58 protein-coding genes (2 of these 58 only partly in view) are annotated in these 56,423 nt (G+C 60.5%); 34 read left to right on the top strand and 24 right to left on the bottom strand.

Translation table 11 applies throughout. The annotated features are described in order from the left end of the window. From msuE to AC13RC_RS16165, 4 genes are all read left to right on the top strand, one after another. Positions 1-44, top strand: the end of a protein-coding gene (msuE, locus tag AC13RC_RS16180; protein WP_488557764.1) for an FMN reductase. Its footprint begins 517 nt before the window's first position; the window shows 44 of its 561 coding nt (coding positions 518-561); the start codon falls outside the window, past its left edge; the stop codon is at positions 42-44. Positions 45-104: 60 nt separating this feature from the next. Beyond that, positions 105-275, top strand: coding sequence for a hypothetical protein (locus tag AC13RC_RS16175; protein ID WP_156090746.1), 171 nt, complete (start codon positions 105-107; stop codon positions 273-275). Positions 276-338: 63 nt separating this feature from the next. Next, on the top strand, positions 339-923 hold the full coding sequence (locus tag AC13RC_RS16170; protein WP_488557763.1) for an RBBP9/YdeN family alpha/beta hydrolase: 585 nt from the start codon (positions 339-341) through the stop codon (positions 921-923). 113 nt (positions 924-1,036) lie between these two features. Beyond that, positions 1,037-1,696, top strand: coding sequence for a peroxiredoxin (locus AC13RC_RS16165; protein WP_069614590.1), 660 nt, complete (start codon positions 1,037-1,039; stop codon positions 1,694-1,696). 60 nt (positions 1,697-1,756) lie between these two features. Here the strand turns inward: AC13RC_RS16165 and AC13RC_RS16160 are convergent, their stop codons facing one another. Beyond that, positions 1,757-2,659 (bottom strand): LysR family transcriptional regulator, encoded by a 903-nt coding sequence (locus AC13RC_RS16160; protein WP_145318346.1) that lies wholly within the window; start codon positions 2,657-2,659, stop codon positions 1,757-1,759. Between the two features lie 94 nt (positions 2,660-2,753). On the opposite strand from AC13RC_RS16160, the gene AC13RC_RS16155 reads away from it, so the two are divergent. Beyond that, a complete protein-coding gene (locus tag AC13RC_RS16155; RefSeq protein ID WP_488557762.1) occupies positions 2,754-3,788 on the top strand; it encodes an aldo/keto reductase in 1,035 nt (344 codons plus the stop codon). A gap of 58 nt (positions 3,789-3,846) precedes the next feature. Here the strand turns inward: AC13RC_RS16155 and AC13RC_RS16150 are convergent, their stop codons facing one another. Beyond that, positions 3,847-4,878, bottom strand: a complete 1,032-nt coding sequence (locus AC13RC_RS16150) for an aldo/keto reductase (protein WP_488557761.1) — start codon at positions 4,876-4,878, stop codon at positions 3,847-3,849. Positions 4,879-5,139: 261 nt separating this feature from the next. Between AC13RC_RS16150 and recX the strand changes: the two genes are divergently transcribed. Together recX and AC13RC_RS16140 are read left to right on the top strand one after the other, a co-directional pair. Further along, on the top strand, positions 5,140-5,676 hold the full coding sequence (recX, locus tag AC13RC_RS16145; RefSeq protein WP_488557760.1) for a recombination regulator RecX: 537 nt from the start codon (positions 5,140-5,142) through the stop codon (positions 5,674-5,676). A gap of 130 nt (positions 5,677-5,806) precedes the next feature. Further along, complete coding sequence (locus tag AC13RC_RS16140; protein WP_488557779.1) at positions 5,807-6,355, top strand: DUF922 domain-containing Zn-dependent protease; 549 nt, start codon at positions 5,807-5,809, stop codon at positions 6,353-6,355. A 51-nt stretch (positions 6,356-6,406) separates the two neighbouring features. On the opposite strand, the gene AC13RC_RS16135 is transcribed toward AC13RC_RS16140, so the two are convergent. Genes AC13RC_RS16135 through AC13RC_RS16115 form a run of 5 tightly spaced genes read right to left on the bottom strand, consistent with a single transcriptional unit; the run spans position 6,407 to position 11,682 of the window. Further along, positions 6,407-7,132, bottom strand: coding sequence for a ribonuclease activity regulator RraA (locus AC13RC_RS16135; RefSeq protein ID WP_488557759.1), 726 nt, complete (start codon positions 7,130-7,132; stop codon positions 6,407-6,409). Between the two features lie 18 nt (positions 7,133-7,150). Continuing rightward, on the bottom strand, positions 7,151-8,887 hold the full coding sequence (gene araD, locus AC13RC_RS16130; RefSeq protein ID WP_488557758.1) for an L-arabinonate dehydratase: 1,737 nt from the start codon (positions 8,885-8,887) through the stop codon (positions 7,151-7,153). A gap of 55 nt (positions 8,888-8,942) precedes the next feature. Next, entirely contained in the window at positions 8,943-9,806 is an 864-nt protein-coding gene (locus AC13RC_RS16125; protein WP_488557757.1) for an ABC transporter permease, read from the bottom strand. A gap of 3 nt (positions 9,807-9,809) precedes the next feature. Then, complete coding sequence (locus AC13RC_RS16120; protein ID WP_112722328.1) at positions 9,810-10,625, bottom strand: ABC transporter ATP-binding protein; 816 nt, start codon at positions 10,623-10,625, stop codon at positions 9,810-9,812. A 52-nt stretch (positions 10,626-10,677) separates the two neighbouring features. Then, positions 10,678-11,682, bottom strand: coding sequence for an ABC transporter substrate-binding protein (locus AC13RC_RS16115; RefSeq protein ID WP_113333204.1), 1,005 nt, complete (start codon positions 11,680-11,682; stop codon positions 10,678-10,680). 130 nt (positions 11,683-11,812) lie between these two features. On the opposite strand from AC13RC_RS16115, the gene AC13RC_RS16110 reads away from it, so the two are divergent. The 5 genes from AC13RC_RS16110 (at position 11,813) to nadC (ending at position 16,955) form a co-directional block, all read left to right on the top strand. Beyond that, positions 11,813-12,505 carry a GntR family transcriptional regulator gene (locus tag AC13RC_RS16110; RefSeq protein WP_069614580.1) on the top strand — a complete coding sequence of 231 codons (693 nt, stop codon included), beginning with the start codon at positions 11,813-11,815 and terminating at the stop codon, positions 12,503-12,505. Positions 12,506-12,614: 109 nt separating this feature from the next. Next, positions 12,615-13,517, top strand: a complete 903-nt coding sequence (locus AC13RC_RS16105; RefSeq protein WP_488557756.1) for an NUDIX hydrolase — start codon at positions 12,615-12,617, stop codon at positions 13,515-13,517. A gap of 69 nt (positions 13,518-13,586) precedes the next feature. Then, positions 13,587-14,558, top strand: coding sequence for a quinolinate synthase NadA (gene nadA / locus AC13RC_RS16100; protein ID WP_488557755.1), 972 nt, complete (start codon positions 13,587-13,589; stop codon positions 14,556-14,558). Further along, positions 14,555-16,096 carry an L-aspartate oxidase gene (locus AC13RC_RS16095; protein WP_488557754.1) on the top strand — a complete coding sequence of 514 codons (1,542 nt, stop codon included), beginning with the start codon at positions 14,555-14,557 and terminating at the stop codon, positions 16,094-16,096. The genes nadA and AC13RC_RS16095 overlap by 4 nt, the downstream gene beginning before the upstream one ends. A gap of 1 nt (position 16,097) precedes the next feature. Next, the gene (nadC, locus tag AC13RC_RS16090; protein ID WP_488557753.1) at positions 16,098-16,955 is read left to right on the top strand and encodes a carboxylating nicotinate-nucleotide diphosphorylase; all 858 of its coding nucleotides are present in this window, start codon (positions 16,098-16,100) and stop codon (positions 16,953-16,955) included. A 15-nt stretch (positions 16,956-16,970) separates the two neighbouring features. Here nadC and AC13RC_RS16085 read toward each other — a convergent pair whose 3' ends face one another. Both AC13RC_RS16085 and AC13RC_RS16080 read right to left on the bottom strand, forming a co-directional pair. Beyond that, positions 16,971-17,747, bottom strand: a complete 777-nt coding sequence (locus tag AC13RC_RS16085; protein WP_488557752.1) for an SDR family oxidoreductase — start codon at positions 17,745-17,747, stop codon at positions 16,971-16,973. Positions 17,748-17,848: 101 nt separating this feature from the next. Further along, positions 17,849-18,709: a MurR/RpiR family transcriptional regulator gene (locus AC13RC_RS16080; RefSeq protein WP_112410867.1), complete on the bottom strand. Its 861-nt coding sequence runs from the start codon at positions 18,707-18,709 to the stop codon at positions 17,849-17,851. A gap of 227 nt (positions 18,710-18,936) precedes the next feature. Between AC13RC_RS16080 and murA the strand changes: the two genes are divergently transcribed. The 15 genes from murA to AC13RC_RS16005 all read left to right on the top strand — a co-directional run bounded on the left by murA (position 18,937) and on the right by AC13RC_RS16005 (position 34,860). Beyond that, complete coding sequence (gene murA, locus AC13RC_RS16075) at positions 18,937-20,193, top strand: UDP-N-acetylglucosamine 1-carboxyvinyltransferase (RefSeq protein WP_145318309.1); 1,257 nt, start codon at positions 18,937-18,939, stop codon at positions 20,191-20,193. Beyond that, positions 20,190-21,086, top strand: a complete 897-nt coding sequence (locus tag AC13RC_RS16070; protein WP_183809091.1) for an N-acetylglucosamine kinase — start codon at positions 20,190-20,192, stop codon at positions 21,084-21,086. The genes murA and AC13RC_RS16070 overlap by 4 nt, the downstream gene beginning before the upstream one ends. Positions 21,087-21,184: 98 nt before the next feature. Then, complete coding sequence (locus tag AC13RC_RS16065) at positions 21,185-21,436, top strand: type II toxin-antitoxin system Phd/YefM family antitoxin (protein ID WP_095436838.1); 252 nt, start codon at positions 21,185-21,187, stop codon at positions 21,434-21,436. Then, complete coding sequence (locus AC13RC_RS16060) at positions 21,433-21,882, top strand: type II toxin-antitoxin system VapC family toxin (protein WP_069614568.1); 450 nt, start codon at positions 21,433-21,435, stop codon at positions 21,880-21,882. Before AC13RC_RS16065 ends, AC13RC_RS16060 begins: the two co-directional genes overlap by 4 nt. Before the next feature lie 395 nt (positions 21,883-22,277). Further along, on the top strand, positions 22,278-23,201 hold the full coding sequence (gene murQ / locus AC13RC_RS16055; protein WP_488557751.1) for an N-acetylmuramic acid 6-phosphate etherase: 924 nt from the start codon (positions 22,278-22,280) through the stop codon (positions 23,199-23,201). 156 nt (positions 23,202-23,357) lie between these two features. Beyond that, entirely contained in the window at positions 23,358-24,803 is a 1,446-nt protein-coding gene (locus AC13RC_RS16050) for an ABC transporter substrate-binding protein (RefSeq protein ID WP_488557778.1), read from the top strand. Between the two features lie 129 nt (positions 24,804-24,932). Beyond that, positions 24,933-25,892: an ABC transporter permease gene (locus tag AC13RC_RS16045; protein ID WP_113354403.1), complete on the top strand. Its 960-nt coding sequence runs from the start codon at positions 24,933-24,935 to the stop codon at positions 25,890-25,892. After that, positions 25,892-26,731 carry an ABC transporter permease gene (locus AC13RC_RS16040; protein ID WP_152093333.1) on the top strand — a complete coding sequence of 280 codons (840 nt, stop codon included), beginning with the start codon at positions 25,892-25,894 and terminating at the stop codon, positions 26,729-26,731. Before AC13RC_RS16045 ends, AC13RC_RS16040 begins: the two co-directional genes overlap by 1 nt. Continuing rightward, a complete protein-coding gene (locus tag AC13RC_RS16035; protein ID WP_152093334.1) occupies positions 26,728-28,467 on the top strand; it encodes an ABC transporter ATP-binding protein in 1,740 nt (579 codons plus the stop codon). Before AC13RC_RS16040 ends, AC13RC_RS16035 begins: the two co-directional genes overlap by 4 nt. 20 nt (positions 28,468-28,487) lie before the next feature. Then, entirely contained in the window at positions 28,488-29,507 is a 1,020-nt protein-coding gene (locus AC13RC_RS16030) for a serine hydrolase domain-containing protein (RefSeq protein ID WP_488557750.1), read from the top strand. Between the two features lie 10 nt (positions 29,508-29,517). Further along, positions 29,518-30,633, top strand: coding sequence for an anhydro-N-acetylmuramic acid kinase (locus tag AC13RC_RS16025; RefSeq protein WP_488557749.1), 1,116 nt, complete (start codon positions 29,518-29,520; stop codon positions 30,631-30,633). 106 nt (positions 30,634-30,739) lie between these two features. Further along, positions 30,740-31,690, top strand: coding sequence for a lytic transglycosylase domain-containing protein (locus tag AC13RC_RS16020; protein ID WP_145318283.1), 951 nt, complete (start codon positions 30,740-30,742; stop codon positions 31,688-31,690). A gap of 158 nt (positions 31,691-31,848) precedes the next feature. Further along, a complete protein-coding gene (locus AC13RC_RS16015) occupies positions 31,849-34,119 on the top strand; it encodes an FdhF/YdeP family oxidoreductase (protein WP_488557777.1) in 2,271 nt (756 codons plus the stop codon). A gap of 82 nt (positions 34,120-34,201) precedes the next feature. Further along, the gene (locus AC13RC_RS16010) at positions 34,202-34,450 is read left to right on the top strand and encodes a type II toxin-antitoxin system VapB family antitoxin (RefSeq protein WP_113354409.1); all 249 of its coding nucleotides are present in this window, start codon (positions 34,202-34,204) and stop codon (positions 34,448-34,450) included. Beyond that, positions 34,447-34,860 carry a type II toxin-antitoxin system VapC family toxin gene (locus tag AC13RC_RS16005; protein ID WP_145318280.1) on the top strand — a complete coding sequence of 138 codons (414 nt, stop codon included), beginning with the start codon at positions 34,447-34,449 and terminating at the stop codon, positions 34,858-34,860. Before AC13RC_RS16010 ends, AC13RC_RS16005 begins: the two co-directional genes overlap by 4 nt. Positions 34,861-34,916: 56 nt before the next feature. Here the strand turns inward: AC13RC_RS16005 and AC13RC_RS16000 are convergent, their stop codons facing one another. The 7 genes from AC13RC_RS16000 to putA form a co-directional block, all read right to left on the bottom strand. Next, positions 34,917-35,990 (bottom strand): ABC transporter ATP-binding protein, encoded by a 1,074-nt coding sequence (locus AC13RC_RS16000; protein ID WP_488557748.1) that lies wholly within the window; start codon positions 35,988-35,990, stop codon positions 34,917-34,919. Position 35,991: 1 nt separating this feature from the next. After that, complete coding sequence (locus AC13RC_RS15995; protein WP_488557747.1) at positions 35,992-37,923, bottom strand: glycoside hydrolase family 127 protein; 1,932 nt, start codon at positions 37,921-37,923, stop codon at positions 35,992-35,994. A gap of 24 nt (positions 37,924-37,947) precedes the next feature. Further along, entirely contained in the window at positions 37,948-38,811 is an 864-nt protein-coding gene (locus AC13RC_RS15990; protein WP_488557746.1) for a carbohydrate ABC transporter permease, read from the bottom strand. After that, positions 38,808-39,725 (bottom strand): carbohydrate ABC transporter permease, encoded by a 918-nt coding sequence (locus tag AC13RC_RS15985; RefSeq protein ID WP_488557745.1) that lies wholly within the window; start codon positions 39,723-39,725, stop codon positions 38,808-38,810. The genes AC13RC_RS15990 and AC13RC_RS15985 overlap by 4 nt, the downstream gene beginning before the upstream one ends. 67 nt (positions 39,726-39,792) lie before the next feature. Next, positions 39,793-41,031, bottom strand: coding sequence for an ABC transporter substrate-binding protein (locus tag AC13RC_RS15980; protein ID WP_488557744.1), 1,239 nt, complete (start codon positions 41,029-41,031; stop codon positions 39,793-39,795). 45 nt (positions 41,032-41,076) lie between these two features. Continuing rightward, entirely contained in the window at positions 41,077-42,033 is a 957-nt protein-coding gene (locus AC13RC_RS15975; protein WP_488557743.1) for a LacI family DNA-binding transcriptional regulator, read from the bottom strand. 292 nt (positions 42,034-42,325) lie between these two features. Further along, positions 42,326-46,030, bottom strand: coding sequence for a trifunctional transcriptional regulator/proline dehydrogenase/L-glutamate gamma-semialdehyde dehydrogenase (gene putA, locus AC13RC_RS15970; protein WP_488557742.1), 3,705 nt, complete (start codon positions 46,028-46,030; stop codon positions 42,326-42,328). A 185-nt stretch (positions 46,031-46,215) separates the two neighbouring features. Here putA and AC13RC_RS15965 point away from each other — a divergent pair, with 185 nt between their 5' ends. Then, entirely contained in the window at positions 46,216-46,677 is a 462-nt protein-coding gene (locus AC13RC_RS15965; RefSeq protein ID WP_015342703.1) for an Lrp/AsnC family transcriptional regulator, read from the top strand. 130 nt (positions 46,678-46,807) lie between these two features. Next, a complete protein-coding gene (locus tag AC13RC_RS15960; protein ID WP_113333231.1) occupies positions 46,808-47,074 on the top strand; it encodes a hypothetical protein in 267 nt (88 codons plus the stop codon). A 46-nt stretch (positions 47,075-47,120) separates the two neighbouring features. On the opposite strand, the gene AC13RC_RS15955 is transcribed toward AC13RC_RS15960, so the two are convergent. Continuing rightward, on the bottom strand, positions 47,121-47,372 hold the full coding sequence (locus tag AC13RC_RS15955; RefSeq protein WP_488557741.1) for a 4-oxalocrotonate tautomerase: 252 nt from the start codon (positions 47,370-47,372) through the stop codon (positions 47,121-47,123). A 60-nt stretch (positions 47,373-47,432) separates the two neighbouring features. Between AC13RC_RS15955 and AC13RC_RS15950 the strand changes: the two genes are divergently transcribed. From AC13RC_RS15950 to vapC, 4 genes are all read left to right on the top strand, one after another. After that, entirely contained in the window at positions 47,433-48,317 is an 885-nt protein-coding gene (locus AC13RC_RS15950; RefSeq protein ID WP_488557740.1) for a LysR family transcriptional regulator, read from the top strand. A gap of 71 nt (positions 48,318-48,388) precedes the next feature. Then, positions 48,389-49,393: a LacI family DNA-binding transcriptional regulator gene (locus tag AC13RC_RS15945; RefSeq protein WP_488557739.1), complete on the top strand. Its 1,005-nt coding sequence runs from the start codon at positions 48,389-48,391 to the stop codon at positions 49,391-49,393. Between the two features lie 150 nt (positions 49,394-49,543). Next, a complete protein-coding gene (gene vapB, locus AC13RC_RS15940) occupies positions 49,544-49,777 on the top strand; it encodes a type II toxin-antitoxin system VapB family antitoxin (protein ID WP_488557738.1) in 234 nt (77 codons plus the stop codon). Next, positions 49,777-50,175 (top strand): type II toxin-antitoxin system tRNA(fMet)-specific endonuclease VapC, encoded by a 399-nt coding sequence (vapC, locus tag AC13RC_RS15935; RefSeq protein WP_488557737.1) that lies wholly within the window; start codon positions 49,777-49,779, stop codon positions 50,173-50,175. Before vapB ends, vapC begins: the two co-directional genes overlap by 1 nt. 45 nt (positions 50,176-50,220) lie before the next feature. Here vapC and AC13RC_RS15930 read toward each other — a convergent pair whose 3' ends face one another. Continuing rightward, the gene (locus tag AC13RC_RS15930; protein ID WP_488557736.1) at positions 50,221-51,090 is read right to left on the bottom strand and encodes a LysR substrate-binding domain-containing protein; all 870 of its coding nucleotides are present in this window, start codon (positions 51,088-51,090) and stop codon (positions 50,221-50,223) included. A gap of 121 nt (positions 51,091-51,211) precedes the next feature. On the opposite strand from AC13RC_RS15930, the gene AC13RC_RS15925 reads away from it, so the two are divergent. After that, the gene (locus AC13RC_RS15925) at positions 51,212-52,072 is read left to right on the top strand and encodes an urea carboxylase-associated family protein (protein ID WP_488557735.1); all 861 of its coding nucleotides are present in this window, start codon (positions 51,212-51,214) and stop codon (positions 52,070-52,072) included. Positions 52,073-52,174: 102 nt separating this feature from the next. Here AC13RC_RS15925 and AC13RC_RS15920 read toward each other — a convergent pair whose 3' ends face one another. From AC13RC_RS15920 to thiC, 6 genes are all read right to left on the bottom strand, one after another. After that, positions 52,175-52,519: a hypothetical protein gene (locus tag AC13RC_RS15920; protein ID WP_113333237.1), complete on the bottom strand. Its 345-nt coding sequence runs from the start codon at positions 52,517-52,519 to the stop codon at positions 52,175-52,177. A 159-nt stretch (positions 52,520-52,678) separates the two neighbouring features. Beyond that, positions 52,679-53,290 (bottom strand): thiamine phosphate synthase, encoded by a 612-nt coding sequence (locus tag AC13RC_RS15915; RefSeq protein WP_488557734.1) that lies wholly within the window; start codon positions 53,288-53,290, stop codon positions 52,679-52,681. After that, positions 53,287-54,060, bottom strand: coding sequence for a thiazole synthase (locus AC13RC_RS15910; protein ID WP_488557733.1), 774 nt, complete (start codon positions 54,058-54,060; stop codon positions 53,287-53,289). Before AC13RC_RS15910 ends, AC13RC_RS15915 begins: the two co-directional genes overlap by 4 nt. Before the next feature lie 2 nt (positions 54,061-54,062). Further along, positions 54,063-54,260: a sulfur carrier protein ThiS gene (gene thiS / locus AC13RC_RS15905; protein WP_488557732.1), complete on the bottom strand. Its 198-nt coding sequence runs from the start codon at positions 54,258-54,260 to the stop codon at positions 54,063-54,065. Continuing rightward, positions 54,251-55,228, bottom strand: coding sequence for a glycine oxidase ThiO (gene thiO, locus AC13RC_RS15900; RefSeq protein ID WP_488557731.1), 978 nt, complete (start codon positions 55,226-55,228; stop codon positions 54,251-54,253). The genes thiS and thiO overlap by 10 nt, the downstream gene beginning before the upstream one ends. Position 55,229: 1 nt before the next feature. Then, positions 55,230-56,423, bottom strand: the 3' portion of a protein-coding gene (gene thiC / locus AC13RC_RS15895) for a phosphomethylpyrimidine synthase ThiC (RefSeq protein WP_488557730.1). Its footprint extends 633 nt past the window's final position; 1,194 of the gene's 1,827 nt are visible here — the last part of the coding sequence; its start codon lies off the right edge, out of view — the gene reads right to left on this strand; it ends in the stop codon at positions 55,230-55,232.

Genomic DNA, 56,423 nt, shown 5'->3' with positions numbered 1-56,423 from the left:
CTTTCTTCCCGCATTCGGTAAGGGTGCTGGCTGCGGCCGAATGATGGGCTGATGGACAAATTGCCTTCGACCGCCTCGGATCTATCAACCAAATGGAGGGTTACATGAAATGGAATGTCATTAGCCGCCTGAAGACGATTTTCGCTGGGCGCGCGTTGCGGGATGCGGATGGACGCATCCAGTCGGTCGATCGGCCCGAGTCCGTCGAGCGAGAGCTCTCCGCGCGCGACTACGAGATCTACTATTGGTGTACATCCCCTGCGCCTTGGCATTGAAGGGAGATGTGCTTTTGATGTCCTGTCGCAAGCTTTGTGTTCGATCTTTCTCGTGAGGCTTACATGACCAGAGTACTGATTGTGCCTGGCCTTTTCGGCTCGGGCGAGGGGCATTGGCAGCGCTATTGGCTGCAGGATCATCGCGACGTTCGGCTTGTCGAGCAGGATGACTGGGACTTTCCCAATCTCGGCAGTTGGATGGAGAAATTAGAAGCCGCGCTGGAAGAGGCCGGTGAAGCCTATATCGTCGCCCACAGCCTGGGCTGCGTGTTGACGGCGAGGCTGGCTGGCCGCGAGGCTGCGCGAAGGGTCAAAGGTGCACTGCTCGTAGCGCCCTGCGATATTCCCGTGACGGAAGCCCTGCATGCCGGACATCTGTCCTTCGGTACCATGCCGACCGATACGCTGCCTTTTCCCAGCATGACGGTCGGGAGCTTGAACGACATCTATATGAGCCTCGACCGGCTCGGCATGTTCGGACGGCTTTGGAATTCAGATGTTCGCAATATCGGCCTTGCAGGACATATCAACATAGCAAGCGGTTACGGGCGCTGGGCGGGTGGTTACCGCTTTCTGGACATGTTGAAGGCGCGCAGCAGGCATCGCAGGCCGCAGGGATTTTCAGCGGCAATCGCGGCGTCCATTTGAAAGAAGGGCTTTTCATATCCGACATTCGACGCCATTGTGCGACGGATTTTTTTTCTCGCCTTTTGGCCGCCATCCCAAGCGCGCGCCGGGGCATGTTCTTTGGAGGTAAGGCAATGAGTTTGCGCATCAACGATATCGCGCCGGATTTTACGGCCGAGACGACGCAGGGCGAGATTAAGTTCCATGACTGGATCGGTAATGGCTGGGCCGTGCTCTTCTCGCATCCGAAGAACTTCACGCCGGTCTGCACGACGGAACTCGGCGCCATGGCTGGCCTGGAAGGCGAATTCCGCAAGCGCGGCGTCAAGATCATCGGCATCTCGGTCGATCCCGTGGAGAGCCATGGTCGCTGGAAGAACGATATCAAGACGGCGACCGGCTTCGACGTCGACTATCCGCTGATCGGCGACAAGGATCTCAAGGTTGCCAAGCTCTATGACATGCTGCCGGCAGGTGCCGGCGAGAGCTCGGAAGGCCGCACGCCGGCCGACAATGCAACTGTCCGTTCCGTTTTCGTCATTGGCCCCGACAAGAAGATCAAGCTGATCCTTACCTATCCGATGACGACAGGCCGCAACTTCGGCGAAATCCTGCGTGCGATCGACTCGATCCAGCTGACATCCAAGCATCAGGTCGCAACACCGGCAAACTGGCAGCAGGGCGAAGACGTCATCATCACGGCCGCCGTCTCCAACGAAGACGCCATTACCCGCTTCGGCTCGTTCGATACGGTATTGCCCTATCTGCGCAAGACCCGGCAGCCGTCAGCCTGATCGGCGTGGTGACTGAGAGTTTTAGCTGATACGATGCGGCCCTGACGGCCGCGTCGCTTTTTACAGGTGAACATTCTCGCGCAAAAAATCCAGCAGGGCACGCACGCGCGCTGGCAGGGGGCCGCCTTGGCCGATATAGACGGCGTGGAATTCCTCGATATCGCCGGAATTGAATTCTTCCAGCAGGGGCTTCAGCCGCCCGGCCACAATATCCGATTTGACGGTGAAGGCGGCAAGCCGCGCCAGGCCGGCACCGGCAAGCGCCAGATGCCGCATGGCTTCGCCGTCGCCCACCTGCAGGCTGCGCGCTGCCGGTACCGTCGCAACCTCGCCGTCAATGAGCAGCGGCCAGCCTTCGATCGCTCTGGAATAGCTAAAGCTGATGCGGCAATGTTTTGCCAATTCCGCGGCGGAGTGAGGCGTTCCATGCTTACGCAGATAGTCCGGCGAGGCGACGATGATATTTCGCGTCGCTCCGAGCTTGCGGGCCGTGAGGCTGGAGCTCTTCAGCGGCCCGGCGCGGATTGCGACGTCGGCGCGCTCCTCCATCAGGTCGATGACCCGGTCCGTATGGAAGATCTCCAGCGAGACATTAGGATGCAGCGCCATGAAGCCCGGAATGAGCGGAGCCAGCACATGATTGCCGAAGGAGCCGCTGGTGTTGATGCGGATATGGCCGGCTACCTGCTCTCCCGCCGATGCGTGGCGTTCGGCTTCGGCAATATCGGCAAGAATGGCGACGCTACGTTCGAAGAAGGCACATCCCTCTGGGGTAAGCTGCAGCCGTCGCGTCGAGCGATGGATAAGACGCGCACCGAGGCGCTTTTCAAGTCTCGTGACGAGCTTGCTGACGGCAGAGGGCGTCATGCGGCAGGCCCTGGCCGCAGCCGTAAAGCCGCCGAGTTCCACGGCACGCACGAATACTTCCATTTCACCGGAGCGGTTGATCTCTTGGCGGCTCATGATGAATTAAAATCATAAATCAGTTTCTTTCCGGCAATCTATATCACCTTCATCCGAGCGTCTATCTATCTGAAGAACCAATAGGAGACAGACCATGGAATACAGAAATCTCGGTGCTTCCGGCTTGCGCGTTCCGGTTCTCAGTTTCGGCGCCGGCACCTTTGCCGGCAGCGGGCCTCTCTTCAGCGCCTGGGGTTCGACGGATGCGGCGGAAGCGCGGCGTATGGTCGACATCTGCCTGGAGGCCGGCGTCAATCTCTTCGATACGGCCGATGTCTATTCGGCAGGCGCATCGGAGGAGGTGCTTGGCGAGGCGATCCGGGGTAAGCGAGATGCCTTGCTGATCTCGACGAAGACAGCTTTGCCGATGGGCGAGGGACCGGCCGATTGGGGAAATTCGCGTTCGCGATTGATCAGGTCGGTCGACGCCGCCCTGCGCCGGCTCGGGACAGATTACATCGACCTTTTGCAATTGCACGCCTTCGATGCCTCGACGCCGATCGAGGAAACGCTTTCCACCCTTGATGGCCTCGTGAAGGCAGGAAAGATCCGCTACATCGGCGCTTCCAACTTCGCCGGCTGGGAACTGATGAAATCGCTCGCGATCTCCGACAAGTACGGCTATGCCCGCCATGTCGCCCATCAGGTCTATTATTCGCTCGCCGGCCGCGATTACGAATGGGAGCTGATGCCGCTGGGGCATGATCAGAACGTCGGCGCCTTGGTCTGGAGTCCGTTGGCATGGGGCAGGCTTACCGGCAAGATCCGTCGCGGCCAGCCATTGCCGGAAAAGAGCCGCTTGCATGAGACAGCGTCATTCGGCCCGCCCGTCGATGATGAGAAGCTGTTCGATATCGTTGATGTGCTGGATGAGATCGCCGGCGAGACCGGAAAGAGCGTACCGCAGATCGCGATCAACTGGCTGCTGAGCCGGCCAACGGTCGCAAGCGTTATCATCGGCGCGCGCAACGAAGAGCAGTTGCGGCAGAATCTCGGTGCGGTCGGCTGGACGCTTTCGAAAGAGCAGATCGAGAGGCTGGATAAGGTCAGTGAGATGACGGCGCCCTATCCCTATTTTCCCTATCGGCGTCAGGAAGGCTTCGCCAGACTGAACCCGCCGCTCGTTTGACGTGGCAGGCGACCCGAGCGGCGGCGAAGCAGGCAAATGCTTCGCCGCCGGATGTCACTTAACGGCCACCCTCGATCTTGCGATGACGCTGGTTTCGGCCGCTTTCGCCGTAGGGATAGGCGGCAGGTTGCGGCGCGCTGACCTCGTTCAGCCGATCCATCTCCGCCTCCGACAGCGTCAGCTTGGCGGCGCCGAGATTGTCGGCAAGCTGTTCACGCGTGCGGGCGCCGAGAATGACTGACGTCACCGCCGGGCGTGCTGCCGTCCAGGCAAGCGCTACCTGTGCCATGGTCACGTCTCGTGCCTTGGCGATCTCCTCGACAGCGGCAATGATTGCCCAGGTGCGCTCCTGTGCGTTGCGTGGGGCAAAGGATTCGCTGCCGCGGTTGGGGTTCTCGCCAAGCCGCGTGGCGCCGGTCGGCATTTCGTCGCGCCTGTATTTGCCGGTCAGCCAGCCGCCGCCGAGCGGCGACCAGGGAAGCAGGCCCATGCCGGCATCGAGGCAGGCGTCGACGATCTCGAGTTCGATATCGCGAACGAGCAGGTTATATTGCGGCTGCAGCGTCACCGGCCGCGTATAGCCGCGCGCCTTGGCAATCTCGACCGCCTTGGCGATATGCCAGCCGACATAGTTGGAGAAGCCGTAATAGCCGATCTTGCCGGCACGCACGGCATCATCGAGAAAGCGCAATGTCTCCTCGATCGGGGTCAGGGCATCCCAGGCATGCATCTGATAGAGATCGATATGCTCGATGCCCAGTCGGCGTAGGGAGTCATCGAGCGCTTGGTTCAGATGACGGCGCGACAGGCCGAGATCGTTCGGTCCGTTGCCCATCGGAAAGCGGCCCTTGGTGGCGATCACGGCCTGGCGCGCCTCCGTTGGACGAGCCTTCAGCCAGCGTCCGATGATCTCTTCCGACTTGCCGGCGCTATAGACATCGGCGGTGTCGATGAAATTGCCGCCCCATGCGAAATAATCGTCGAGAAGTTTATGTGATGCGGCCTCGTCTGCTTCCGCGCCGAAAGTCATGGTGCCAAGGCAATAAGCCGTGACAACGGCCCCGCTTGGGCCGAGCTTGCGATAATCCATTTCTGCCTCCTCTGAACGGAGCGCTGGTGCCCGATCGGCAAAGCGGTCGGGAGAGCCGCAGGCTCCGTGATCCATAGCAAATGTAATGCTTGAGACGGCCTCCACCGTCGATGGGGGTTCGACGCTCGGCGTTTCAATGCCGTGGCCGCAGAGACACCATAGTCAATCATCCCATGATTACCAAGCGCATTCGTTGCCTGAGTGGCCTTGCTTGCGTAAAATTCTCCGTGATGATTCTTCTCTCGCCGAATGCTTCCCTTCATGAATGAAATGCCGACAAGCCGCATGCTTTCCTGGGCACGCAACTCCACCATCTATCGTCTCGAACGCCGGATGATGACGGAAAAGCAGCTGTTCGATGCGATCGCCAAAAAGGCTAAGCAGAAGTTCGAGGATATCAGCGACACGCAGATCAAGGCGCTTGCCGACTTTGCGGTCAAATTTGCCTACGAACTGAAGGTGCTCGATGACATTGCCTTCGCCGAGATCAGCACGCGCTCGGCCGTTCGTTCCGGCAAATCGAAGAAAGCCATCGCCTTCAAGCTTGCTTCCAAGGGCATCAGTGGTGAAACGGTTGTCGCGGCCGTGGAGGAGGTCGACGATCTCCATTCCGCCGTCATCTTTGCCAGGAAGCGTGGTTTCGGCCCGTTCCGGCGCGGCGATCTCGATGAGAAGCGCAAGGCAAAGGAACTATCGGCCTTCGCCCGAAACGGTTTCAGCTTCGCGATCGGCAAACGGGTCTTCGATATGGAGCGAGAGGATGCCGAGGAACTGTTGCTGTCGGCCTCGGCATTCTGAAGATGGATGCTCATTGAAATAACTGAGGTCACCCGCTAGCTTTGCCGCGCTTGAGTAGGGCATGCAGGGGACGTTCGTGAAGGCAGACATTCGATTACTGGTAGCGGTGACGTGCATTGCCTCTTTGCCGATGGCCGCCCATGCCGAGTGGCAGGCGGTGGAGACGACCAAGACATATGCGATTACCGGAACATCGGGGCGCGAACTCTACGATTCCATCGGCGAGCGCGGTCCATTGCTCGGGCCGAAGGTGAGGGCGATTGCCCATACCGATTTCAAGCTGACCTGGACGCGGAAATATGAGCTGCAGCCGGACGGCGCCTGCAAGATCACGGTCAACATACCGAAGCTAATCATTACCTACACTTTGCCGAAACCCTCGGCGAAACTGCCTGCTTCAACCCGCAAAAGCTGGCAGAAATTCATCGCCGGAGTCGAAGCGCACGAGCGCGTGCATGGTGGTTACATCAAGGACATGGTCAAGGAAATCGAGACCATGAGCGTTGGCTTTTCCGTGCCCGACGATCCGAAATGCAGCAAGATCCGCGTGGAACTGACAAAGCGGCTTGGCGAAATTTCCAACAGGGAACGGCAGCGCAACAGCGATTTCGATAGGGTCGAATTCAGCGATGGCGGCAATCTCCAGCAGCTCGTTCTGAAGCTGGTCAAGGAAGAGTAATTAAGAGAACCGCAGCCGGACGTATCCGCCGGCTGCGTGACCTATGCGGCCTTATCGACCCTTCTGCCTCCGCCATTCCGCGAACTTCTGTTTCGGAGCGTCGCTGGTTGCCGGGTAGAGTCCGATGATGGTCGCCCCGTTCATCACTTCTTCCGTGACGAAATCCTCATAGGCCGTCATTTCGACGGTTTCATCGGCGATTTCGTCAGCAAGGTGCGCCGGAATGACGATGACGCCCTCATTGTCGCCGACGAGAACGTCGCCGGGGAAAACCGCGACGTCGCCGCAGCCGATCGGGCCATTGATTTCGATCGCCTGATGCAGCGTCAGGTTCGTCGGCGCGGACGGGCGGTGATGATAGGAGGGGATATCGAGGGCAGCGATTTCCGGGCTGTCGCGAAAGCCGCCATCGGTGACGACGCCGGCCACGCCACGCACCTGCAGCCGCGAGACCAGGATGGAACCGGCCGAAGCGGCACGCGCATCCTTTCGGCTATCCATGACCAGCACAAAACCGGACGGGCATTGCTCGACTGCAGCCCGTTGCGGATGCTCGGGGTTGCGGAAGACTTCGAGCGTGTTCAGGTCCTCTCGCGCCGGAATATAGCGCAGCGTGAAGGCCTGACCGACCATGTTCGCCTTCTTCGGCGAAAGCGGCCGGACATCCTGAATGAACTGGTTGCGCAGGCCGCGCCGGAAAAGCGCGGTGGCGATCGTGGGTGTTGCGACGCCCATCAGCTTGTCGCGTGTCTCGTTGCTCAGCACATAACTGCTCATGCGATATATCCTTCGTGATCAATAGATATCGGGTTCGCCCGGTGTCGGGCCGAAACTTGTTTCCAGGAAATCGAAATCGCAGCCGGTATCGGCCTGCGCGACATGGCGCGAGAACATCCAGCCATAGCCGCGGCCGAATTTTTCCGCCGGCTTGACCCAGGCGTCGCGACGGCGCTGCAGCTCGCCCTCATCGACAAGCATGTCGATGCGGCGTGCTTCGAGATCAAGACGAACGATATCGCCGTTGCGCAACAGCGCCAGCGGGCCGCCGACATGCGATTCCGGCGAGACGTGCAGAATGCAGGCGCCGTAGCTCGTGCCGCTCATGCGGGCATCCGAGAGGCGGAGCATATCCCTGTGCCCTTTCTTCAGAAGCGCCTTCGGGATCGGCAGCATGCCCCATTCGGGCATGCCGGGACCGCCTTGCGGGCCGGCACCGCGCAGCACCATGACGTGATCGGGCGTAATGTCGAGATTTTCATCGTCGACCGCCGCCTTCATCTCCGGATAGCTGTCGAAGACGAGCGCTGGCCCTTGATGCTTGTGAAAGCGCGGATCGCAGGCGGCCGGCTTGATGACGGCCCCCGTCGGCGCGAGGTTGCCCTTCAGCACCGCAAGCGACCCCTCATGATAGACCGGATTGTCGAGAGAGCGGATCACGTCGTCATTGTAGCATTTCGCCCCCTCCAACGTTTCGCCGAGGGTGACACCGGAGACTGTTAGCGCCGAAAGGTCGAGCTTCGGGGAGAGCTTCGCCATCAGCGCGCGCAGACCGCCGGCATAATAGAAATCCTCCATGAGATAGGTCTTGCCGGTGGGCCTGATATTGGCAAGCACCGGCGTCGTGCGCCCGGCTTTGTCGAGATCGTCGAGCGAGAGATTGACGCCGGCGCGGCGTGCCATCGCGATCAGATGGACAACGGCATTGGTGGAACAGCCTGTCGCCATCGCGACAGCAACGGCATTGTTGACGGCGGCCTGCGTGACGATCTTTGAGGGGACCAGATCTTCCCAAACCATCTCGACGATACGTCGACCGACAGTTGATGACATGCGGATATGATTGGCGTCCGGCGCGGGGATCGAGCTGGCGCCGGGCAGGGTCAAGCCAAGTGCTTCGGCGATTGCCGTCATCGTGCTTGCCGTGCCCATGGTCATGCAGTGACCGTAGGAGCGGGCAATACCGGCCTCGACATCGACCCATTCTTTCTCCGAGATGGTGCCGGCGCGGCGCTCGTCCCAGAATTTCCAGGCGTCGGATCCGGACCCTAGATATTCGCCGCGATAATTGCCGCGCAGCATCGGGCCGGCCGGGAGGTAGATCATCGGCAATCCCATGGAGAGCGCGCCCATCACGAGGCCGGGTGTGGTCTTGTCGCAGCCGCCCATCAAGACGGCACCATCGACCGGATGCGACCGCAACAGCTCCTCCGCCTCCATCGCCAGCATGTTGCGATAGAGCATGGTCGTCGGCTTCACATAGCTTTCCGAAAGCGACAGGGCGGGCAGTTCCAGCGGAAAGCCGCCGGCCTGCAGGATGCCGCGCTTCACATCCTCGACGCGATGCTTGAAATGCGCATGACACGGATTGGCGTCGGACCAGGTGTTCAGGATGGCGATGACGGGCTTATCGGTCCATTCTTCGGGCGCGTAGCCCATTTGCATGGTGCGCGAGCGATGCCCCGAGCTTCTGAGATCATCAGGTGCAAACCATCTGGCGCTGCGCAAGTCTTGGGGCTTCTTCCTGCTATTCATTGTTTTTACGCCTTGTATTCGAATGTTGGTCGAAGGGATAAATCCGTGCGCCGCATCATTCCTTCATGCCCCATTTTAGCAGGGTGCGCCGCTCGATGGTCTGGAAGACCAGGTTTTCGACAATAAGCCCGATGACGATCACAGTCAGCAGGCCGGCAAAGACCGAGGGGATGTCGAGAAGATTGCGGTTTTCGAAGATGAACCAGCCGAGGCCGCCCTGGCCGGAGGAGACGCCGAAGACGAGCTCGGCGGCGATCAGCGTGCGCCAGGAAAAGGCCCAGCCGATTTTCAGGCCGGTCAGGATCGACGGAAAGGCGGCGGGGATCAGGATGCGGAAGACATAGGATAGCCCCGTCAGCCCGTAATTGGCACCGACCATGCGCAGAGTGCGCGAGACCCCGAGAAAACCGGCATGCGTGTTGAGCGCGACAGCCCATAGGACGGAGTGGATAAGCACGAAGACGAGGCTTGCTGGACCGAGGCCGAACCAGATGAGCGCGAGCGGCAAGAGCGAGATGGCCGGCAGCGGATTGAACATCGCCGTCATGGTTTCGAGGAAATCGGTGCCGATGCGGGTGTTGATCGCAACGACCGTCAGGACGGCGGCGAGCACCGTTCCCGAGACGTAGCCTGTCACCAGTATCTTCAGCGTGGTCCAGATGCGGGCCGGCAGCACACCGTCGGCAAGCCGGTCGTAAAGCGCCGTCAGCGTGTCGCTCAGCGTCGGAAACAGCAGCGGATTGTCGAGATGCCGGGCATAGGCCTCCCATATGACGGCGAGGACAACGATCAGCAATGACTTGCGGAAAAGGCCCGACTGCCAGAGGAGCTCGATCATGCCGAGCTTTTGTTCGACGGCTGCGATATGGCCGGCCGTTTCCGGTGACTGCGGCGCAAGGATAATCTGCGGTGCGCTCATGGATTACTCCCTGTGCCCCTGTTCGGCAAACAGCATGTGATGGATCTCCTGCTCCAGTTTGGCGGCGGCTGTGGGGTCGTCGCGGACGGCCTCCACATCGCGCACCTCGGCCTTGACCCGACCGGGATGCGGCGACAGCAGCAGGATGCGGTTGGAGATCTTGATAGCCTCGGCGATCGAATGGGTGACGAAGATGACGGTAAAGCGTGTATCTTCCCAAAGCTGCAGGAGCTCGTCCTGCATCTGCCGGCGGGTGAGGGCATCGAGCGCTGCGAAAGGCTCGTCCATCAGCAGGATATCGGGCTGCATCGCCATGCCGCGGGCAATCGCGACACGCTGTTTCATGCCGCCGGACAGCATGTGCGGATAGGTGTCGACCGCGCGTGTGAGCTTGACCTTCTCGATATAGTCGCGGGCGATCGCCTCAGCTTCGCTACGCGGCAGGCGGCGGGCCGTCGTCAGTGGGAACATGACGTTTTCCAGCACTGTCTTCCAGGGGAGCAACTGGTCGAATTCCTGAAAGACCATCATGCGGTCGGCACCCGGTTTCTTGACCGGTTGCCCCTTGATTTCGATCCGGCCCGCCGTCGGTGTCATATAGCCGCCGATCGCCTTCAGCAGCGTCGATTTTCCACAGCCCGAGGGGCCGAGGAGGACGAAGCGATCGGACTTGGCGACGGAGAAGCTGACATTTTCCGTCGCGGTGATCAGCAGGTTCGGCGTCTTGTAGCGAAGCGTCACCCTGTCGACATTCAGAAGTGGTGTCGCGGTCATTGTTTCCGTCATCGGCATGTCAGTACGCGTTTTTGCCTGAAGCATAGACCCTCTCCGTGAGCTGGCTTGAAGGCGGCATTCGCGCCGCCCGTAGGCATCAGTTGCCATTGAGATCGGCGGCTTCCGGCAGGTAATAGTCGGTCCAGGCCTTGGGCATGGTCTTCAGCGTACCGATCTTGTGGAGGTGCGCCGCGAACTTCATCGTTCCCTGCGGATCCATGCGGAACTCCATCATGTGCGGCTCGTTCAGGATCGCCAACAGGTCCTCGACGCTGGTCTTGTCGCCGCTGACGGTTTTGTAGGCTTCCACCGCCGATTTCGGATCCTTCTTGATGAAGTCGATCGCTTCAGCCGTCGCCTCGCGCACCGCCTTGATGATCGTCGGGTTGGCGCTTGCAAACTGCGTCGTGGTGAAGAAGGTGCCCTGGGTCAGCTCGCCGCCGATGATGTCGCGGGAATCGATGACCTTGTGAACGCCCGGCTGCTTCAGCTCCAGATATTGGAAGGGCGGGGCGGAGAAGTGATTCTTGACCTCATGGGTCTGGTTGGCGAGCGCTGCCATCGCGTCGGGGTGACCGAGCTGCACCGTATTGGCGTCGAACTTGTGCACCTGGTCGTCGCCATACATTTGCGCGGCGGCCATCTGCAGCAGAATTGCCTGCGTGGAGACGCCGACCGTCGGCACCGCGATCTTGTCGCTGGCCTGAATATCCTTCAACGACTGGATGCGCGGGTCGCGCGAAACCATGATGACCGGCTGGGCCGAATTGGTAACGATGCCCTTGACCTTGCCTCTGGTGCGGTCCCAAAGCAGCAGCAGATTGCCGGTGCCGGTGTTGACGATGTCGACATTGCCGGACAGCAGCGCGTCGGTCTGCGCGCCGCCACCGCTGAAGGTCCGCCATTCCACCTTGACGCCCTGTAGGCCGTCTGCGGCCGCGTGCTTCTCGATCAGCTTCTGCGTCTCCATCACATGGCTGGCGAGATAGAGAATGCCGGGCTGGCGCGTGATCGAAATATCCGTCTTTTCGGCTGCTCCGGCTGAAAAGCTGCCCGCAATCACCATGCCGACCGCAGTCAGACAGCGAAGAAATCCTCTCATTTGCTCCTCCCGATTGATCCAACCTTTGAGAAAGGAGGTTGGCGTCGGTTCACTAAAGCACTAATGTATCAGTGCATCAAGCCCTGAATTGTGTTTAATGAGTAGACGCTCTTGCCCAGAAAGGCCGCCAGTGAAGCTCAATCCGAAAGAATTTGCCCTCGATCGCTCCCGCCAGGTCGCGCCTCAGATTCTCGAGATCCTGCGATCGCGCATTCTTTCGATGAGCCTGCCGCCAACGACGGTCTTGTCGCGCATCTCGCTGCAAAGCGAATTCAATGTTAGCCAGACTCCTGTGCGCGATGCCCTAATCCGGCTTGAGGAGGAGGGGCTTGTGGAGGTCTATCCGCAATATGCGACTGTCGTTGCGAGGATCGATATCCGCAACGCAACCGAGGCGCATTTCCTGCGATTGTCGATCGAACTGGAGGCTGTCCGCAGGCTGGCTGCGGATTCGCCTGCGGAAACCGCAGCAATCCTCGAAGGCATCCTGGCTCGCCAGAAGCATGTGGCGTCACAGGAAACCTATGATCTCTTCGACATGCTCGACAAGGATTTCCATCGCGTTCTCTACGAGCGGGCCGGCATTCTCGGCCTCTGGTCCACGGTCCGGCGCCAAAGCGTGCATCTCGACCGGCTGCGCATGCTCAACCTGCCCATGCCGGGCAAGCTCGAGCAGATCATTGTCGATCATCAAGCCGTGGTCGATGCTATCAGCTCGGCCGATGCGGAGGCCGCCGTTGCCGCTTTGCGCCGGCATTTGTCAGGCACCTTGTCGATCGTCGATCTTATTTGCGAGCAATATCCTGATTATGTGAGCCGTTAGCCTATCGGCTTTTCGGACCGATGTGAGGTGTGGAGCGCGCCGACCCGCGGATTGGCTTATGCCTCGCTTCATGCGACAAAGTCGCAGGGAAACAATTCATGGAGTTTGCTTGACCATCGGGCTTGCGCATGCCGAGTTGATCGCGGTTTTGACGGCCGTTACGGGCGGCGATCCAAGGGTGATGACGGTGCGGTCGGGCGATGCCTTGCCATCCGGTCCGTTTGAACTCGGACATCGCACGCTGCAAAGCGGGTTGCGCGAATGGGTTCAGGAGCAGACGGCCCATCCCGTCGGCTATCTGGAGCAGCTTTATACCTTTGCCGATCGCGACCGAAACAACGAAATTCTCGGCGGTCGCACGATTTCGATCAGCTATCTGGGGCTGGTGCGCGAGCAGGCAGCCCCTGGCGGCGGCATGCCGGGTTGGCACGGCTGGTACGAATATCTTCCCTGGGAGGATCATCGAGATGGCCGGCCGCCGATTCTCGACAATATCGCCGCTCGGCTCACATCCTGGGTCGAGGAGGACGCGATGCGCAGCAGCCAGCGCCGTCGGCGGGCCGACTTCGACTTCGGGCTGAATGGTGCGGCGTGGAACGAGGATCTTGTCCTGCAGCGTTATGAACTGCTCTATGAGGCGCGTCTCGTCGCCGAGGCGGGCTGCGATCTCAAGCACAATTTCGGTCGGTCGATGTTTGCCGATCATCGCCGCATCCTTGCGACGGGCATGGCGCGGCTCAGGGCCAAGATCAAATATCGGCCTGTGGTGTTCGAACTCATGCCCGAGAATTTTACGCTGCTGCAATTGCAGAAGACGGTCGAGGCGCTGGCCGGGCTGACGCTGCACAAGCAGAATTTCCGCCGGCTGATTGAGCAGCAGGAACTGGTCGAGGAAACAGGCGGTACTGAAAGCGAGACCGGCGGCCGTCCGGCCAAGCTCTTCCGCTTCCGTCGCGCCGTGCTCGAAGAACGCGAATTCGCCGGAACGAAATTACCGCTCTCCCGCAATTGACATATGCTCACGCTGAGAATATCTATTTGCCAATGATATACTCAAAATGAGTATAATAAGGAGCCGGCCATGAATCTTCCCGTATCCGCATCTTCCCTTTACGATCGCGTCAGCCGCGTCATTCCCAAAGCTGAATGGCTCACTTTTCAGGATGACGTCGAGGCGATCCTCGAATTGAAGCGGCGGCACAATGCCGTCATTCTCGCTCACAACTATCAGACGCCGGAAATCTTCCATGGCGTCGCCGATATCGTCGGCGACAGCCTCGCGCTTGCGCGGAAGGCCGTGGAGGTGGATGCCGATATCATCGTCCTGGCCGGTGTGCATTTCATGGCCGAGACGGCCAAGCTGCTGAACCCGGAAAAGACGGTTCTGATCCCGGATATGGAAGCGGGCTGCTCGCTGGCGGAATCGATCACGCCGGAAGATATCGCGCTGCTGCGTCAGGCTCATCCGGGCGTTCCCGTCGTCACCTATGTCAATACGTCGGCAGCCGTAAAAGCGGCGTCAGATATCTGCTGCACTTCGGGCAATGCCCGGCAGGTGGTGGAATCGCTCGGCGTGCCGAAGGTGCTGATGCTGCCGGACGAATATCTGGCGCGCAACGTCGCACGCGAAACCAATGTCGAGCTCATCGCCTGGCATGGGCATTGCGAAGTCCACGAGCTCTTCACCGCGGACGATATACGCCAGCTCCGTGAGAATTATCCCGGCGTGACCGTACTGGCCCATCCGGAATGCCCGCCTGATGTCGTCGAAGCCGCCGATTTCGCCGGTTCTACCGCCGTCATGTCCGACTATGTCGGCAAGAAGCGTCCGTCCCGTGTGGTGCTACTCACCGAATGTTCGATGAGCGACAATGTCGCCGTACATCATCCGGATGTCGAATTCATCCGGCCCTGCAATCTTTGCCCGCACATGAAGCGCATCACGCTTGGCAATATTCGCAAGGCCCTGGAAGAGGGACGGCATGAGGTGACGGTCGACCCGGCAATTGCTGCAGACGCCCGTCGGGCGGTTGAAAGGATGCTGGCGATATGAGCGAGATTCGTGAAGACTTGAGCGGCCGCATCGTTATCGTCGGCAGCGGCCTCGCCGGATTGATGACGGCGCTGACGCTGGCTCCCGAGCCAACCGTGATTATTACCCGCGCCTTGATCGGCGCCGAGACCTCAAGTGCCTGGGCGCAAGGTGGCATCGCCGCCAGCATAGGCGAAGACGACAGCGCGGCCCTGCATCTTGCCGATACGCTCGCCGCTGGCGACGGGCTCTGCGACGCGAAAGTGGCGGCAAGGATCGTTGCAGAAGCCCCTGCGGCCATCGCAGCGCTGGAGCGCTTCGGCGTCGAGTTCGACCGCAACGATGCCGGCGAGTTGTCCCTCGGTCTCGAAGCTGCCCATTCGCTTCGGCGTATCGTGCATTCCAAGGGCGATGGGTCTGGTGCCGCCATCGTTCGCGCGCTTGCCGAGGCGGTCGCCCGCACGCCGTCGATCACAGTGCTTGAGGGCTATCAGGCGCAGAGGCTGCTGCTGGATGAGGATCGCGTCGCCGGCCTTTTGTGCCTGACCAGCAAGGGCAACGTCGTCTTGCCGTCCTCCCGTATCGTCCTTGCCACGGGCGGCATCGGCGGCCTCTTCGATGCCACCACCAATCCGGTCGGCAATTTCGGGCAGGGGATTGCACTTGCGGCACGGGCCGGGGCACGGCTTGCCGATATGGAGTTCGTGCAATTCCATCCAACGGCGCTCGATAGCCGCAGGCGTCCGCTGGCGCTTGTCAGCGAAGCGGTTCGCGGCGAAGGCGCGCTCCTCGTCAATGAGAGCGGCGAGCGCTTCATGGCCGGTGTCGAAGGTGCCGAGCTTGCGCCGCGCGATGTGGTCGCACGCGCGATCAGCGCGGAAATCGCCCGCGGCGGTCGGGTCTTCCTCGATGCGCGAGGCGCGCTCGGCAATCGTTTTGCCACACGCTTTCCAGTCATCGAGGCCCTTTGCCACGAGGCAGGCGTCGATCCTGCGAGCGATCTCATCCCGGTGCGTCCGGCGGTCCACTATCATATGGGTGGCGTTGCGACCGACGAGAACGGCCGCAGTTCGGCTCCCGGCCTATGGGTGGTGGGCGAGGCGGCTTCCACCGGCCTGCACGGCGCCAACCGCCTTGCCAGCAACTCCCTGCTGGAGGCTGCGGTCATGGGTATGCGGGCGGCGCACGATATCGCCGGCACGGATGCAAGCCCCGCAAGATTGCAGAAGCAACTTCCCGAGACATTTGCGCCAGACCTGACGTTCGTCCGGCCGATCGCGTCGCGCCATCTCGGTGTGCTGCGCAACGCAGGTGCCATCCATGGTGCGATTGCCGCACTCCTGCCGCTTTGCGAGAGCGAAGGGCCAGCGACAGACCCCGCGCTGGTGGCCCTGCTGATCGCCGTCTTTGCGAGCCTCAGGACGGAGTCGCGCGGTGCCCATGCGCGCACCGATTTTCCGCTGAAACTGCAATATGCGCAGCGCCGCATGATGAACCTTTCCGACGCCTTGGATATTGCCAGGTCCGTCACCCCCTATTCGCTCGCAAGGAGTGCCTGACATGACTCTTGCTCCCCTCCCGCGCCTGATCGTCGAGCCACTGGTGCGCAATGCATTGGTCGAAGATCTCGGCCTCGCCGGCGACATCACATCTACGGCAGTCATCCCGGCGGAACATCGGTCCCGCGTTGCTATGGTCACCCGCCAGCCGGGCGTTATCGCAGGTCTCGACGCCGCTGAACTTGCCTTCCAGCTGGTCGATCCCACCATTGTCATGACCCGTCACGTGCCAGACGGTACCAAGGTGGAAGCGGGCGAGGTCATCGCGACGATCGAAGGGCCATCCCGCGGCCTGCTGACGGCGGAACGCACCGCGCTCAACTTCCTCGGTCATCTCTCTGGTATCGCCTCCGTGACGGCCGACGTCGCCGAGGCGATCGCAAGCACGAAGGCCTCGATCGTCTGCACGCGCAAGACGACGCCGGGCCTCAGAGCTCTGGAAAAATACGCCGTGCGCGCCGGCGGCGGCATGAACCATCGCTTCGCGCTCTATGACGCGGTATTGATCAAGGACAATCACGTCGCCATTGCCGGCGGCATTACTGAAGCCATTCGCCGCGCCAAGGCGGGCGTAGGTCATATGGTCAAGATCGAGGTCGAGGTGGATACGCTGGAGCAGCTTCGCGAAGCGATGCAGGAGGGCGTCGACGCCGTGTTGCTCGACAACATGACGCCGGATCAACTGCGCGAGGCAGTCAATATCGTCGGCGGCCGCGCCATTACCGAAGCATCCGGCCGCATCACGCCGGCGACGGCTGCTGTAATCGCCGCCTCCGGCGTCGATCTCATCTCCATCGGCTGGCTGACTCACAGTGCGCCGACGCTCGATATCGGGCTGGATTGGAAGGCAGCGGCCTAGCGCCGCCGTGCCGGCTTAAACGATCACCGGCACCTGCGCGCCATCCATGCTGATCACGACGCCGGTGACATAGCCTGCCTTGGCCGAGCTGAGGAAGGCGACGACATTGGCGATATCCGTTGGGCTTGCCATGCGGCCGATCGGAATACGCTTCAGCGCATCGACTAGCGCCTCCTTCTCGGTCGAGCCGGAAGCCTTCGCGGCTGCTTTGAGACCCTCGGCGACTCGATCCGTTTCGGTGAGGCCGGGGTTGAGGCCGACGACGCGCACACCTTTGCCGGCATAGGCATTAGCAAGCCCGACGCTTGCGAGCATTAGCGCGGCATTGGCCGATCCTCCCGCCAAATGGACGGGCGAGGCGATCTTGCCGCCGTTGCCGATGATATTGATGACGGCACCCGTGCCGCGCGCGCCCATGCGTTTGATGACGGGATCGATCATGTTGATGTAGGAAAAGTATTTCGCATCCATCGCGGCACGCCAGATGGCGGGCGTCAACTCATCCGCCGGCGTGCGCGCTGCGGCACCGGCGCTGTTGACGAGGATGTCGATCGGGCCGATTTCCGTCTCGACCTTGTTCACCACGGCAAGCGCCTGTTCATCGGAGATCAGATCGGCGGCATAGCCGCGCGCACCAGGAAGACGGGAAAGCGCGGCATCGATATTCGACTGTGAGCGCGAGCAGATCGCAACCCGTGCACCTTCCTGCAGGAAGAGTTCAGCACAGGCGAAGCCGATGCCCTTGGAGCCGCCCGTGATCAGAACGACTTTATCCTTGAGGCCGAGGTCCATGGAATGTCTCCGGTATGATTTGCTTGGATCGCCAAGCTACGTCCCGAAATCACCACCGTACAGGGTCGCGGTCGTCACAGCTTGGTTACCGGAGCGCGATCTTATGAAAGACGCTTGGCCTTCAGCACGGAAACGGCCGTCTCGCTGTTATGGACATAATCGTTGGCATCAGGCTGACGCTGCACCAGGAGAATGAACAGCAGGTCGGTCAGCATCAGCTGTGCATCGCGGGCGGTAATCGCCGACGAGCGCACGCGATCCTCGTCGCCGACGGTATGGAGGCAGATATCGGCGACGCGGGCAAGCGGATTATCCTGCAGCCCGGTGACGGCAATGACGGTTGCCTGGCGCTGGCTTGCCAGCTCCGCAATCCGCAGTGTCTCGATGCTGGCGCCGGAATAGGACAGCGCAAAGAGCAGGTCGTCAGGCCCAAGCGTCGATGCATTGGCCATCTGCACATGGCTGTCGCTGTCATGCAGCACGTTACGGCCGAGCTTCATCAGCTTATAGGAAAAGTCGCGCGCGACTAGCGACGAGGCGCCGACCCCGGCCAGATGGATGCGCCGGGCATCATGAAGCGCCTCGAGCGCCTTTTCGATATCGGCTTCGTTGTTGACGGAAATGGTCTGCTGCATGGCCTGCATCTTGCTGCCGAGCAGCTTCTGCAGGATCGTGAGATAGCCGTCACCCACTTCGATCGTGCCGTGGATCATGCCGGCCGGCGCCTGCCATTCCTGCGCCTTGGCTTCACTGACAGCAAGTTTCAATTCCTGATAGCCGGCATAGCCGAGCTTCTGGCTGAATTTCACGACGCTCGACTGGCTGCGGCCCGTTTCAACAGCAAGTGCTGCGGAAGAAAGGCGCAGCATCTGGTCGGGATTGTCGATGATGAACTGTCCGATCTGACGATCGGCGGGGGCCATGGTTTCGAGCTGCGCGCTGATTTTCTTTAAGATCGACATTTGTCCCTTCGAGCCCTCAAGGCCGCTTCACCCACCCACACGAGCGCACCAAAAATAGCATCCGGTTCAAGCTCGGCAATCTCGCTTCGTGCGATCGGACGTTATCACAGCAGGTTGGAATAAAAAATTCCAAATCTGGTTGACAGCATGGAATGACCGATTAGTCTTTGGGGGAAACGCGTGAAGGACTCGTGGCGTCCTTACCTTTTCCTCGACGGATTTTCATCATGGACAGACTTCGCATCTCCGGCGGCAGACGGTTGCAGGGCGCGGTGACCATCGCGGGTGCCAAGAACGCCGCCTTGCCGCAGATCGCCGCAGCGCTTTTGAGCCCGCATCCGCTGGAGCTCACGAACCTGCCCGCCGTCAGCGACGTCGAGAATATGCTCGGCGTTATTGCGCTGCACGGCGCCAAAATCACTCGCGGGCCGCACGGCACAACGATCGATGCGAGCGAAATCGTCTCGAAAGAGACGTCCTACGATACGGTCAGGCGCATGCGGGCGACCGTTCTTGTGCTGGCGCCGCTGCTAGCCCGCTTCGGCCATGCGCGTGTTTCCCTTCCGGGCGGCTGCGCCATCGGAGCCCGGCCCGTCGATATGCATATCAAGGCGCTGGCGACTTTGGGCGCCGATATCGCGATCGAAAGCGGCCTGATCGTCGCCTCGGCGCCGAATGGGCTGAAGGGGGCGCGGATCGTGCTGAGTTCGCCATCCGTCGGCGCAACGGAGACGGCCATGATGGCCGCCTGCGCGGCCAAGGGCGAAACCGAGATCCTGAATGCTGCCCGCGAGCCGGAAGTGGCTGATCTCGCAACCTGTCTTTGCGCCATGGGCGCGCGGATCGAAGGGGCGGGGACGCATCGCATCCTCATCGATGGTGACACCGGCTGGCGCCCCGCCAGGCATCACAGCATCCCTGATCGTATAGAAGCCGGCACCTATGCCGTTGCGGCGGCGATTACCGGTGGTCAACTCGAGCTTATCCATGCACGGCTGGAAAATCTGGCTTCGGTCGTCCAGGCTTTGGAAGCCATGGGTGTCAGCGTCTGGCCCAGCGACCGAGGCCTTGTCGTCTCCAGGGATGGCCCACTCAAGGGAGCCGATATCACCACCGAACCCTATCCGGGTTTTCCAACTGATCTGCAGGCGCAGTTCATGGCTCTGGCCTGCTGCGCCGAAGGCGCGTCGTTGATCCGCGAAACGGTATTCGAAAACCGTTTCATGCATGTGCCGGAGCTGACGCGGCTCGGCGCCAACATCACCCTGCAGGGCACGACGGCACTGGTGCGCGGCGGGGCGCCGCTCAAGGGCGCGCAGGTGATGGCGACGGACCTCAGGGCATCCGTGTCGCTGGTTCTCGCCGCCCTCGTGTCCAAGGGCGAAACCATCGTCAACCGCGTCTATCATCTTGATCGTGGCTATGAGCAGCTTGATCGCAAATTGCGTCTCTGCGGTGCCGATATCGAACGGCTGACATCATGACCGCCCCATCGGAAAACGCTCCCTATTTCCTCGGCATCGATGGCGGTGGCACCGGCTGCCGGGCTCGCATCGAGGATGTCGAGGGCACGGTTTTAGGGCAGGGATTGTCCGGGCCGGCAACGACCCGGTTAGGGATTGACGAAGCGTGGGCATCGATTTCGCGCGCCTTCGATGCCGCTATCGAGGAGGCGGGGCTGAGTGCCTCCGATCTTGGGCGCATCCATGTCGGCGTCGGGTTGGCCGGGATCGGCCGCAAAGGCGCCCTTGCCGCGCTGAAGGCGATAGAACACCCCTTCGCCAGTATCGATTTCATCAGCGACGGGGAGGGCGCCTGCCTCGGCGCCCATTCCGGTCGCGATGGTGCCATCGTCATTGCTGGTACGGGCTCCATCGGTCTCGGCCTCGTCGAAGGGCAGCAATTGCGGGTCGGCGGCTATGGTTTTCCGATTTCGGATGAGGGTAGTGGCGCTTATCTCGGACTGAAAACGGTTCAGCTTGCGCTGCGCGCCCATGACGGTCGCGAACAGAAGACCGCATTGCTGGCCGAAATCATGCAGCGCTTCCAGAACGATCCGATGGAGGCGGTCGCCTGGATGGATCGGGCTTCGGCCACGGACTACGCGGCTCTTGCGCCCATGGTCCTGCGACATGCCGATCAGGGCGATGCCGCCGCACGGCGAATCGTGCAAAGCGCGGCCGGCCATATCGATACGCTGGTTCGCACCCTGTTCGAAAAAGGTGCGCCGCGCGTCTGCCTGCTCGGCGGTCTCGCAAGTCCACTTGAACCGTGGCTCTCGCCCGATGTGCGCCGCCGCTTGAAACCCATCGATGGTGACGCCGTATCCGGTGCGATCATTCTGGCAAGACGAGCTGTTTGCGGTCGTACTGAATGATTGCGGGCATACAATAAACGTCTGTCTCTTTCCCCTTGATTCCGTCGACGGCAGGTCCTATTTTGACTATATATGGTCATTTTCGATTGAGGGCCGTGATGTCAACAATTAGCGTAGCAGAAGCAAAGGCAGGCTTTGCCAATCTGGTCGATGAAGCTGCCAATGGTGATTTTGTCACCATTACGCGCCACGGGAAGCCCGCTGCCGTACTTGTGTCGGTCGAAGCGGCAGAGGCCGCAAAGAAGGCTTTGGAGAAGCCAAAGCCGAATTTCGGGGATTTCCTGCTCACCTTTCCCGGTGGTGTCGATCTGGATCGAAACTCGTCAAAAATGAGGGACGTTGATCTGTGACAGGGTACCTGCTCGATACGAATATTATCAGCAGGTTTGCTCCGGATAAGGTGCCGCCCTCCGATGCCATCCGGATCTGGTTCCACAGTCAGGGCGAAGCCGATGCGCTCTTTCTGTCGGCCATGTCTGTCTCGGAGATCGAAAAGGGAATACGCTCTCTTCATCGCCGTGGCGGGACTGAGCGAGCCAAGCGTCTCTCTGACTGGCTCGATTTCATCACGGACAGTTTCAGTGATCGTATCCTACCCATGGATACGGTGGTTGCGCGGATCGCCGGCGCCCTGGAAGACGATGCCCTGAGCAAGGGTCACAATCCCGGCCTCGGCGACATTATCATTGCAGCGACGGCGCGGGCTTATGACCTGACCGTCATCACCGAGAACTTGCGGCACTTCCAGCCGCTCGACGTATCGGCTGATCTTCCGATGGTTTTCAGATCGGAATGATCGCTATCTCCATAATGAATAGCAACCAGCGCGATGACGGCGACGTCTACGGTTAAGCCGACCTATCTGGAGCCGCAGCGCTAGCTGACGCAGTCGGCAAATTACACATGCCGCTGTGTGCTGCCTCGCATAATCGCGGTGGTGAGTTTGCGTGGCAGAAGTGGAATATTTTATTCCTTTGTAGATTGACGAAAGGAATAATCGGACATAGTGTTAACCAAGGTAAACAGGGAGTGGGCAGGAAGCGAAGCCGAAAAAGGCCGTCCGAGCCCAGGCTGATTTTGATCGGCCGTCTGGCTGAAAGCCGAACTTTGCTGCGGTGTGTTCGATATTAAAGTGATCGAACTTGCCACTGAGAGTTATTGATATCGAAGCGTTATTTCGCGAGCAGGCCCATGACAGAACAGACGTTGATATCCGAACTGGAACAATTGGTTTCCGAAGGGCGCAATCCGAATACGATGCATATCGATCTATTGCCGACTTTCGATATCCTGCGCGAAATCAATTATGAGGATCAGACGGTGCCTCTCGCCGTCGAGAAGGTCATTCCGGCGATTGCCGCCGCCGTCAATCAGATCGTCGCCGCCTTCCAGAAGGGCGGACGGCTGATCTATATGGGGGCCGGCACCAGCGGCCGTCTCGGCGTTCTCGATGCCTCAGAATGCCCGCCCACCTTCAGCGTGCCGCCGGATATGGTTATCGGATTGATTGCGGGCGGCCCGGATGCGCTGCGCCGCTCGATCGAGGGTGCGGAGGACGATCCGGTACAGGGGCGTCAGGCGCTGGAAGAGATCAATCTCACCAAGGATGATGTGGTCGTCGGCATCGCCGTCAGTGGCCGTACACCCTATGTGATCGGCGGCCTGAATTATGCCAAGAGCATCGGCGCTTTCACGGTCGCGCTCTCCTGCAATCCCAATTCCATCATCGCCGGCATCGCTGATCTGGCGATCTCGCCTGTTGTCGGCCCGGAAATCCTGACCGGCTCGACCCGTCTGAAATCCGGTACGGCGCAGAAACTCATTCTCAACATGCTGACGACGGCAAGCATGATCCGCATCGGCAAGAGCTATCAGAACCTGATGGTTGACGTCAGCGCCAGCAACAAGAAGCTGGTGGCGCGCGCCTCGCGCATCGTCATGCAGGCGACCGGCTGTACGCAGCAGGAAGCGCGCCGCGTGCTCGATCTGACCGGCAATGACGTCAAGCTGGCCATTCTCATGGAAATTACCGGGATGGGCATTGAAGAAGCCCGCACGGCATTGCAAAACGCTGATGGATTCCTGCGCAAGGCCATCAACGCCAGGACTGCTTGAGATAACCATCGCAGCTAACTGCGACGGCAATCAATGGGCCAAAATCGGCCGGGGACATTTAAAAAATTTGGAGGACTGAAAGTGGAAGGGAATTTTGGAAAGAAGCTGATTTCAGGCGTGGCGCTGGCCGTGGGGTTCGGTCTGGCGACGGTTGCGATGCCCGTGGAGGCAGCGACGTTGCGCATGGCATGGTCGCAGGACGCAACCGGTCTCGATCCGCATAAGCAGACCGCCTTCTCCTCCATCCGCCTGCTGGAGCTGATCTATGAGCCGCTGGTTCGCCTGGACGGCAATCTGCAGATCGTGCCCGGTGTCGCTGAAAGCTGGCAGTTCTCGCCCGACGGCAAGCAGTTGACCTTCAAGCTCAACGCGAAGGCCAAATTCCAGAACGGCGCAGCCCTCACGTCGGCCGACGTTAAGGCTTCCTTTCAGCGCATTCTCGATCAGGCGACCGGTGCCGTCGCCCGCGCGAACTTCCTGTCGATCGCAAGTATCGATACGCCCGATGCCACAACCGTCGTCTTCAACCTGTCGCAGCCCGACGTCCCGCTTCTGACGGCCATGACGAGCCTCAACGCTGCCATCGTGCCGGCAAGCGAGATTTCCGCTGGCACCATCGGTACTAAGGCGATCGGTTCCGGGCCCTTCAAGCTCGACAGCTGGGTTCCAAACGCCAAGGAAGTCTTGAGCGCCAATAAGGATTGGGCAGGCGGCGCCACCGGCGTCGATGGCATCAACATCAGCGTGCTGCCGGATGAAACCGCGATCCTCGCCTCGCTCCGCACCGGCCAGATCGATTTCGCGCTTCTGAACGATCCGCTCGTCGCAACGCTTGTGCCGAAGGAGCCGAAGCTGCAGCTCACCCGCACGCCGGTGCTCTCCTACAACGTTCTGCAGCTCAATCCCTCGCGCAAGCCGATGGATCAGCTGGCCGTGCGCCAGGCGATCTCGTGTGCCATCGACCGCAAGGATGTGATGGACACCGCAGCTCTCGGCGAAGGCAAGGTGACCGGGCCACTGACGATGCCGCTCTATGCGACCGATCCCAGCAAGCTCTTCTGCTACACGCGCGATGTTGCCAAGGCGAAGAAGCTGATGGCCGATGCCGGCTTTGCCAACGGCTTTTCGGCGACTGTGATCGCCGCAACCGGCGAGCCGCCGACGGCCACGGCCGAGGCGCAGGTCATTCAGTCGCAGCTCGCCGAAATCGGCATCAAGCTCGATATCAAGGTGATGGAACTCAACGTCTATGTCGACGCCTGGCTGAAGGGCAATTTCGACATGGCCGTGGCACTTAATGGCGGCAGTGCCGACCCCTATTCAATGTATAACCGTTACTGGACCAAGACCGGCAACCTGCAGAAGGTCGCCAACTATATCGATGATACGCTGGACAGCCTGATGCAGAAGGGCCGCGCCGAAACCGATCCGACCAAGCGCAAGGAGATCTTCGCCGAGTTCGAAAAGCATCTTGCCAAAGTCTCGCCCTGGATCTGGCTCTACACGGCCTATGGCTACACGGCCGAGCAAAAGAACGTCGAAGGCTTCGTGCCGACGCCGACCGGCTCGCTGTTCGGTCTGAGCAAGGTTTCGATTAAGTAACGACGATCGGGAGCTAGAGCATTTCCTTTTCAAATGACATCATGGAAGTGCTCTATCTCTTTGTTTTTACGCAATTTCGGCCGTAAAATTACGCCTTGGTTCAGCTGAAATTGTTCTAGAGGAATTATAATGTCGTATCTGACGCGCCGGTTGATGACATTCCCGCTGATCATGCTGGGCGTGTCCATCTTCGTCTTCGTCGCTATCCGGCTGGTGCCGGGCGATGCGATCACGGCGATGCTCGGAACCAATGCGGGCCTGCTGACGCCGGAACAGCGGCAGGCCCTTGCTGCCTATTTCGGCATCGACCAGTCCTGGCCGATCCAGTACTGGCATTGGCTGCTCGGTGTATTCCAAGGCAATCTCGGCATATCCGTCACCTACGGAAAACCGGTGCTCGACATCATCCTGGAGCGCTTTCCGCTGACGCTCGAGCTTGCTTTGCTTTCCATGGTGATCGCGCTTGCCATCGGCCTGCCGGCGGGCGTCTTTGCCGCCACGCGCAATGAAAAATTGTCCGATCTTGCCGTGCGCATCGTCGCCATGATCGGGCAGTCCACGCCGAACTTCGTTCTCGGGCTGCTGCTGATCTATGCCTTGTCGGCGGGATTTGGCGTGTTGCCGACTATGGGCGCCTTCACACCCCTTTGGGAGAATCCGCTCGAAAATCTCGGCCAGATGATCCTGCCCGCGCTGACGCTCGGTTTTGCTTTCGCCGCGTCGGTGACGCGCGTGGTGCGCTCGGCGATGCTCGATGTCCTGAGCGATGATTATGTCCGCACCGCCCGCAGCCGTGGCGTGCCGGCGCGCGGCGTCATCTGGCGGCATGCTCTGCCGAATGCATTGATCCCGGTGGTGACCCTGAGCGGCGTCGAATTTGGCTATCTGCTTGGCGGTGCTGTCCTAGTCGAGCAGATCTATGCCCTGCCCGGGCTGGGGCGCATGGTGCTCGATGCCATCCTGCAGCGTGACTATGCGCTGGTGCAGGGAAGCGTGCTGTTCATTGCCTTCAACTTCATGATCGTCAATCTGCTTGTCGATCTCGCCTATGTCGCGCTCGATCCGCGCGTTCGGCTGGGAGAAGGCTGATGCGGATCATCGGAGCCATCTTCGGACATATGAGCGGGCGGATCGGCGGCGTCATCGTCCTCATCTATATCTTGCTTGCCATCCTCGGCACGCTCGGGGTCACGCCGCACGATCCACTGACGCAGAATAGGATCGACAGGCTGCATCCGCCGAGCCTCACCTATTGGATGGGCACGGATCTCTTCGGCCGCGATGTCGCAAGTCGGTTGATGCACGGTATCGGCGAATCCTTCACCGTCGCCTTCTTTTCCGTCGCCGTTGCTACCCTGATCGGCACCGTGCTTGGCTTGACCGCCGCCTGGTCTGGCAAGCGCTGGGATGGCGTCATCATGCGTACCATGGATGTGCTTCTCGCTTTCCCTGCGATCCTGCTCGCGTTGCTCATCATCGCCATCGTTGGCCCCGGTACCTGGACAAGCGTTGCCGCAATCGCGATCGTCTATACGCCGATATTCACCCGCGTCGTGCGCGGCCCGGCTCTTTCCTTGAAAGGACGCGATTTCGTCGATGCCGCCCGCACCTTCGGTAGCAGCCGTTCCTATATCCTGACGCGGCATCTTCTGCTCAATCTCGTCGCACCCTTGACCGTGCAGGTGACGCTGGCGCTTGCCTGGTCGCTGCTGACGGAAGCGGGCCTCAGCTTCCTCGGCCTGGGAACGCAGCCGCCGTCCTCTTCGCTTGGCCTGATGCTGAGCGACAGTCGCAATCTTATGGAAACGGCGCCTTGGCTGCTGATCTTCCCTGGCGTGACCATCATGATCTCCATCCTCGGCTTCAATCTGCTCGGCGATGCCCTGCGCGATATCCTTGATCCGAAGATGCGGAGGGCGACGGTATGACACCGCTTCTTTCTGTCTCTGATCTCAGCGTCGGCTTCGGACGCAACCCCCAGACCAATCCCATCGTTCGCGGTGTCAGCTTCGATCTTGATGCCGGCGAGACGCTGGCAATCGTCGGCGAAAGCGGCTCGGGCAAGTCGGTCACCGCACTTTCGATCAATCGTCTCGTCGATTTCGGCGGTGGCCGCATCACCGGCGGCTCGATCCGCCTGAAACGTGCCGATAACAGCATCCTCGATCTGACCAAGGCGAGCGAAGCGGAACTGACGAAGATCCGTGGTGCCGAAATCGGCATGATCTTCCAGGAGCCGATGACCTCCCTCAACCCCGTCCTGACCATAGGTACGCAGATCGAGGAATCCTTCCGGCTGCATCGCGGCCTGACGGGGAGTCAGGCGAAAGCGGCGGCCAGGGACGCCTTGGATCGCGTGCGCATTCCGGATGCCGCGCGGCGCTTGACCTATTGCCCGAACCAGCTTTCCGGCGGCATGCTCCAGCGCGTGATGATTGCAACCGCGCTTGCTTGCAATCCACGTCTTCTGATTGCCGACGAGCCGACGACGGCGCTCGATGTCACCGTACAGGCGCAGATCATGGCGCTCCTTGCGGAATTGAAGCGCGAAACCGGCATGTCGATGATCTTCATCACGCATGATATCGGCCTCGTTGCCGGCATTGCCGACAAGGTGATGGTGATGCAGGCAGGCCAGGCGGTTGAGCAGGGCGAGCTTAATCAGATCCTCGATCATCCAACCCATCCCTATACCCGCCATCTGCTGCATTCGGTTCCCCACTTTTCGTCCGGACAGGCGGCGCGCAGTGATTTCCATCGCAACGCGGCTGCTTCCAAGCCCGCACTGGAGGTGGAGGGGTTGACCGTCCGTTTTCCGGTCAAGGGCGGCCTCCTTCGGCGGTCGAGCGGCGCCGTTCATGCCGTCGAAGGCGTTGGTTTCGACCTGATGCCGGGCGAGACGCTGGCAATCGTCGGCGAGAGCGGATCGGGTAAATCCACCACGGCCCGCGCGATCCTCGGATTGGTGAAATCGACCCGCGGCACCTTTACGACAAATAGCGGCAAGGCGGCGGATCGCACAAGCGCGGTGCAAATGGTTTTCCAGAACCCATACGCTTCGCTCAATCCGAGACTGCGCATCGATAGCATTCTTGCCGAACCGGTGATCGCCGCGGGCTCGCGGGTTTCTGCCGGAACCCGCGAGCGTATGGTCATGCTGCTCAAGCGCGTGGGCTTGCCGGAAAACGCGCTGGAGCGCTATCCGCACGAATTTTCCGGGGGCCAGCGGCAAAGACTATGTATTGCGCGCGCTTTGATGCTGAATCCGTCAGTGCTTGTGCTGGATGAAGCTGTGTCCGCGCTCGACGTATCGGTTCAAGCTCAGGTTCTCGAATTGCTGATCGAACTTCAGCGCGAATACGGGCTCGCCTATCTGTTCATCTCGCACGACATGGCTGTCGTGGAGCGCATCGCCCATCGCATCGCAGTGATCTATGCCGGGCAGATTGTCGAGATCGGTGATGCCGCCTCGGTCTTGTCGGAACCCAAGCATTCCTATACCAGGCGGTTGATCGCGGCGGTTCCGACGGTTGCGCGGCGCAGGGAAAACTTCACGCTCGACACTCGTCAGGTTCCGTCCCTGGTGCGCCCCTTGGGCTTCGAGCCGGCCATTCCCGAGTGGCGCCGCTTTGCGCCGGATCACATCGCGCTGGCAGAAGCCTGAGCGGGTCGAGGAGAGGCGAGATGGCAGCGAGGGGGAGTATGCAGTTTCAGGAGCGTTTCGATCGGGCCTTCGCGCCGATCGAGCAATCGGTTGCGGCGGCGCGCATCCCCGGCGGTGTGCTTGGCATGGTCGATCTCGACGGTATCAGGCAGGTCCGCGCCGTCGGTTCGGCACAGAAGGTGCCTGATGTCAGGCCGATGCTTCCAGATACCTGGTTCGACCTTGCTTCCCTCACAAAAGTCATTTTCACCACGCCGCGTATTCTTGCTCTGGCAGAGGCCGGCACGATCGACCTCGATGCTCCCTTGATCGAACTCCTGCCCGATCTGCGCCAGTATAGTGCCGAGGCCTGGGAGCGAAAGGTAACATTCCGCCAATGCCTCGGCCATCAGACGCCGTTCCCGGCGGTCGAGCCGATCTACACCTATGGCCGCGACCCAGAGCTTCTGCGCGCCTTCATCCTGCAGCGCGAATGGCGCGCCGGGCCGCCCGTCTATTCCGACATTAACTTCATTCTGCTTGGCCTTGCGCTGGAGCGGCTGAATGGGAAGACAATCCGCGCCATGGATCCGGGGCCGGGATTTGCCTTCTCCGCGCCGCCGGAATCGGCTGCTGCAACGGAAGACTGCACCTGGCGTCACCGTGTTCTGTCGGGCGAGGTCCATGACGATAATTGTTCGGCATTGCAGGGTGCCGGCCATGCCGGCTTGTTCGGAACGGCGGATGCGATCCTCGACTTCGCAAAGGGGCTGCTGGATGGCAGCGGCGCACCGGCCCGCTCGATCACCCTGATGCGAACACCGCTTTCGGCAACGCGGACCCATGGCTGGGAACGGCCCCATGACGGTTGGCATGGCGGTGCTCTCTGCTCGTCCGGCACGATCGGTCATACGGGGTTTACCGGCGTGGCCCTCTGGGTCGACTTCGACAAGGGCCGAGCCTGGACCCTTCTTACCAACCGCATTCACCCGACGCGCCACTTCGACAGCGGCATTCTGGCGCTCCGTCAGGCCGTCAGCGATCTCGTCAACGCAGCATAGGAGTCTGACCATGGAACCAATCTGGGCAGTCGGTCTGATGACCGGAACCGTCCTCGACGGCAATATCGATGTCGCCATGCTGAAGACGGACGGCGAGCGCGTCGAGGAATTCGGCCCCTATGTTTTGGCCCCTTATCCCAGCTGGATTCGAGAACTGCTGGAAGAGACGCTGCGGCAGGCGCGCGCATGGAATTTCGAAGGACCTGAACCGGCGATCTTCAAGGCGGCCGAGGAAGCCTTGACGCGAGCACAGTCGGAAGCCGTGAAGGAACTCGTGGAAAGCAACGGTATGACGATGGCAGACATCGGCGTCGTCGGCTTCCATGGCCAGACCGTCTTGCATCGCGCGCCGCAGAATGACCGGCTGGGGCAGACGCGCCAGCTTGGCGATGGCGAGCTGATGCGGTCCATTCTCGGCACCAAGATCGCCTATGATTTCCGCTCGGCCGACATGCGCGCCGGCGGCCAGGGCGCGCCGCTTGCTGCTGCCTATCATACCGCGCTGCTGCGCGGGGCGGGTGCAGCAGGAGAGGCGGCCATTCTCAATCTCGGCGGCGTTGCGAATGTCACATGGTGGGATGGAGAGGGCAATTTCGTTGCTTTCGATACCGGCCCGGCCAATGCGCCGCTCAACGATTTCATCAAGTCGCACGGGCTTGGCGAGATGGACCGCGACGGTGCGCTTGGAGCTGCCGGCAAGGTCGATGAGGCACGGCTCGAGCGGCTGCTGCAGCACCCCTATATGACTGCACCCTATCCGAAATCGCTGGATCGTTTCGATTTCGGTGCCGCCATGGCAGATGGCCTCGGCCCGGAAGATGGCGCCGCCACGCTTTCGGCCTTCACGGCAAGCGCCGTCGGCAAGGCGCTGGACCTGCTGCCGCGCAGGCCCACCAAGGTCGTCGTCAGCGGCGGCGGCCGGCACAATCCGACGATCATGTCGATGCTGAAGAGCCGGGCCGGCGTCGAGCCGATCTTTGCCGAGGATCTCGGCTGGCGCGGCGATGCTGTCGAGGCCGAGTGCTTTGCGTTTCTCGCCGTGCGCGTTCTGCGTGGCCTGCCGATCAGCTTTCCTGGCACGACGGGCGTGCCGGCGCCGATGCGCGGCGGACGCCTTGCGGAGTAACAGCCTGCGCGTCGGCTGTCGCGCGAGAGGTTTTCGCTTCCGTCCATCGATGATATGAAGAGGCCGCGAATTTGCGATCGGTTGGTCTCGGACGGATATCGCTTAAATGGCAGGCAGGCATTACCGGGCAGGCTTCTTCGGCATCGTCGTCGCTTTTGCGATCGCATTTTCCATTAACGGTTTTGCTTTCAGACCCGCGAGAGCTCAACCGGAATGGACTGTCGCACCACCTGTCTGCATTTCGGGGCCGCTGACGACGGAGACGGGCCAAACGCTGTGCCTGCGCAAGGACAGCTACAATCGCGATCTCTGCACCGCCATCGAATATTTCGCGCATGCCAACCGTCTGCCGCCGGATTATCTGGCACGGCTCGTCTGGCGCGAAAGCCTGTTTCGCTCCGATGCCGTCAGTCCTAAAGGCGCGCGCGGTATCGCGCAGTTCATGCCGGGAACAGCGAGGCTGCGTGGCGTGCGCGACAGCTACGATGCGCTTGAAGCGCTCGGCAAGGCGGCAACCTATCTCGATGAATTGCGGGGCCGCTTCGGCAATCTCGGGCTTGCGGCGGCTGCCTATAATGCCGGCGAGGCCGGCCTTGCCAATTTCCTGAATTCGGGCGGGCTTCCCTATGAGACGCGGAACTATGTGAGCGCGATCACCGCCCATAGTGTCGAAGAATGGCGCGATGATCCGCCAGATATAGCAGCCCCCGTGCTGGATAAGAGCAAGCCGTTTGTCGATTCCTGCGTCGCCCTTGCCCAAAGCCGGCGCCTGAAGCCCATTCCCTTGGAGCAGGAGCGTCCGTGGGCGCCTTGGGGCGCCCAATTGGCCGAGCATTTTCAGTTGGACGCCGCTCGCCGTCTGTTTACCGCAAATATCCGGAAGCTGCCGTCACCGCTGAATTTGGAGAAGCCGTTGATCGTGCGGCAGCGCAATGCCGACTTCGGTCGCCGGGTCCGTTATGCGGCGCGCATTCCGCGGCAAACGCGGGAGGAAGCGGATGCCGTTTGCACGCAGGTCCGGCAGCAGGGCGGCAGTTGCCTGGTTTTTAAGAACTGAGTTTGGGGCGCGTCAATACCTGCGTCATTTGCGGCCGGCGCGTATCGATTGTTTTGTCAAGTGCCTATTGGTAGCGCTTTACTCTCTTCTGCCGCCCGCTTATTCGTTAGAGATCGGCATTTGGGAGGAAGCCGTTTGGGTAGCCAAAGGAGCGTATGATGACGCAGAAGCGTGAAGTCCCCGGTATCCGTCCCTATAATAGCCCAGCTGGCGGTTGGGGAGCCCTGAAGGCAACCGCCAAGGCGGTTCGCGACCAGATGGATGTCACCGAGGCGCCGGGCCTTCTCCTGCGCACCAACAAGCCCACAGGCTTCGATTGCCCTGGCTGTGCCTGGCCCGACAAGGAACACACCTCCACCTTCCAGTTCTGTGAAAACGGCGCCAAGGCGGTCACCTGGGAAGCGACGAACAAGCGCGTGACGCCGGAATTCTTCGCCGAACATACGGTCAGCGAGCTTTTGACCTGGAGCGATTATGAGCTCGAAAATGCCGGCCGGTTGACCCATCCGATGGTCTACGACCACGCATCCGATACCTACCGGTCGATTGCCTGGGAAGACGCCTTTGCCCGCATCGGCGACGTCATGCGCAGCCAGCCCGATCCGGATATGGTCGAGTTCTACACATCCGGTCGTGCCTCCAACGAAGCGGCCTTCCTCTTCCAGATCTTCGCGCGTGAATACGGCACCAACAATTTCCCCGATTGCTCGAACATGTGCCATGAGGCGACCAGCGTCGGTCTGCCGCAATCGATCGGCATTGGCAAGGGCACCGTCTCGCTCGACGACTTCGATGAATGCGATCTGATCATCTCCATGGGGCACAATCCCGGCACAAATCATCCGCGCATGATGGGCACGCTGCATGAATGCTCGCGCCGCGGCGTGCCGATCATCGTCTTCAACCCGCTGAAGGAGCGGGCGCTGGAGCGCTTTGCCGACCCGCAGGATCCGATCGAGATGGGAACCTTCAGCTCGACCCGAATCGCGTCGTCCTATTATCAGGTGAAGATCGGCGGCGATGCCGCCGCGCTCAAGGGAATCATGAAAGCGGTTCTGGCGCTGGCCGAAACATCACCTGAAGTACTCGATCATGCCTTCATCGCCGAACACACCACCGGCTTCGAAGCCCTTGTTGCCGATATTAACCGGACTGAGTGGGCCGATATCGAGCGGGTCTCCGGGCTCGCCCGCGCCGATCTGGAACGAGTAGCGGAGATCTATGCCAAGTCGAAGGCCACGATCGTCGCCTACGGCATGGGCATCACCCAGCATGCCAAGGGAACGGCGAATGTGCAGCAGATCGCCAATCTCCTGCTGCTACGCGGCAATTTCGGCAGGCCTGGTGCGGGCATCTGCCCGCTGCGCGGCCATTCCAACGTCCAAGGCAATCGCACCGTCGGAATTACCGAGAAGCCGACGCCGGCTTTGATCGAGGGCATCGAACGTGCCTTTGGCTTCACCGCGCCGGCTCATCATGGTCACGATGCCGTCGCCGCCATGCAGGCTATGGCGGAAGGGCGCTCCAAGGTGCTCATCTGCCTCGGCGGCAATTTCTCGATCGCGCTTCCCGATCCGGAACTCTGCGCGCAGGCGATGCGCAAGCTCGATCTCGCCGTTCACATGAATACCAAGCTCAATCGCTCCAATCTGCTTATTGGTAAGGAATCCTTCCTGTTCCCCGTACTTGGCCGCACTGAACAAGACGTTCAGGCTACCGGTGCGCAATCGGTGACGATCGAAGATTCGATGTCGATGGTACATGCGTCGCGCGGACGGCTGAAACCTGCTTCCGACCAGCTGCGTTCGGAACCTGCGATCGTCGCGGGAATAGCGCAGGCGACCCTGCCGAACAGCAAGGTCGCCTGGATGGAGCTCATCACCGACTATGATCTGATCCGCGACAAGATCGAAGTGGTCTATCCGGATTTTGCCGACTATAACGAGCGCATCCGGGTGCCGGGTGGCTTTCGCCTGCCGATCGGACCGACCGAGCGCGTCTGGAAGACGCCGTCCGGCAAGGCAGAATTCAAGCTCTTTGATGGTCTGAACGAAGATATCTCGCTTTCGGATGGAACTATCCTCAAGCTCGCTACAATCCGCAGCCACGACCAGTACAATACGACGATCTATGGGCTCGATGACCGCTATCGTGGCGTCTTTGGCCGCCGCGACATCCTGTTCATGAACGACAAGGATCTGAAAGCAAAGGGCCTGGAGCACGGCGATCTGGTCGAGATCGAAACAGCGCTCCCATCGGGTGCCAAGCGATTGCTGAAGCTGACGGCGATTTCCTACGATATTTCCGAGGGCTCCGTCGCTGCCTATTACCCGGAGGCAAATTGCCTGATCCCGATCGACTATCAGGACAAGGAAAGCGGCACGCCGTCGTATAAATCCGTTCCGGTGCGGGTCAGCAAGGCGGCATAGTTTCGTTTTGCCTTCTAGCCGTCTTTTGCCATCTTGATGGCTGACTATCCTGTGGCTATATTAGTCGGAACAGGAGAAAGACATGGCTGAACCACAACTATCCGTTCGCAGTGCTCGAGCACGTGACCTCGCGCATCGCCTTGCGCGGCGTGAAAACCGGACGATCGCCGATGTCGTCGAACGAGCATTGGAAGCCTATGAAATTCGCGAGGCTGGTCGCGAACCCGCATCGTCTTTCTATGCTCGAATGGCGATGAGGGATGATGATGATATCGACCTCGAATCGGTCATTCGCGATGGGCGTCAACCCAATCACGGCATTGATCTGTGATATTTCTGGACACGAATGTCATCTCTGAAACTTTCCGGAAACTGCCTGACGAGGCCGTGATATCGTGGCTTGGTCGGTATGATGCGGAGATAGCACTTTCCACTGTGGCTATTGCTGAAATCGCCTTTGGTATTCAAAAGATTGCTCCCGACCAGAGGGCTGCCCGGCTTGAGCAGAGATTATCTGAATGGCGCCATCGTTTCGCGGATCGGATCTTCGGTCTTACCGAAGAAGCCGCATTAGACTACGGCAAACTAATGGGTGCAGCGAAGAGGCAAGGACGACCAATGTCGACGGCAGATGGCATGATTGCAGCCATCGCCCGCGTAAATGGCGGACGTTTGGCCACTCGCAATCTGTCCGACTTCCGTGAGACTGGGCTGGATCTGATATCTCCTTGGGAATTCTAGTCCGCTTGCAATGGTGACGACCTTTCCGGCATATGTGCGGTTGCTCGAGAAGACAGCTACCGCAGCCGTCCTCCCGGCTTGTCGAAATAGCGCCGGCGTTCGGGCGGGCAATGCAGATGGAGCGTGTCGCCGCGCTCTATCTCCGGTCCGTCGCGATATTCGGCTATGATCGCCTGGCCGTCCTCTGTCTGGCAGTAGAGATAGCGCGTGCCGCCCAGATATTCGGTGACGTCGACCGTCACCCGCACGGCATCGTCGGCATTTGACGCAACGACGAAATGTTCAGGGCGCATGCCAAGCAGAATCGTTTCGCCCGCCGATGGCTTGGTCTGTGAAAGGTCGACCTTGATGCTGTCGTTTCCGACCTTTGCCGTCCCGTCATCCGACCATGTCGCGTCGATCATGTTCATCCTTGGCGAGCCGATGAAGCCGGCCACGAAACTGTTAGCCGGGTCTTCATAGACCTCGCGCGGAGTGCCGACCTGCTCGATCCGGCCGTCCCTCAGCACGACGATCTTGTCGGCAAGGGTCATGGCCTCGGTCTGGTCATGGGTGACATAGATCATCGTATTGCCGAGTTCCCGGTGAAGCCGGGCGATTTCGATACGCATGGAGACGCGCAGTTCCGCGTCGAGGTTGGAGAGCGGCTCGTCGAAGAGAAAGACATCCGGTTCGCGAACGATGGCGCGGCCGATGGCGACACGCTGGCGCTGGCCGCCGGAAAGCTGTCCCGGGCGGCGGTCGAGGAGATGATCGATCTTGAGGATCGCGGCGGCGGAGCGCACGCGTCTTTCGATTTCGGATGCATCGGTTCGGGCCATTTTCAGCCCGAAACCGAGATTGTCGCGAACGCTCATATGCGGATAGAGCGCATAGGACTGGAAGACCATGGCGATGCCGCGCTCGGATGGGTCGAGATCGGTGACATCTCGGCCCTTGATGGCGATCTCACCGTCGGTCACCTCCTCCAGTCCGGCAATCATGCGCAGCAGCGTGGATTTGCCGCAGCCGGAGGGGCCGACAAAGACGACGAAAGCGCCTTCCGGTATGTCGAGATCGATGCCATGGATGACCTCCAGCCCGCCGAAACTCTTGCGGACGCCGGTCAGGCACATGCCGTTCTTCATCATATCAGGCTCCGCGCTGCAGCTGATCGGCGCGGATCCAGACCAGCATCTCGCCCGGATCGCGATTGTCCCAGAGATGATAGGGGATGAAACGCGCGGTGGAAGGAGTACCCTTCGGCGGTGTCGTCCGGTAGAGATCGGAGCCCCAGTCGGCCTCATCGCGCATGACGGAAATATCGAGCGCCACCGCGCCCTCCAATGCCGCAATTTCCGTCGTCTTGGCGGAAGCCGGATCGCTGGAAAAGGAGATGCCGTTGAGGTCGTGGCCATTGTCGGTGGTTTCGACGCAATAGACGAGCGGGCCGCGCATCAGGGCCGCGCGTCCGGCGTCCTGGCGGACTTTCGGATTGGCAAACAGCGTTCGCGGGATGAGCGGAAGGGTGAGGTCGACGCTGTCGCCCGCCTGCCACTCGCGCTCGATGCGGGCATAGCCATCGACGGTGATCGCTGCCAAATCGACCGGTGCCCCATCGATTGCGAGCGTCGCGCCCTCGGCCCATTCGGGGATGCGCAGCGATAGTGCGAATTTGGCTGCGCGATCGGGATTGACCTCGAAGCGAATGGCGCCGTTCCAAGGATAGCGCGTCGTCTGGGAAAGCTGCACGGTCACGCCGCCGGCAAGCGGCACGCGCGCCTTGCTCTCGCCGTAGAGATGGACGGCAATCTCATTGTCGGCCGCCGCATACATATAGGAGCCGACGGAGGCGAGTAGGCGTGCGATATTGGGCGGGCAGCAAGGGCAATGGTGCCAGGTCCAGCGGTGATGCTTGCCGGCGCTCTCCAGCGGATTTTCGTAGAAGAATGTCTTGCCGTCCTGCGATAGCCCGGCCATTGCACCATTATAGAGCGCCACTTCCATGATGTCGGCATAGCGGCGGTTCGGTCCGCGGCCGAGCATGCGGTTGGCCCAGAAGACCAGACCGACGGAGGCGCAGGTCTCGGCATAGGCACTTTCGTTCGGCAGGTCGTAATAATCGGTGAAGCCCTCGTTGGAGGCAGCCGGGCCGATGCCGCCCGTCACATACATCTGCTTGGTCGTCAGGTCGTCCCAAAGCGTCTCGAGGGCCGAGGTTAGCGTATCGTCGTTATATTCCGTGGCGATATCGGCCATGCCGGAATAGAGATACATGGCGCGCACGGCGTGGCCCACGACCTTGGTCTGTTCGCGCACCGGCAGATGCGACTGGCTGTATTCATAGGTCTTCTGCACGAAGTTCTTCGGGTCGCGGCCGTCGCGAAGCGCTTCCTCAGTGAAGAAATGCGGTTCCTGGCCACGCTCGTCGATGAAGTATTTGGCGAGATTGAGATATTTCGTCTCGCCGGTGACGCGGCCGAGCTTGACGAGGGCGAGTTCCACCTCTTCATGGCCGCAATAGCCGCGCAGCTGGCCTTCGCCATGCCCGAAGACGGTGATCATGTAATCGGCAAAACGGCTCATGATATCGAGCAGCTTGCGCTTGCCCGTTGCCTGGTAATAGGCGACGGCAGCCTCGATCAGATGGCCGGCACAATAGAGTTCGTGATGATCGCGCAGGTTGGTCCAGCGGCGGCCCGGCTGGACGCGCTGGAACCAGGCGTTCAGATAGCCGTCCTCCTGCTGCAGCTTTTCATACATGTCGATTATGGCGTCCGCGCGCGCTTCCAGTTCGGCATTGGGGCGGCGATAGAGGGAATAGGCGATGGTTTCGATCGACTTGCCGAGATCACTGTCCCAAAACATCTGCGTCGAGCCCGACCAGGTCTGCAAGGGAATGACGATGCCGGGGCTTGGCTGGTCCACGTCGATGGCTTTGATCATGCCGGCCTCGACGCAGCGGTCGAGTAGCGTTGCTGCGGTGGAATTGCATATGGCATCCTGGCGAGCACCGAAGAGCCCTCCAAGTTCGACATTCGGAACGGGCAGGGGGCGAAACTGGCGGCTTTGCTTGTCAGACATGGTTTTGATCCGTTGTTCGAAGGGTTATTTCACCGCGCCGGCCATCAGCCCGCGCATGTAGTAGCGTTGCAGAAGCAGAAAGACGATGACGCAGGGGATGGTCATGACGGCGATGCCGGCCTGGACCGCACCCCAGTTGACGGCGCCGAGGCGACCGGTCCTGACGGCGATCATCAGCACCGGCAGCGTGAATTTCTCGTTGCTCGACAGGAGCACCAGGGCGGCCAGGAACTCGTTCCAGGCGTTAAGGAAGGCGAAGATCGCAACGGTTGCGACGCCCGGCAGCACCAGCGGAAAGAGAACGCGGAAAAGAAGCTTCAAATCGCGCGCGCCATCGATGCGGGCCGCCTCCTCGATTTCCTTCGGTACTGCGTCGAAGGCATTGCGCATCATGAAGACCGAAAAGGGAAGCTGCAGCGTCACATAGACGAGCGTCAGCCCGATTAGGGAATTGTTAAGCCCGAGCCTTGCCAGGATGATAAAAAGCGGCGTCAGGATCGACTGGAAGGGGATCATCAGCGTCGCGATGATCAGGATGAAGAGCGCGCCCTTAAAAGGGAAATGATAGCGCGAGAAGCCGTAGCCCGCGAGCAGGCTGACGATGACGGTCAGAAGCACGGTTGCGACCGAGACGAAGAGCGAGTTCAGCGTATGCTGGATAACCCCGGCGCCGAAGCCATTCAGGGAGCGATAGGCGTCGAAACTGAAGCCGGTCGTCGGCCATGGCGGCAAGGGTGGAAGGCTGGCTTCGGTTCCATGCCGGAATGACGATAGCAATGCGATCGCGAACGGCGCGAAGAAGAAGATGACGATGACAACGCCGATGCCGTGATAGCCGATGCCATCCAAGAGCTTGCGCCTTGCGCGGCGTTCCTTTGCTGTGGTCATGGGTGGTTCTCCCCGACGCGCAGCAGCCAGAGCTGGACGATGCTGATCAGCACCAGGATGACGAGAAGCGCGATCGAGAGCGCTGCGCCATAGCCGAGGTTGAAGGACACGAAGGACTGGTTGAAGATGTAGTAGACGACCGAAATCATGCGGTTCTGCGGGCCGCCTGATGTCATGATATAGAACTGGTCGAAGGCGAGCACCGAGCCCGTGATGGAGATGATCAGCGCGAGCGCGATCGTGCGGCGCATCAGCGGCAGGGTCAGATACCGGAAGCGCTGCCAGCGCCTCGCGCCATCGATGCGGGCCGCCTCGGTCAGTTCGGAGGGGATCGCCTGCAGGCCGGTCAGCAGGATGATCATGGTGAAGCCGGCGATCTTCCAGACCACCATGACGATGATGGTTGCGAACGCCATGTCGAAATCGGCAAGCAGGTTCGGCCGCTTGTCGACAAGACCGAGTGCCAGGGCGACCGGTGCGAAGAAGCCGGCGTCGACATTGGCAAGCCAGACCCAGAGCAGCGAAGCCGTTGCAAGCCCCACGACGACCGGAAGGAAGATGATCGTTCGGTAGAAGCCCACGAACGGCCGGTGCTTTTCAACGAAGAAGGCGAGCGGAAAGGCAACGGCGAAGATCGCAATAGTGACGACGACGGTGTAATAGGCGGTGAAGCGCAGCGCTGCCATGAAGCGCATGTCGGAGATCATGCGGACATAGTTTCCAAAGCCAATCCATCGGGGATTGCCGAGCAACGGCCAGTTGTGGAAGCTCATCCAGACGGTAAAGACCACGGGCAGCACGAAGAAGACGATAACGAGCGCCATGGCCGGCGCGATGTAGAGAAATCCGTGCCAGCCGGCACGCTTTCGCCGTTTTCGCGGACGCGCGGTTGCGATAGCTCCAGGGCCAGCCATGGAATGCTCCCGATATTGCGATGGAGGGACCGGGGAGTGTCGAAGCTCCCCGGCGTTCATGGGTCGATTATTGTTGGGCGTTGTCGATGATCGACTGCATCTCCGATTGGGCATTAGAGAATGCGCCATCGACATCGCTTCCGAAGATAGCTGCGTTGGTGAAGCCCGCCCAGGGACCGTTGGCGCTGTTAATCAGGTCGTTGAACTGCAGCGTATAGGGCGTCTTCGCGACAGCAATTGCCTTCAGGCCGACCTGCATGCGCGGATCCAGGCCCTGCAGCACCTGGTCGGCGATATCGCCGCGCGTCGGCAGGCTGCCGTATTTCGCCATGATCTTCTGTCCCTCAAGCGAATAGGTATATTCGAGGAATTTCTTCACGGCATCGAGCTTCTTCGTGCCCTTGGAGATGACGAAATTATCGCCGCCGGCAAAAGAGGACGGCTTGCCGTCGACGCCGGGGATCAGGGTCACGCCGAAGTGGATATCGGGATATTGCGTGATCAGCGTGCCGATCGAGAAGGCGCCGATGCTCTGCTGGCCGATCTTGCCGTTGCTGATGCTGAGGAAGTTGGCGCCGGTGTCACTTGCGGCACCCGCCGGCACCAGATCCTTCTTGACCATATTGCGGTATATATCGACCGCCTTGCGCATTTGCGGCGTGTCGAGCGTCGCCTTCTTGCCGTCTTCCGAGAGAATGTCGGCACCAGCGCCCCAGACAAGCGGCGTAAAGGTGAAGATCATGCAGCCGCCGCAGCCGCCGCCGGAGAAGTAGAAGCCGTAGGTATCGCTGCCGAGCGCGCGGATCTTTTCGGCATTGCTCGTGATCTCGTCCCAGCTGGTCGGCGCCTTTTCAGGGTCGAGGCCGGCTTTTTTGTAGAGATCCTTGTTCCAGGCAAAGACCGACGTCTCGACGGAGAGCGGCAGGCCATAGATGTGGCCGTCATAGGTGCCGAGCTTCACATGCGAGGGCGACAGCGAATTGAAATAGGGTAGGCTCTTTGCCCAGTCCGTCAGGTCCTCGAGCTGGCCGGCGGCAGCAAAGGCCGGTGTATAGATGAGGTCCATCGACAGGGCGTCGGGCGCCTGGCCGCCGGCAATGGCGGTCGCGTATTTCTGCACGAGTTCGGCAAAAGGCACTTCGGTCAGCGTGACCTTGTCCTCATGGCCGGCATTATAGGCCTCGACGACCTTCTTGAAGGAATCTCCGATGCCGCTTCGCACCCACATGGAGATATTCTCGGCGGATGCGGCGGACGTAAGTATTAGGGATATAAGGCCGGTTGCGGCCAGAAATCGCTTCATCATATTCTCCTCCCATGGGGCTACTCCCATCAGCCCCTTTTCCTTTAATCAACGACCGGAGTTTCCCCCGCATGATTGCCGCACGATAAGCTCGCAGGGCAAAGTTCTGATGCCAGGTTCGACGCTGCGTCCTTCCGCAAGCGCGAGAACCGTCAGCCCGGCCTCGCGGCCAAGAGCTTTAAGATTCATATCGACCGTCGTCAGTGGCGGCCGAGTCTGGGCGGCAACGATCTCCCAATTGTCGAAACCGACCACCGAGACATCCTCCGGCACCCGAACGCCGCGCTCACGAAGCGCATCGACGACCGCGCGGGCAATCTGGTCGTTGCCGCAGAAGATCGCATCCGGCTTTGCTCCGGCCACGCTCCAGAGCTTTGCGACGGCCTCGTGTCCCCAGGCCTCGGACCACATGCCGTACATGACCGGCAGCCGGTCTCCGGCGAGGTCGCGATAGGCTTTGGCGCGTTCGCGCACCGAGACGAAGCTTTCAGGGCCGGTCACATGGGCGATTCGGGTTCTGCCGAGCCCCTGCAACCATTCGACAGCAAGGGCAGCCCCCTGATAGTCATCGGCGCAGAAGGTGACGCTTCCCGGCGCGCCTTCAGTGAAGGCATAAATCACCGGAATCGGCAGATTGGACAGATCCACCGGCAGGCGGCGGTCGATCCGCTTTCCCGAGGCGATAATGCCATCCACATGCTTGTCCAACATGGCGTCCACATGAACCTTTCCAAGTGCCGGATCGTCCTCGATCGTGCAAAGGAAGACCGAGACGCCGTGATCGACGAGTGCCTCCGTGATGCCGGCCATGACCGGTAGCGTGAAGCGACCGTATGTATCATTTGTCAGAAGACCGATCGTGAACGTGCGATTGCTGAGCAAACCCTTGGCCAAGGCATTCGGACGGAAGCCTATGTCGGCGGCAGCGCGCTTGACCCTTTCGCGGGTCTCGTCGCCCATGCGGCCGGTATTGTTCAAGGCCTTGGATGCCGTTGAAATGCTCACGCCTGCAGCCGCCGCAACGTCATGGATCGTTGCACGTCCGCTTTTCGCACGCTGATTTTCCAGATGTCTTCTCCCAGTCAGTTTTCGTGAGAAAAGCTTTTCTCACGGCAAGAGTCAATATGAGAAAAGCTTTTCTCAAAAATTTCTGCGCGGAAGAGAAGGAGGCCCGGAAGCTGGATGAGGACCGTAGCGAATTTACAGATCACTGCAGAATGTGCGCCATGAAAAACGAAGCGGCGGCTGAGACCCCGCGGGTCCCGACCGCCGCTTAAGTTCTAGATCGCTGTCAGCTTTAGCCGATTGTCATCAGGCTGGCATTGCCACCGGCCGCCGCGGTGTTGATCGACGTCGTTACTTCCTCAAGCAGCCAGTTGAGGCAATAGGCATCGACGTTCTTGGCAATGTCCTCGCTCGACGCAGCCTGTGTGAGAACCAGCGGGCCGGGGATAGACGCGATCGTCTTGATCGCCTGCTGGACGCGCGCAGCATCACCTTCGATGAGAGCGCCAGCGAAAGGTCCATCGGCCGCCCAGTCTTTCGTCCAGGAGATGCGACTTGCGACCTGCGCAGGCAAGCCATGAAGCTCGCCCTGCAGGCCCGATGCAGCATCGATGACGATTGAATTGCCTGTCGCAAGTGCTGCAGCGATTTGGACATGCAAGCCAAGTGCTGTCTGCGGAGCGAGCAGGAGTCTCCCTCGCGGATGCAGCGCATAGAGGTTCAGCTCGCCGACCGGGCCTTGCAGTTCGGTATTGAAGCCGAGCGATGATTGGGCGGCGACAGCACGGGCCTGTTTGGCCGCATCCGCAGCGCCCTTGCTTTCGAGCCAGGCGATGAACTGCTGCGCAGCCGGGTCGGCCTGCACGGAGGCATTGCGCAGCGGTTCGGTCGGGGAGGCGACCAGACGGCGCAGGTACATTGGGCCGCCGGCTTTCGGCCCCGTGCCGGAAAGGCCGCGCCCGCCAAAGGGCTGGACGCCGACGACAGCGCCGATGGTATTGCGGTTGACGTAGAGATTGCCGGCGCGGACGCGCTCAGTGACATGGGCGATCGTATCGTCAAGCCGGGTGTGCAGGCCGAAGGTCAAGCCGTAGCCGGAGGCATTGATATCGGCGATCAGCTTGTCCAGGTTCTTGCGTTGATAGCGTATAATATGAAGAACGGGACCAAAGACTTCCCGCTTCAGATCGCTCAGCTTCTTCAGCTCGATGATGGTGGGAGCAACGAAGGTGCCCTTGGCGGCGCTTTCGGGAAGGTCGAGCTGTTCGACATTGCAGCCAAGCTTGCGCATGCGTTCGATATGCTCGTCGATGCGGCGCTTGGCGTTGTCATCGATGACGGGGCCGATATCGACGGCGAGCCGATCGGTCCTGCCGACCGAGAGTTCGCGAAGAGCGCCGCGCAGCATGGCCAGCGTGCGATCGGCGACTTCCTCCTGCAGGCAGAGGATGCGCAGGGCCGAGCAGCGCTGGCCCGCGCTGTCGAAGGCCGAGGCGATGACATCGCCGACGACCTGTTCGGCAAGCGCCGAGGAGTCGACGATCATGCCGTTCTGCCCGCCGGTTTCGGCAATTAAGGGAATCGGTTTGCCGAATTTGGAAAGCCGTTCGGCCAGCTGAGCCTGGATCAGGCGGGCAACTTCCGTGGAACCGGTGAACATGACGCCGGCGGTTTCCGAAGCGTCGACGAGGGCGGCACCCATTTGCCCCCCGCCCGGGACAAATTGCAGAACATCGCGCGGAATGCCGGCCTCATGCAGGATGCGGACGCCTTGGGCTGCGATCAGCGGCGTATTGCCGGCTGGCTTAGCGACGACGGGATTGCCCGCGACCAAAGCGGCTGCGATCTGGCCGGTAAAGATCGCCAGCGGGAAATTCCATGGGCTGATGCAAACGACAGGGCCGAGCGGCACGCTCTCCGGCTTCAGTACTTGGCGTGCCTGAGCGGCGTAATAGCGGAGGAAATCGATCGCTTCACGGATTTCGCCAACCGCATTTGCGGCCGATTTGCCGGCTTCGCGGATGGTCAGCCCGACGAGAACAGGCATCTCGCTCTGCATGATATCGGCGGCGCGCTCAAGTATGGCGGCACGCTCAGCGGAGCTCACAGCAGCCCAACGCTCCGCTGCTGCGGCGGCAAGCCGCATGACGTCGGGTGCATCCTGCGGCTCGAGCTCGGTGACATGGCCGACGACATCGCCATGATCGGCGGGGTTGAGGACGGCGCGAGCCATGCCGCGTTCGGAGCCATCGGCGAGAAGCGGCTTGGCGATCCAGTCTCTCGCTGCCGAAGCTTGCAGCTGCGCGGAGAGATCGGTTAGCGCCGCTTCATTCGAGAGATCGACGCCGGCTGAATTCCGTCGCGCGCTACCGAACAGATCGGCCGGGAGAGCGATCTTGTCGTGCTGCGCGCCGACTACGCTCATGCCGCGCACGATCTCGACGGGATCGGCAATAAGCTCGGAAACGGACACGGCCGGGTCGGCGATCTTGTTGACGAAAGAGGAATTGGCGCCGTTTTCGAGCAGGCGGCGGACGAGATAGGCAAGCAGCGTCTCATGTGTGCCGACCGGCGCGTAGATCCGGCAGGGGCGATTGAGATTTTCGGCGCCGACCACCTCTTCGTAGAGCGGCTCGCCCATGCCGTGCAGGCACTGGAACTCGTATTTGCCGATAGCAAAGTCGTCCCCGGCCATATGGTAGATGGTGGCCAGGCTCTGCGCATTATGGGTGGCAAATTGCGGGAACACGACGTCGGTCGCGGCCAGGAGCTTCCTGGCGCAGGCGATGTAGGAGACGTCTGTATAGATCTTGCGTGTATAGACCGGAAAACCTTCCAGGCCGTCGAGCTGCGCGCGCTTGATCTCCGCGTCCCAATAGGCGCCCTTGACGAGGCGAACCATCAGGCGATGCCTGGAGCGGCGGGCAAGATCGATGATGAAATCGAGGACGAAGGGACAGCGCTTGCCGTATGCCTGCACGACGAAGCCAATACCATCCCAGCCGGACAGATCCGAATCGAGGCACAGTTCTTCCAGAAGGTCGAGCGAGAGTTCGAGACGGTCTGCCTCTTCGGCATCGATGTTCAGGCCGATATTGTAGCCCTTGGCAAGCAGCGCCAACGCCTTCACTTTCGGCAGAAGTTCGCCCATCACCCTGTCTGCCTGCGAGCGCGAATAGCGCGGGTGCAGCGCGGAGAGCTTGATGGAGATACCGGGGCCTTCATAGATGCCGCGGCCAGCCGAGGCCTTGCCGATCGCATGGATGGCGTTTTCGTAGTCGCGATAGTAGCGCTCGGCATCGGCATGCGTCGTCGCGGCTTCGCCAAGCATGTCGTAGGAATAGCGGAAGCCCTTTGCTTCGAGCGCGCGGGCGCGCTTCAATGCTTCGTCGATCGTCTCGCCAGTGACGAATTGTTCGCCCATCATGCGCATGGCCATATCGACGCCGCGGCGGATGACGGGCTCGCCGGCGCGGGCGATCAGTTTTGTCAGCGCGGCGGAAAGCCCGCCTTCGTTGACTGTCGATGTCAGCTTACCGGTGACGACCAGCCCCCAGGTCGCGGCATTGACGAACATCGAGCGGCCGCCGCCGATATGCGACTTCCAGTCGCCGCCGGCGATCTTGTCGCGGATCAGCGCATCGCGCGTCGCCGTGTCGGGAATGCGCAACAGCGCCTCGGCAAGGCACATCAGCGCGACGCCTTCCTGGCTGGAGAGGGAATATTCCTGCACCAGCCCCTCGACGCCGTCTCCCTTGTGTTTGGCGCGCAGCGCTTCGATCAGTTTCCTGGCCGTCTTCTTTGCCGCTTCGCGCGTCGTGTCCGGCAGGGTCGCCGCTTCGACGAGGAACGGCAGGCATTCGGTCTCGGAGCGTCTGTAGGCGGCAGTGATCGCCTGGCGAAGCGGGCTCTGCTCGCGAATGGGCGGTGCGAAATGGGAAAATGGGGCAGCGTCTGGAGCTGGTTCTTCAGTTGCGAGCTTGGCAGAGACAGTCATGATAACCTCAAGGTGCAAGGGGCCTAATGGTTTGAGCTGAGGTCAGCGATATTGCCACGCCCAGCTGTCCCATTGCTTCGACGAGAACATACTTCATTGCAGGAAAGCGTTCCGCCTTGAAACTGCGGCTTTCCAGTCATATTGAACTTCAATAGCGCTTGTTTCAAATAGGAATGCCTGCGGAAATGACCAAATCCAGTGAAATTGACCAGTTCGACCAAAAGATCCTCGACGCCCTAGTCGAGGATGGCCGCATGTCGATCACGGAGCTTTCAGAGCGGGTCGGTCTTTCCAAGACTCCCTGCCAGGCACGGCTCAAGAAGCTGATCGATTCCGGCTATATCGACGGCTTCAAGGCCATCCTCAATCCGATCAAGCTTGGCCTCGATCACGTCGCCTTTGCCGAAGTGAAACTCACGGACACCCGTGAGGAGGCCTTGCTCAGCTTCAACAATGCCATCAAGAAAATCAAGGAAATCGAAGAGTGCCACATGATCGCTGGCCGCTTCGATTATCTCTTGAAGGTCCGGACGTCAGATATTCGCCGTTACCGCATCGTTCTCGGCGAAAAAATTTCCAGCCTGCCTTTCGTGGCAAGCACGTCGACCAATGTGGTGATGCAATCTGTCAAGGAAAACTGGTCGTAAATCCGCTTCCTATTCCATCCGCCTGGCGAGCTCCCATCGTCGGCTCATCTTGCCGGCTAAACAATGACCTAGATTTCGCCATTCGAATCGGATCATTGCAAGGCGCTAAAATAAGTAGGATGGAGTAGGCATGGAGACCAGTGCAGGCGACCGAGACCTTGTCGAGGTCATGAAGCGGTACTTTGCGGTGAAGGCCGAAGTCGAGGAAATAAAGCTCCGCCTGGAGGCGGCAAGGCGGGAAAGCGGCGAAGAGATCGACGCATTCTACAATCCGCGTACCAACGCGAACCACGCCGCCGACATCATTCGTTCTCACGCTCTCAAGCAGGAATTGGTACGTCTGATGGATTGGGCCGAAGCCTGGGGGCGGCAGAGCCTAGCGCCGGATGTGGCCTGACGGTGGCATAAGGACCGCCAGGCTTCGATCGTGAAATCGGATTGTTTCAGCTATCCGATTTCAGTTTGCCCGCCGTGGCCCAGGATTCCTTTGAAATCTCGGTAATGATGATTTCCACCGATTCCGGCGGGCAAGCGAGGGTTTCCACAGCGGCCCTGGTCGCTTCGCGAACGAAAGCGCGCTTCTGGTCTTGTGTGCGGCCGGGATGCATTTCCAAGCGGAGGATTGGCATGGCAACTCCTTGATAGATCATTGAATAGGTTCTGCCTGATGTCAGGCACCGCGGACTATCTTGCAAAACCAGCTGGCGATAAATACGCTCCTATTTGCTTCATTCCGAACCTATAGGTATGCAATCATGGACAAGTTGGCCGGCATGGCGATGTTCGTCAGAGTGGTCGAACAGGGCAGCTTTGCCGCCGCTGCCGACATAAGCCGGGTGTCGCCAGCCATGGTCGCCAAGCATATCAGGACGATCGAACAGCGGCTTGGTGCACGCCTGCTTCACCGCACGACGCGTCGTCATCAGCTGACCGAGGTCGGCAGGCTCTATTACGAGCGCTGCAAGACGGTGCTGGCGGAGGTGGAGCTTGCCGAGCAATCGGCCTCCGAACTGCAATCGGCGCCGCGCGGGCGCCTGCGGCTCGTCGCACCCGTCAGTTTCGGGACGCAAAGCCTCGTGCCGGCACTCGTAGACTATCTGCATGAGAATCTGGAGGTCAGCGTCGATCTGGCGCTCGACAATAATCCGCATGATCTGATCGGCGAAGGCTACGAACTCGGCATCCATATCGGCGATCTGACGGACACCAATCTTGTGGCGCGTCCGTTAAAACCCTATCGGCGTGTTCTCGCAGCATCGCCGAATTATCTGGATCGCTGTGGCAGGCCGCAAAGCCCTGAGGACCTTGCTAATCATATGTGTCTCGGCCATTCCTACTGGCGTCTGCAGGGGCGCTGGCATCTCGTCGGCCCGGATGGGGAAACGCGCGAGATCGCCATCAAGGGCAGGTTCACCACCAATCAGGGCGGCGCTCTGCGCGTTGCCGCTCTGCATGGAGCCGGCATTGTCCTGCAGCCGGAACTGCTTCTGGCGGCCGATCTCGATGCAGGCCGGCTTGAGCCGGTCCTGCCCCTCTGGTCGTACCAGCCGACACCCATGCACCTTGTTTATGCACCGGACCGGCGCCCGACGGCCATGCTGCGCAGCGTTATCGATTTTCTCGTCGCTCGCTTCGGTTGACATTTTCACCTCTTTTATCCGCCACGGATCCATGATCAAATCTGATCATCGGGTTGGCAAGTGAGGGACGCGTGGCCAAGATTACGTTGAAGGATGTGGCGGCGGCCGCGGGTGTAGGAGCAGCCACCGTCGAGCGTGCACTCAACGGCCGCGGCAATGTGTTGCCGGAGACGGCGGAAAAGGTATTCATCGCCGCAAAGCGGCTCGGCTACCGTATGCCGCTCGCCGGCACTAGGCATGGTCTGGTGCGCATCGAAGTCGTGCTGCTCCGGCCTGAGACCTATTTCTATTCAAGGCTCAATCGCGCATTCGAGCGCATCGCCGCGTTGCTCGACAAGGATATCCAGATCCAGCGGACTTTCGCCAGGGAAGACGATCCTGCCGATTTTTCGCGCCATATCGCCAATCCGCAAGCGCGGCGTTCCGCCTTGATCGTCGTCGCGCCCGATCATCCCGATGTGGTCGGCAGCATCCGCAAGGCTGCCAGCGGCGGCATTCCTGTCGTGCAGATCATGACGCGGCCAGCGCTGGAGCTGCCATACGTCGGCATCGACAACGAAGCTGCCGGGCGCGCCGCTGCCTTCTATATGGCGCGCATGCAGGCTGGCATCTCAGGCACTTTCGTCGCGCTCTGCCACAGCGGCGCTTACGAGAACCACAAGGCACGCATCCGCGGCTTTTCCAACTATTTGCTTGATCATGCGAACCCATCGCATCGCTTCGTCGAAGTCATGTTCGATGAGGATGATGAAATGAAGACAGTCGAGCTGCTGACGAGTGCTTTTGCCAGATATCCCGACATTATCGGCCTTTACAGTGCCGGCGGCGACAATGCAGCGATCGCGACGGTTCTGCGCCGGTATCGCCAGCAGCCGATCTTCTGGGTCGGGCACGAATTGTCCGACGCGACGCGCGGCTATCTGAAAGAGGGATTGATGACGATCGTTCTCGATCAGGCTCCGGAGGTTCAGGCTCGGCGTGCCATCGATCTGACGCTGAAGCGACTGGGCCTGATTGATACCGACGTGGATCTCGAACCGGTGCGGTTTCTAACCATTACTCCTGAAAGCCTCTGAAGACATTGGTGCGTTGGCTCAGATATCTCGCGCCAACCGGCGCTTGTTGGCTTTAAACCGCATAGGCGCCTAGGGGAGCGGAGTCTTGATTTTTCAAGCCTGTAGAATTAAGTATATCCCAATTGCATATCCCAAAATCAGGAGCCGAACATGACGAGTTCGACTGTATTCACCAGCAATCGAAGCCAGGCTGTGCGTCTGCCCAAGGCCGTAGCATTCCCTGAGGACGTACATCAGGTCGATATCCTGAAGATCGGTCGCAGCCGCTTGATCGTGCCGCAAGGTAAACGATGGGATGATCTCTTCCTTCATGGCCCCCGTGTCAGTGACGACTTTCTGGGCGAGCGTGAACAGCCAGCGGTGGAAGAACGCGAGTCCTTCTGATGCTGACCTATATGCTCGATACGAATATTTGCATTTATGTGATGAAGACCTATCCGCCTGCCGTGAGGGAAAAATTCAACGCGCTGGCGGAGCAGCTTTGCATATCGAGCATAACGCTTGGCGAGTTGTACTATGGTGCGGAGAAGTCGACTCGGCGCGTGGAAAACTTGACTGCCGTCGAGCATTTCCTGGCTCGGCTGGAGGTTCTGTCGTTCGGCGACAAGGCGGCTGCACATTACGGACAAGTGCGAGCCGAGTTGGAGCGCGCAGGGACCCCATGTGGCCCGCATGACATGCAGATCGGCGCACATGCCCGCAGCGAGGGGCTGATCGTGGTGACGAACAACATGAAGGAATTCATCCGCATACCTGGCATTCGCGTGGAAAACTGGGTCTAGCGGTCGTGATCGTCGGCGTCGGGCTCGAGTCGTCCAGCTTGACGCCTAAGCGATTGCGGCGCTGGCAGCAATCAGCCAGTCGCGGAACGTTTCCGCATCGTCGGAAAGATGGTCGGCTTCGATCAGCCAATAGGATTTGTCGGTATCCAACGCCGTATCGAACAGGGCAACCAGCGTTCCATTGCCCAATTCTTCTGCAATCAAGGCCGTTGGGCAGAGGCCCACACCTTGCCCGCCGATGACGGAGCCGATCATCAATCCGAAATCGGCAAAGATCGGTCCGGGTTTAGGAGGCTCGTGGACGCCTTCAAGGGTGAACCAGCGTGTCCAGGCGGCCGTCGTTTCATCGTGCAGGAGGTCGACATTAAGGAGATCGGCTGGCGTCCTGATCGGTCCGTGACGGCGCTCATATTCCCTCGAACAGGTTGGCCGCGTTTCGGCGGGCAATAGGGAAACCGCATTGACCGCTGGCCTTGGTCCATGGCGGATCAACAGATCGGCGTTTGCCGCCTCCGGCGTCCTCGCATCGAGCGCGTAGACGATATTGACCTGAATTTCAGGGTATTCCCTCTTGAATGCCTGCAATCGCGGTATCAGCCAGCGCGTGGCGACAGAAGCAATACAGGCCACGCTGACCGGCCTGTTGTTTCCGGCAAGCCGCAGCTGCCGGGCGGCGATGTCGATATGTCCGAGACCGTTTGCCACCGCTGCCCCGAAACTGCGGCCGGCCATGGTTGCCATTACGCCGCGGGCATGGCGCGTAAACAGCTTGACGCCGAGCCATTCCTCCAGGGCGCGCACATGTTGGCTGACACCCGCGGCCGTGAGATTGAGTTCAGCCGCCGCCTTGGCAAAACTCTCATGGCGAACGGCTGCCTCGAAGGCGCGAAGGGAGGCAAGCGGAACATGTTGCATCCGGTGAGGCTAAGTAAAACTTAGTCACAGCGCAAGGAGAATCGCTGTTGCGCAGGCGCCGTGTATTCTTAGAGTGATGCCTATGTTTCAGCGCCAAATCGGTGAGGAATGTGAAGTCGCCATGAACAGTATTTTCGATACGCCCGCTCCCGCCGATGCAGCCGAGCGGCGCGACAAGCCTCCTGTCATCGTCTATCCGAACGGCACGCTGCCGCCTGCCGATATGGATGTGCTGCGATCGGCGCGGCAAACCATGACCAAGATGGCCGAAATCGTCGTCCCCCCGCGCGAGGGCGGCAGTTTTCGCGTGCCGAAGGGACATTTCTTTCGGATCGTCAGCGTGGAGGGAGCGCAGGTCGGCGATCTCAATCTGTGGAATGCCGCCGATCTTTCCGAGCGTTTCTTCAGCGGCAAGACGCGAGCGTTGCATACCACCCATGTCGGTCTCGGCGATCGCCTGTGGAGCACGTTGCCCTATCTGCGCCCCATGGCGACGATCACACATGATACGCTTGGCTGGTATGGCTGGGATGCGGATGGAGCCGGCGTTCATGACGTCATCGGCACGCGCTGCGATCCCTATACGAACCGGCTGCTGAAGGGCGACGACTATCACCATTGCTGCCATTCGAACCTGTCACGCGCGCTCGCCAAAGAAATGAACATCTCTGCCCAGGAGGCAGAATTTCACGTTCACGACGTGCTGAACGTGTTCATGTGTACGGGCTTTACGCATGACACCCATCAGTATTTCATGAAGGCGAGCCCGGTGCGGCCGGGCGACTTCATCGAGTTCTTCGCGGAAATCGATCTGCTCGGCGCGCTCTCAGCCTGCCCTGGCGGTGACTGCGGCAGCGAACATTCGAGCGATACGGTGCCCTGCTATCCATTGCTGGTCGAAATCTGGCGACCCGAACCTGAAAGCCTTGCTGGGCGAATATACCCGGAGCGTAACCCCTATCCGAGGACGCACGGCCTATAATTCGCCGGCCTCAAACAGTTTTGCCGGCGGTTTTGGCCGCCGGCAAACCCAAATCATCCATGAAACGATGCATCCATTCAGGGCAGATGCATCGCTTATCGCTTAGTTACAAACGCGAATGCGCTCGTAGTGCCAGCCATAGTCATACTCGTTCTGGACGCGGCGATCCTCGTACCAGCATCTCGGCGGCGGGGGGGCGACTTCGTAAACCGGGCCTCTATTGGCAAGGGCGCCGCCGACAATCAGTCCGCCGAGAAGACCGGCAGCAACACCGCCGGCGATCGCGCCGCCATTGCCATGGTGGTGATGGCGACGCCAATCATCGTGGCCGCGCCAATCGCCGCGATAGCCGTCGTAATACTGCGCCTGTGCGCTGCTGACGGGCGCCAATGCGCCGCCTACGACCGTAGCGGCCAGCAAAACCGTAAGAACCGTCTTCTTTATCATGACCACCTCCAAAGCAGTCTTTGTGCTCAGCGAATGCGCGAGTCATCTAATTAACGTCTTCAGCATGATTATGTTCAGCTGAATATTCAATGAATGGCCCGTTCATCGGGCAAAGCGGCTGAAAATAACCCCTCCCACGGGCTCTGAGGCGCGAACTTGTCAATTTGGAGGCAGCCGCCGCGTCGCGTTCAGCCATTCGAGCGTCCGCGATTCGGGGTCTGGATTGCGAGTAATATCTGTCACGACTGCCGCGACATCGGCGCCGTGCTCAAATACGCTCGCAAGACGCTCGACCGTCAGGCCCCCTATTGCGACAAGCGGCCGATCGCCGATGCGAGCCTTCCACTCGCCGATCCGCTCAAGGCCCTGGGGCGCCCAGGGCATCGCCTTGAGGACGGTCGGATAGATCGGTCCAAGCGCTATATAATCGGGTTCGGCGGCAAGTGCCGTCTCCAATTCCGCCTCATCATGCGTCGAAAGCCCCAGCTTCAATCCGGCATTCCGTATGGCGGAGAGATCGGCGGAAGCGAGATCCTCCTGGCCGAGATGGATGAAATCGCAGCGCTCCTCGATCGCGAGCTGCCAATAATCATTGATGATCAGCTGGCATCCATGCGCGGCACAGATTGCCTTCGATTGGCGAATTTCGGCGCGAAGCTCTGCCTCGGTGCGGTCCTTGATCCGCAACTGCACCAGTCTGACGCCGAGCGGCGCCAGCCTCTGTATCCAGGCGGCGCTATCGACAATGAGGTAGAAGGGATCGAGCCTCACGAGAAAACCGCCTTTCCGATGACGGGTGTCGATGGCACGGCCATGTCGCGCGGCTCCAGCATGCCGGCGCCAAATGCCTGCCTGCCGGCATCGATTGCCTTGGCGAAGGCTTCCGCCATCGCGGCCGGATCGCCAGCCCCAGCAACCGCTGTATTCAGCAGCACGGCATCGAAGCCAAGTTCCATGACGGTCGCCGCATGCGACGGCCTGCCGATGCCGGCGTCCACGATCAGCGGTACCTCGGGAAAATGTGCCCGCATCGAGCGCAGGGCGGAGACGTTGAGTGGTCCCGCCGCCGTTCCGATTGGCGCGCACCAGGGCATCAGCACCTTGCATCCAGCTTCCAGCAGCCGCTCGGCGACGATGAGATCGTCCGTCGTATAGGGAAAGACCTCGAATCCCTCTCCGGTGAGGATTTTTGCCGCTTCCACCAGCGCGAAGACGTCTGGCTGCAGCGTATCGTGGTTGCCGATCACCTCGAGCTTGATCCAGTTGGTCCGAAAAACCTCGCGTGCCATTTTCGCCGTTAGCACCGCTTCGGATACGCCGTGGCAGCCTGCGGTATTGGGAAGGACGCGAACGCCGAGTTCACGAATCATCTCGAAGAATGCACCGCCATTGCGCCCGCCTGCCGTTTCCCTGCGCAGCGACACGGTGACGATCCCGGTTTGCGAACGTTTGGCGGCTTCCGCCAGTACGGCCGGGGAGGGGTAGCGCGCCGTACCGAGAAGAAGGCGCGATGCGAGTTGGGTTCCGTAGAGTTCAAGCATGATCAGCCTCCCTGCATTGGTGTCAGGATTTCGATCCTGTCGTCGTCGGTTAGGGTATGGTCATCGCGCTCGTCGCTATGGACAAGCTCGCCGTTGACGGCGGTTGCCAGCCATTCCCCCTCATATTCGAGCGCAGTGAGAAGCTGCGAGAGCGTGGTTGCTTCGATAATCTGGGTTTCGCCGTTGATGATCAGGCGCATTGGCGACTCCTTTCGTTGTGTCCGGAAAAGACGAGATCGGCGGCTTTCTCGGCCATCGCCGGTGCCAGCAAGAAGCCGTGACGATAGAGGCCGTTGACGAATACCGTCCCTTCCTCGCGCGTTACGCGGGGAAGATTGTCAGGAAAGGCAGGTCGGATGCCGGCGTTTGTTTCCATCACGGCGGCTTCGGCAAAGGCCGGGTGCAGCGCATAGGCTGCATTCAGGAGCTCCATCAGCGAACGGGCGCTGATCGGCCCTTTGAAATCGGTCTCGATCATCGTCGCGCCGACCATGAACAGGCCGTTGCCGCGCGGCACGATATAGACGGGAAAACGCGGATGCAGCAGGCGGACGGGGCGCGAAAGCGAGATCTCGTCGCTTTGCAGATAGAGCATTTCGCCGCGCACGCCGCGCAAATCGCGGATGCGGCCGATGCTGGCAGCCCCCGTGCAGTCGACGATGTCGGAGAAGCCATCGTCATCCAGGTGTCCGTCGACAAAGGTGACGCCTTTTGCAGATAGATCGTCCTTCAATGATTGCAGGATCTCGCGGGGATCGAGATGCGCCTCCTGCGGAAAGAACAGGCCCAGGCGGAACCGGCCGGCAAGCGAAGGCTCAAGGGCGGCGATTTCGTCTTCGCCCACCCAGCGATGGCCTGTCGTGCGGCTGGCGAATCGCTTCAGCTCGTTTTGATCGCGGTTCGGCGCAACGACGAGCGTTCCGTTGCGGACGACCTTGCCCGGCAGAATCGCGTCCCATCGATCGGCGGAATCACGACCGCGCTCGAGCACAGCCTCATCAGCGCTTTCCCGCTCGCACCATGGCGCCAGCATGCCGCCGGCAAGCCAGGAGGCGGCGCGATGAAAATTCCGGCTTGGATCCGAGATCGTGACCTCTGCTCCGCGCCGGATCAGCTCGTGAGCGACTGTGAGGCCGGCAACGCCGGCCCCTTTGATGAGGATGCGCATGTCACTCGGCCGGCTGAGCGGGGGCTTCGACCGGCATATAGAGATCGCCGCCCTCCCGATATTTCGCCGCCATCGCTTCCAGCCCTTCCTTCTGTGCCTCCGCGCGGATGTCATGTGAAATCCGCATCGAGCAGAATTTCGGGCCGCACATCGAGCAGAAATGCGCGACCTTGTGAGCTTCCTTCGGCAAGGTTTCGTCATGGAAGCTGCGGGCGGTATCCGGATCGAGCGACAGGTTGAACTGATCCTCCCAGCGGAATTCGAATCTTGCACGCGACAATGCATCGTCGCGGACCTGAGCGGCCGGATGACCCTTGGCGAGATCGGCGGCGTGGGCGGCAATCTTGTAGGTGATGACGCCGGTCTTGACGTCGTTGCGGTCGGGCAGGCCGAGATGCTCCTTCGGAGTGACGTAGCACAGCATCGCCGTGCCGAACCAGCCGATCATCGCAGCGCCGATCCCGGAAGTGATGTGATCGTAGCCCGGGGCGATATCCGTCGTCAGCGGCCCAAGCGTGTAGAAGGGCGCCTCGCCGCAGACGGCGAGCTGCTTGTCCATGTTCTCCTTGATCTTGTGCATCGGAACATGGCCGGGGCCTTCGATCATTACCTGACAATCCCTGGCCCAGGCGATCTTCGTCAGTTCGCCGAGCGTTTCGAGCTCGGCAAACTGCGCGGCATCGTTGGCATCGGCGATCGAACCGGGCCGCAAGCCGTCGCCGAGCGAGAAGGAGACGTCATAGGCCCGGCAGATGTCGCAGATTTCCTCGAAATGCTCGTAGAGGAAGCTCTCCTTGTGGTGATGGAGACACCACTTGGCCATGATCGAGCCGCCGCGCGAGACAATGCCGGTGACGCGGTTGACGGTGAGCGGGATGTAGTGCAGCCGCACGCCGGCATGGATGGTGAAATAGTCGACGCCCTGTTCGGCCTGCTCGATCAGCGTGTCGCGATAGATCTCCCAGGTCAGTTCCTCCGCGATGCCGCCGACCTTTTCCAGCGCCTGATAGAGCGGCACCGTGCCGATCGGCAGCGGCGAATTGCGGATGATCCATTCGCGGATATTGTGAATGTTGCGGCCGGTCGAAAGATCCATGACGGTATCGGCACCCCAGCGCGCTGCCCAGACCATCTTCTCGACCTCCTCCGCCATGGAGGAGGTGACTGCGGAATTGCCGATATTGGCGTTGATCTT

It is taken from the genome of Martinezella sp. CNPSo 3890 (assembly GCF_057784455.1).
Note: the sequence above shows the minus strand (reverse complement) of the source record. Positions and strands in the feature narration are given on the sequence as shown.

Bases quoted from the DNA above. Each gene is read 5' to 3' on its own strand.
- AC13RC_RS16175 (WP_156090746.1), top strand. From the start codon at position 105: ATGAAATGGAATGTCATTAGCCGCCTGAAGACGATTTTCGCTGGGCGC.
- AC13RC_RS16170 (WP_488557763.1), top strand. From the start codon at position 339: ATGACCAGAGTACTGATTGTGCCTGGCCTTTTCGGCTCGGGCGAGGGG.
- AC13RC_RS16165 (WP_069614590.1), top strand. From the start codon at position 1,037: ATGAGTTTGCGCATCAACGATATCGCGCCGGATTTTACGGCCGAGACG.
- AC13RC_RS16160 (WP_145318346.1), bottom strand. From the start codon at position 2,659: ATGAGCCGCCAAGAGATCAACCGCTCCGGTGAAATGGAAGTATTCGTG.
- AC13RC_RS16155 (WP_488557762.1), top strand. From the start codon at position 2,754: ATGGAATACAGAAATCTCGGTGCTTCCGGCTTGCGCGTTCCGGTTCTC.
- AC13RC_RS16150 (WP_488557761.1), bottom strand. From the start codon at position 4,878: ATGGATTATCGCAAGCTCGGCCCAAGCGGGGCCGTTGTCACGGCTTAT.
- recX (WP_488557760.1), top strand. From the start codon at position 5,140: ATGAATGAAATGCCGACAAGCCGCATGCTTTCCTGGGCACGCAACTCC.
- AC13RC_RS16140 (WP_488557779.1), top strand. From the start codon at position 5,807: ATGGCCGCCCATGCCGAGTGGCAGGCGGTGGAGACGACCAAGACATAT.
- AC13RC_RS16135 (WP_488557759.1), bottom strand. From the start codon at position 7,132: ATGAGCAGTTATGTGCTGAGCAACGAGACACGCGACAAGCTGATGGGC.
- araD (WP_488557758.1), bottom strand. From the start codon at position 8,887: ATGAATAGCAGGAAGAAGCCCCAAGACTTGCGCAGCGCCAGATGGTTT.
- AC13RC_RS16125 (WP_488557757.1), bottom strand. From the start codon at position 9,806: ATGAGCGCACCGCAGATTATCCTTGCGCCGCAGTCACCGGAAACGGCC.
- AC13RC_RS16120 (WP_112722328.1), bottom strand. From the start codon at position 10,625: ATGCTTCAGGCAAAAACGCGTACTGACATGCCGATGACGGAAACAATG.
- AC13RC_RS16115 (WP_113333204.1), bottom strand. From the start codon at position 11,682: ATGAGAGGATTTCTTCGCTGTCTGACTGCGGTCGGCATGGTGATTGCG.
- nadA (WP_488557755.1), top strand. From the start codon at position 13,587: ATGAATCTTCCCGTATCCGCATCTTCCCTTTACGATCGCGTCAGCCGC.
- AC13RC_RS16095 (WP_488557754.1), top strand. From the start codon at position 14,555: ATGAGCGAGATTCGTGAAGACTTGAGCGGCCGCATCGTTATCGTCGGC.
- nadC (WP_488557753.1), top strand. From the start codon at position 16,098: ATGACTCTTGCTCCCCTCCCGCGCCTGATCGTCGAGCCACTGGTGCGC.
- AC13RC_RS16085 (WP_488557752.1), bottom strand. From the start codon at position 17,747: ATGGACCTCGGCCTCAAGGATAAAGTCGTTCTGATCACGGGCGGCTCC.
- AC13RC_RS16080 (WP_112410867.1), bottom strand. From the start codon at position 18,709: ATGTCGATCTTAAAGAAAATCAGCGCGCAGCTCGAAACCATGGCCCCC.
- murA (WP_145318309.1), top strand. From the start codon at position 18,937: ATGGACAGACTTCGCATCTCCGGCGGCAGACGGTTGCAGGGCGCGGTG.
- AC13RC_RS16070 (WP_183809091.1), top strand. From the start codon at position 20,190: ATGACCGCCCCATCGGAAAACGCTCCCTATTTCCTCGGCATCGATGGC.
- AC13RC_RS16065 (WP_095436838.1), top strand. From the start codon at position 21,185: ATGTCAACAATTAGCGTAGCAGAAGCAAAGGCAGGCTTTGCCAATCTG.
- murQ (WP_488557751.1), top strand. From the start codon at position 22,278: ATGACAGAACAGACGTTGATATCCGAACTGGAACAATTGGTTTCCGAA.
- AC13RC_RS16050 (WP_488557778.1), top strand. From the start codon at position 23,358: ATGCCCGTGGAGGCAGCGACGTTGCGCATGGCATGGTCGCAGGACGCA.
- AC13RC_RS16045 (WP_113354403.1), top strand. From the start codon at position 24,933: ATGTCGTATCTGACGCGCCGGTTGATGACATTCCCGCTGATCATGCTG.
- AC13RC_RS16040 (WP_152093333.1), top strand. From the start codon at position 25,892: ATGCGGATCATCGGAGCCATCTTCGGACATATGAGCGGGCGGATCGGC.
- AC13RC_RS16035 (WP_152093334.1), top strand. From the start codon at position 26,728: ATGACACCGCTTCTTTCTGTCTCTGATCTCAGCGTCGGCTTCGGACGC.
- AC13RC_RS16030 (WP_488557750.1), top strand. From the start codon at position 28,488: ATGGCAGCGAGGGGGAGTATGCAGTTTCAGGAGCGTTTCGATCGGGCC.
- AC13RC_RS16025 (WP_488557749.1), top strand. From the start codon at position 29,518: ATGGAACCAATCTGGGCAGTCGGTCTGATGACCGGAACCGTCCTCGAC.
- AC13RC_RS16020 (WP_145318283.1), top strand. From the start codon at position 30,740: ATGGCAGGCAGGCATTACCGGGCAGGCTTCTTCGGCATCGTCGTCGCT.
- AC13RC_RS16015 (WP_488557777.1), top strand. From the start codon at position 31,849: ATGACGCAGAAGCGTGAAGTCCCCGGTATCCGTCCCTATAATAGCCCA.
- AC13RC_RS16010 (WP_113354409.1), top strand. From the start codon at position 34,202: ATGGCTGAACCACAACTATCCGTTCGCAGTGCTCGAGCACGTGACCTC.
- AC13RC_RS16000 (WP_488557748.1), bottom strand. From the start codon at position 35,990: ATGATGAAGAACGGCATGTGCCTGACCGGCGTCCGCAAGAGTTTCGGC.
- AC13RC_RS15995 (WP_488557747.1), bottom strand. From the start codon at position 37,923: ATGTCTGACAAGCAAAGCCGCCAGTTTCGCCCCCTGCCCGTTCCGAAT.
- AC13RC_RS15990 (WP_488557746.1), bottom strand. From the start codon at position 38,811: ATGACCACAGCAAAGGAACGCCGCGCAAGGCGCAAGCTCTTGGATGGC.
- AC13RC_RS15985 (WP_488557745.1), bottom strand. From the start codon at position 39,725: ATGGCTGGCCCTGGAGCTATCGCAACCGCGCGTCCGCGAAAACGGCGA.
- AC13RC_RS15980 (WP_488557744.1), bottom strand. From the start codon at position 41,031: ATGATGAAGCGATTTCTGGCCGCAACCGGCCTTATATCCCTAATACTT.
- putA (WP_488557742.1), bottom strand. From the start codon at position 46,030: ATGACTGTCTCTGCCAAGCTCGCAACTGAAGAACCAGCTCCAGACGCT.
- AC13RC_RS15965 (WP_015342703.1), top strand. From the start codon at position 46,216: ATGACCAAATCCAGTGAAATTGACCAGTTCGACCAAAAGATCCTCGAC.
- AC13RC_RS15960 (WP_113333231.1), top strand. From the start codon at position 46,808: ATGGAGACCAGTGCAGGCGACCGAGACCTTGTCGAGGTCATGAAGCGG.
- AC13RC_RS15950 (WP_488557740.1), top strand. From the start codon at position 47,433: ATGGACAAGTTGGCCGGCATGGCGATGTTCGTCAGAGTGGTCGAACAG.
- vapB (WP_488557738.1), top strand. From the start codon at position 49,544: ATGACGAGTTCGACTGTATTCACCAGCAATCGAAGCCAGGCTGTGCGT.
- vapC (WP_488557737.1), top strand. From the start codon at position 49,777: ATGCTGACCTATATGCTCGATACGAATATTTGCATTTATGTGATGAAG.
- AC13RC_RS15930 (WP_488557736.1), bottom strand. From the start codon at position 51,090: ATGCAACATGTTCCGCTTGCCTCCCTTCGCGCCTTCGAGGCAGCCGTT.
- AC13RC_RS15925 (WP_488557735.1), top strand. From the start codon at position 51,212: ATGAACAGTATTTTCGATACGCCCGCTCCCGCCGATGCAGCCGAGCGG.
- AC13RC_RS15920 (WP_113333237.1), bottom strand. From the start codon at position 52,519: ATGATAAAGAAGACGGTTCTTACGGTTTTGCTGGCCGCTACGGTCGTA.
- AC13RC_RS15910 (WP_488557733.1), bottom strand. From the start codon at position 54,060: ATGCTTGAACTCTACGGAACCCAACTCGCATCGCGCCTTCTTCTCGGT.
- thiS (WP_488557732.1), bottom strand. From the start codon at position 54,260: ATGCGCCTGATCATCAACGGCGAAACCCAGATTATCGAAGCAACCACG.
- thiO (WP_488557731.1), bottom strand. From the start codon at position 55,228: ATGCGCATCCTCATCAAAGGGGCCGGCGTTGCCGGCCTCACAGTCGCT.